This window comes from Nonomuraea sp. NPDC050451 (assembly GCF_044458585.1).
Genome location: NZ_JBITHZ010000026.1, coordinates 114,340 through 170,432, shown reverse-complemented (window position 1 = coordinate 170,432; position 56,093 = coordinate 114,340). Strand labels below are relative to the sequence as shown.

Sequence of the window (56,093 nt, the reverse complement as noted above, 5' to 3'; positions counted from 1 at the left end):
CCAGCGGCGCGCGGGGGCTGAGTCGGACAGGATGATCAGGTTCTCGGCGTGCCGCCGCATGCGGGTGGTCAGGTGGTCGAGCTTGAACAGGTCCTCCAGGACCTCCGGCTCATCGACCCGGCGTTCCATGGTGTCGAGCAGCGTGAGCTGGCGGTGGAGCAGCGCCTGGTTGCGCCGGGCCAGGTTGAGGAAGACCAGCCCGACGCCCTTGCGCAGGGTCGCCTGTCCCACCGCCGCCTCGACAGCCGTACGGCGTACGGCCGAGAAGGCGTGCACCACCCGGTCGACCTCGGCGGTGTCGGCGCGGTCGAGGCCGGGCGCCTCGGTGGCCGGGTCCACGTCGTCGCCGCGGCGCAGCCGCTCGACCAGCCGGGGCAGCCGCCGCTCGGCCAGTTCCACGGCCGACTCCTGCAGCCGGCTGAGCTCGGCGATCAGCGAGCGGCCGAACCGGTACGACAGCGCCACCGACGCGACCACCGCGGCCAGGCCCAGGAGCAGGACCAGGCCGATCCGCCAGTACGCACCGGACTTCTGGGACTGCGCCTCCTCCGCGGTGCGGGCCAGCTCCGCCTGCGTGTCACGGCTGATCGCGCCGAAGATGGCGTCCGCGTCGCGCTTCCACACGGTGGGGTCCACGGGCGGCGCGCCGCCGCTGGTGTCCCAGCCGAACAGCAGGTCCTCCGCGTCCACCAGCCGCTTGAACGACGCGCTGGCGACCAGCCGGTCGTAATTCGCCCGCAGTTCGGGGCCCACGTCGCGCTCGGCGTTGGCGAAGACGAGCCGGCGGCTGGTCATCGCGGAGACGAACGAGGCCCGGTCCCTGGGGGTCATCTTGCGGTGCACGATCGTGGTGGTGAGCACGGCGTGCTCACGGCCCAGATACTCGGCCGCGGCGCTGTAGGCCGCCATGCCGCGCACCGCCTGGTAGGACGAGACGTCGCTGAGCGCGTCGCGGTCGCTGAACTGCCCGTTGGCGACGCTGATCAGGTTGTTGTACGCCTCGATGATGGTCAGCGGCGGGGCCAGCACGCCGCCGTCGGCCGAATCGCGCAGCGACTGCAGCCCGTCGAGCGCCTGCAGCAGCGCCTGCACCTGGGCCGGGGTCTCCCCGTCCGCCGCCCCGACGTCGACGGCGCTGATCACCTCGCGCAGGCGCTTGGCCTTGCCGTCGGTGACCCGCCGCTGCTCGGCCAGCGGCTCGTACGAGCCGGTGCCGCGGACCGCCTCCGCCGAGAGCTGGCGTTCCCGCTGTAACTCGACGATCAGCTGCAGCACCGGCGACCCGATGCCCTCCCAGCGGTCCTGCGCCTGGGAGACGGTGACGATCTCCTCAACGCTGGAGTAGGCGATGAACCCCCACAGAGCGACCATGGAGACCAGCGGAAGCAGGAGAATCCTGAGCAGCTTGGTACGGATCGGCGGGGGCGAACTCATCCATCATGTCCAATTCCGCGCACGGGTGATGCGCCGCTGGGCAGTCGCGAACCGGCACTACCCCGAGAATGTCCGCCACGACTGGCACGCCTGTGGTCCGTCCACTATGCCGATGGGGCAGATGTACTTCAAGGTACAGATGCGAAGAAACATCACGAATGGCGGGTTGACTCTTTGTCAGCACACGGTTCGTGACCGTAACGGCCGCCATCTCACCCAGAGTGACGATCTTGGGACTCCCGGATGACGGAGCGGCTACCCACCCCGCGCCGAGCCATCCCCCCGAAAATGTAAATAAGTCCGCGAATAGCCTTTCTAGGCTTTTGCAGAGGCGGAGCTACAATTAAGGCGAAAAAGGAAGGGGAGGCTCATGGGAAATGTCGTGGACTATATCGCGACCGAGACGCTGGATCGCGAGACCCAGCACCTGACCCAGGCCGAACTCGACCGGCTGAGCGAGCTGCTGTCCGCCACGACCGGCGATGGCAGAAGGTAGGCCGCGTCGATTTCCGAAACCCCCGCGACAGGCGGGGCGGCCGTTCTGTGAGGCGGAACGGGCGGTGCCGGTGGACGAGGCCGGAAGGCGGGCGTCCGCGGCACTGACCGCGCTCGGTCTGCGGGCGGAGCTCGTGGACGCGGGCGACGGCCGCGACCCGACCGCCTGGTGGTGTCGCCTGCTCGGCGGCGCGGATGACGTCCCGCCGGTCGCGTGCGGAATGGGCAAAGGACGCCCGGACGAGGCTCGCGTGGGCGCGCTGTTCGAGGCCGTCGAGCACTACCTCACCGGCCCGGCCGGGTTCGACCCCGCTGTCGTGCGGCCTGTCGCGCCCGCCGCGCTCGCCACGGGGCCGCTGCGCGGGGACGCGTGCGCGCTGCTGCTGGCCGGGACGCCCGGGCGGCGGATGGCCTGCTTGCGCTATCGCCCGCTCGGCAGGCCGCCTCTTCCCCACAGGCGTGCCGACGCGCTGGTGCCGCTGTTCCTGTCGGCCCCCTGGTACGTCGAGACCGGCGCCGCCCCGCTGCGCGAGCTGGCCGGGGACGACTGCGACTACGCCCAGCTGATGCGCTACAGCTGCAACAGCGGCTCGGCCGTCGGCATCACCGCCGCGGAGGCGCTGTTGCACGCCCTCAACGAGGCCGTCGAGCGGGACGCCCTGTCACTGCTCCTGGTGCGCGCCTTCCTGGGCGGGGACGGCTTCCGGCTCAGCCTGATCGACCCGCGGACGCTTCCGGACGCTCTCGCGCGGGCGTACACGACGGCGGAGGAGCTGACCGGGTCTCCCGTGCACCTGCTGGACATCACCAGCGACCTCGGTGTGCCGACGATGCTGGCGTACACGGCTCCGACCGCCCGCCATCCACACCGGCGCGGGGGCGGCACCTCGCTGGACCCGGCGTACGCCGCCTGGCGCGCCCTCACGGAGCTCGTCCAGACCACGCTCGGCGAGGGCCTGCCGCATGCCGGAGCCGCCGTACGCGGCGATCTGGCCGGGCTGGCGGCGCACCCCGCGCTGCACGCGTGCGGGCGGTTCGACCTCACCGGCGCCCTGCGCGACGCACGAGTGGTCCCCTTCCCGCGAACCTGCGCGGCGGCCGGGTCTCCCGGCGCCCAGCTGCGGAAGGTGGCGGCGATGCTGGCCGCGCGGGGACACCCGGCCTACCACCGCATGGTGCGCGTCCTCCCCTGCGGGATCACCGCCGTGCACGTGATCGTGCCGGACCTGGAGCGGTTCATGCTGGTGACCGACGGCAACCTCGTCCTGCCCGGCCGCAGGGGGCTGGCCGCCGCGGCCGGAAGGGTTTCCGAAACGATGCCACAGGATTGGCAGCCTCATCAATGAGGTGAATGGTTTTTCCGGTTTATCGACCTTGCATGGAGAATTACCAGCCTCTTTATCCGCACATACTGGATTTATGGGCGCACGATATTGGCAGAATCGCCAGGCCAAGACGTCGGTGGTGATCGGCATTCTGCTCTTGGCCCTGGCCACCATGATCTTGACCGTGGCCGGCCGATTGCCCAAGGACTGGGGGATAACGGCCGGATCCGTTCAGGTCATAGCGGCAGTGACGGGCGCGATAGGGCTGGGCAACGGCCTGGTGCAGTTCCTGTCCTGGTGGCGCAAGCGTGGCGCGGCCACGGCCGCCCCCACGTCGGCCGACGTCGCCACCGCCAAGGACGTCCTCTCCGGGCTGGTGACCCAGCAGTGGCGCGACGAGACGGTCCTGCGCTCGCTGTGCGATCCCGAGCCCATGCCGCTGCCCTGGCACTCGACCGAGCGCCGCGAGCTCGCCGACCGACCCGAGATCATCGCCAAGGGCACCGTGGCCTTCCCCGGCCTGGACGTGCACATCGCGGACATGGCACGAAATTTCCGCTCCCTGCGCTGCCGCCGGCTGGTCATCCTGGGCGGCCCGGGCACCGGGAAGACGACCCTGGCCGTGCAGCTCGTCCTCGAACTGCTGCGCACGCGGGAGCCGGAGGAGCCCGTGCCGGTGCTGCTGTCCGCCGCGCGCTGGGACGACCGCGTGTATGGGCGGCTGCAGGACTGGCTGGCCGCGAGCCTGGCGCTCGACTATCCGGCGCTGCGCGCGGAGGGCCTCGGCGTGGACATGCCGGAGACGCTCGTGGCGCGGGGCGAGGTGCTGCCCGTCATCGACGGGCTGGACGAGCTGCCCGACACCGCCCGCGCCGACATGCTGACCGCCCTGAACCGGTCGTTGTACGAGACCGACCAGCTCATCCTCACCTGCCGCACGGAGCAGTTCGCCGAATCCGTGGAGGAGATCGGCGACGCCCTCACGGCGGCGGCGGTCATCGAGCCGCAGCCCATGTCCCCCCCCGCCGCGGCCGACTACCTGGAGGCGTGCCTGCCCACCGTGCCCCACTCCGCCTGGCCCCAGGCCCTGGCGGAGCTGCGCAAGGGCACCGCTCCCGCCCTGTCCGAGGTCACCTCGACGTCAATGGGGCTGTGGCTGGTCCGCGCCACCTACATCGCGCCGCGGGTCGATCCGACGCCGCTGCTGAAGCTCGGACGCGGCAGCGCGGCCGAGCTGCACGACCATCTGTGCAACCAGCTCATCCCCGCTCTGGTGAGCACGCGCAGGCCCGCCGAGGGCCCGCCGCAGCCCTTCCGGCCGCTGCACGCGTGGACGCCGGAGCAGGTCGACCGCTGGCTCACGTACCTTTCACACCAGCTCGCGCGCAACGAGGAGGACCCGCGCGACGTGGCGTGGTGGCATCTGGCCCGCTACACCTCCACCCGCACGGTCCGGTTCGGGGCCGCCGCCGTGATCGGGGTCGTGGTCGGGCTGGCCTTCGGGCTGCTGACGAAGTCGCTCTTCTTCAGCGCGATGGCCGGCCTGTTCTCCGCGCTCGTGGCCGAGACCCTGATCGGCTCCTGGTTCACCGAGTCGCCGGGCCACGCCGACTTCCACCTGCGCGGCAGGCTCTCCGAGCTCCTTCCCGCCCTCCGGGACGGGCTGATCGTAGGAGCCCTGGGAGCCATCGTCGGCTGGCTCATGGCCTACGCGAGCGGGAAGCCGGTCTTCGCCCTGAGGTCCTCGGTGCAGCTCGGGCTGCTGTCCTTCGTCGGGTTCATGGCCCTGCTCAGCCTGATCCGCTGGGTCGAGAGCCCCACCGCCGACCTGACGGCGAGATCCCCGCGATCGACCTGGCAGGCCGACAGGAACCTGACCGCCATCCGGATCCTCGGCGGGCTCGTGGTCGGGATCGCCACCGCGGGCGTCCTGCTGTATTCGGGGATCCCCTCGGACATGTCGATCGTGGTCGGCCTGGTGCTGGGGCTGCTGTTCGGGCTCATACTGGGCCGCCACCACGCCTGGCTGGCCTACAAGCTGACGGTCCCCCGCCTGGCCACCCGGGGGAGCCTGCCGCTGCGGGCGATGGACTTCCTGGACGACGCCCACCGGCTGGGCCTGCTGCGCACGGAAGGGCCGTACTACCAGTTCCGGCACATCGAGCTGCAGCAGCACCTCGCCGACGGGCGGCACGTGGCGCCCGCGCAGGAGCCGCGACCGCCGACGCGGCACCCGTGATACCGCAGGTCAAGGCTCCCCCGCATAGTGACAGCCCTGGTGGGCAGGACGGACGCACATAGTCGTATCGGGGGCGTCATGGCAACTTCAGGAGGCGTCTTCAGACGCAAACCGGTGGAGCTCATCGCCACCGAGCACGAGGGCGAGCTGGCCAGGTCGCTCGGGTTGTGGCAGCTCACCGCCATCGGCGTGGGCGGCATCATCGGCGCGGGCATCTTCGCCCTGGCCGGCGCGGTCGCCAACCAGACCGCGGGTCCTGCCGTGCTCATCTCGTTCATCATCGCGGGGATCGCCAGCGCCGCCGCCGCGTTCTCGTACGCCGAGTTCGCCGGCCTGATCCCGAAGGCCGGGTCCGCCTACACCTACGGGTACGCGGTGCTCGGGGAGATCGTCGGCTGGTGCATCGGCTGGGACCTGCTGCTGGAGTACACCGCCATCGTCGCGGTCGTGGCCATCGGCATCTCCGGCTACTTCGGCTTCCTCGTGGAGCAGCTCGGCTTCACGCTGCCCGCGTGGATGCTCGGCGCGCCGGGCACCGGCCCGGGACACGTGGTGGACCTGTTCGCGGCGATCCTGTGCCTGCTCATCGCCTTCCTGTTGAATCTGGGGATCCGCGCCGCGGCCAGGTTCGAGACGTCCGTGGTGGCCATCAAGGTCGCCGTCGTGCTCCTGGTGATCGTGGTCGGGTTCTTCTACATCAACCCGGTCAACTACACGCCGTTCTTCCCGTTCGGGGTGAGCGGGGCGATCACCGGCGCCGCCACCGTGTTCTTCGCGGTGTTCGGCTACGACGCGATGAGCACCGCGGCCGAGGAGTCACGGGACGCGCAGCGGCACATGCCGAAGGCGATCATCTACTCGCTGGCCATCTCCATGGTCCTGTACGTGCTGGCCACGCTCGTGCTCACCGGCATGCAGAACTACCGGGAGATCGATCCCGAGAGCGGCTTCTCCTCGGCGTTCGCCTCCGTCGGGCTGCCCGGGCTCGCGTCCCTGATCGCGGCCGGGGCCGTGGTGGGCATCCTCACGGTCATGTTCACGTTCATGCTCGGCGTCACCCGGGTGTGGTTCTCGATGAGCCGGGACGGGCTGCTGCCGCACTGGTTCGCCAGGCTCCACCCGGTGCGCCGGGTGCCCACGCGGGTCACCTGGATCGTGGGTCTCGCGTCGGCGGTGATCGCCGGGTTCCTGCCCATCCGGGAGGCGGCCGAGCTGACGAACATCGGGATCCTGCTGGCGTTCGTGGTCGTGTGCGTGGCGGTGATCGTGCTCCGCTACCGGCAGCCCGACCTGCCGCGCCAGTTCCGCATGCCGGGGATGCCGGTGGTGCCGGGCATCGGGGCGCTCTTCTCGATCTGGCTGATCACGTTCCTGAGCCCGGTGACGTGGCTGCGCTTCGCCGCCTGGTTCCTGCTCGGGCTGGTCATCTACTTCGCCTACAGCCGGCGCCACTCGGCGCTCGCGTAGACCGGTTCGGGCACGGCCCTCCGGAGCCGTGCCCGGCCGTGCTGTTCAAGGCGCCGTTCAGAACGGGCAGGTGTCCGTCCACTGGGTCACCAGCGAGGGGTTGTTCCGGTCGGCGTCACGCTGGCTGCCGCACAGGAACGGGGCGAAGCGGGTGTCGTCGCGCAGCCAGCGGCTGAAGAACGACACGATCCACTTGCCCTGCTTGGCCTTGTTGCCGTAGCCGGTCATCGGGCAGAGGTGGTCGCCGGGGACCTCGATGTACAGCTTCTCGGCCTGCGTCATGCTGTTGTACCAGGGCCTGGCGTACGTGCCGCCGGGCGCGGCCACGTCGCTCGCGCAGGTCAGGAAGAAGGTCGGCTTGGCGACGCCGGCGAAGCTCCCGCTCGGGTGGTAGGGCGCCAGCGGCACGCCCGCCCTGAACCGGGTGTCGTCGCGCAGCGCCACCATCGTCCCGCCGCCGCCCATGGAGTGGCCCGCCGCGCCGAGCACGCCGTTCACCTTGCCCGAGATCGGGTTGCCGGTGGCGTTGCCGAGGTTGAGCAGCTGGGTGCCGGCCGCCCTGATCTGGGTCCCCCGCTGGTCGGGGCTGTCGGACAGCGTGTTGGTGTCGACGTTGAGGACGACGAAGCCCCAGGACGCCAGGCGCGGGCCGAGCCAGCCCAGGTTCTGCTGCGTGCCCTGGTAGCCCGGCATGAGCACGATTCCCGGGTAGGAGCCGCCGGCCGTCGGGTACGTGATCGTGCCCGCGCGGTAGCCGCTGGGGTTGGGCACGGTGTAGGTGGCGGTGGCCAGCGGGCCGGTGGCCGCCTCCAATGACTGGATGGTCGGGTCGGGGATGGTGCCGCCCGGAGGCGGCGTGGTGCCGCCCATCGTGCCGTAGACCTGGAACTCCCACAGCGAGTAGCCGTAGGCCGTGCCGCGGGCGGTGCCGTACATCCGTACGTATCGCCCGCTCCCGGTCACTGGAAGGGTCTGCGTACCGCCGGTGCCGGTGCTGGTCGCGTAGACGGTGGTCCAGGTCAGGCCGTCGGCGGAGGTCTGGATCTGGAACGCCCTGCCGTACGCGGCCTCCCAGCTGAGCACCACCTGGCTGATGGCGGCGGTTCCGCCGAGGTCGACCCGCAGCCATTGCGGGTCGACGAAGGCGCTCGACCAGCGGGTGGCGGTGTTGCCGTCCACGGCCGCCGAGGCGGGCGTGCCGGCGTTCTCGGCGGACGACGCGGTGACGGGCTTGCCCTGGGACAGCAGCGGGTCGGCGACCGCCCGGGCGGCACCCGCCCCGCCGACCAGCGCGGCGGCGAGGGCCAGCGCGACGAGAACGAGGGAAGGTCTCATGCTCTACCTCTGTGGAACGGGCATGGCTTTCGCCAGCGCGCGGACAGAAAGGCCGGTCGCGAGAGCTCTCCAACGCCCGAACCATATGTGGCGGTCGACGGCGTTGGAAGCGGCGCAACCGCTGAGCGGAAGATGAATGCGGGAAGTTCCGGCGGGCGCCCCGTGTTGGTGCCGAGCATGGGAAACCGCTTCGCCGACGGCGACGTCATCAAGCGACTGCTTCACGGGGCGCGGCACTGGGTCTTCGTGGGCCTGAGCGACAACCCGGAGCGCACGGCCTACGACCAGGCCCGGCTGCTCCAAGGACGCGGCAAACGGGTCATTCCCGTCCATCCGGCCGCCGAGACCGTGCTGGGCGAGCCCGGGTACGCGTCGCTGGCCGAGGTGCCGGACCCGCTGGACGTCGTCGCGGTGTACCGGCGCGCCGAGCTGGCGGGGGAGTCGGTGGACGAGGCGATCGCGGCAGGGGCCAAGGCGATCTGGCTCCCGCTCGGCGTGATCGACGAGGCGGCCGCCGAACGCGCCCTGAGCGCCGGACTCGACGTCGTCATGGACCGCTGCCCGGGCGTCGAATGGGCACTGCGCAGAGACGCCTGAACGGGCGCTGCCCAGCCTGAATGAACGGCCGGTGCTTCTAGCCGACCGCCTGGGCCCGGCCGCGGGTGGTGCCGAGGGCGCGGTAGCGCCGGAGCCGTTCGGTGAGCAGGTCGGGGCGGCGGCGGGGCAGCATCGCGGCGAGCTCCCGCTCCAGCTCGCGCCCGACGCGGCGGCAGAACGCCTCCGGCTCGTCGGCCGCGTCCGGGTGCTCGGGCACGACCCGGTCGGCGATGCCGTCGGCGACCAGGTCGGCGGAGCGCACACCCTGCGCGGCCGCCAACTCCGGGGCGTGGTCGACGTCGCGGTGCACGATGGCGCTGGCGCCCTCGGGCGGCAGCGGTGACAGCCAGCCGTGCTGGGCGACGAGCACCCGGTCGCACGGGATCAGCGCGAGCGCGCCGCCGCCGCAGCCCTGGCCGAGCAGGATCGACAGCGTCGGCGCCTCAAGGGTGACGAGCTCGGACAGGCAACGGGCGATCTCGCCGGCCAGCCCGCCCTCCTCCGCCTCCGGGCTGAGCGCCGCGCCGGGGGTGTCGATGACGGTGACGAGCGGCAGGTTCAGCTCGTGCGCCAGGCGGAAGCCGCGCCGGGCCGCGCGCAGGGCCGCCGGGCCCATCGGCCCCACGTCGGTCTGGGTACGGCGGTCCTGGCCGAGCAGCACGCACGAGACGCCGCCGAAGCGGGCCAGCGCCAGGTACAGCCCCGGGTCCTGCTCTCCCTCCCCGGTCCCGTTCAGCGGCAGGACGTCCGAGGCGGCGTAGCGGAGCAGCTGCCGGACACCGGGCCGGTCGGCGCGCCTGGAGCGGGTGATCGACTCCCAGGCGGGCACGTCCGGCAGCGGCTCCGGCGGCGGCGCCTCGCCCAGGGGCGGCTCCACCGGCGGCGCGAGCAGGATGCGCAGCGCCCGGTCGGCGATCCCGGCCAGCGCCTGCGGCGGCAGCACGGCGTCGACCAGGCCGTGCCGGTACAGGTTCTCGGCGACCTGGACGCCCTCCGGGAACGGCTCCCCGTACAGGGACCGGTAGACGCGCGGGCCGAGAAAGCCGATCATCGCGCCGGGTTCGGCGGCCGTGACGTGGCCGAGCGAGCCCCACGAGGCCAGCACGCCGCCGAGGGTGGGGTCGCGCAGGTAGACCAGGTACGGCAGGCCCGCGGCCTTGTGCTGGGTGACCGCCGCCGAGATCTTCACCATCTGCAGGAACGCCACCGTGCCCTCCTGCATCCTCGTGCCACCCGAGGCGGGCGCGGCGAGCAGCGGCAGCCGCTCGGCGGTCGCCCGCTCCACGGCCGACACCAGGCGTTCGGCGGCGGCGACCCCGATGGATCCGGCGAGGAAGCCGAACTCGCAGGCGACGACGGCCACCCGGCGGCCGTGGAGCAGCCCCTCCCCCGTGATCACCGCCTCGTCCAGGCCCGTGCGCTCCCTGGCGGCGGCGACGTCGGCGTCCTTCACCGGCCCGAGCGGCCGGTCCCAGCTGCGGAAGGAGCCGTCGTCGAGAGCGAGCTCGACGAGTTCGAGCGCGGTCATCCGGACAGCCATGAGCGGATCTCCTCCTCGTCGGCGTTCAGCACGGGAGGCGCGGCGTGGTCGGTCCGGGTGATCTCGACCTCGCCGTCCGGCCCGGCCGGGTCGAAGAACCGCAGCGGCGGGCCGGGCAGCGTGATCTCGCCGATGCTCGCGTGCTCGACGTCGATGAGCAGCCCCTGCGACCTGGTCTGCGGCCAGTCGTACACCTCGTCCAGGTTGCGCACCCGCCCGGCGGGCACGCCGGCGTCGGCCAGCCGGCGCAGCAGCTCGTCCGCGCCGAAGGGGGCGAAGGCGGCCTCGACCAGCTCAACCAGCCGCCTGCCCGCGGCCACCCGCTCCGCGTTCGTCGCCAGGCCCGGCTCCCGCGGGTCCAGGCCGAACTCTGCGCAGAAGCGCTGCCACAGTCCCTCGCTGCCCACCGCGATCTGCACGTGGCCGTCCCCGCACCGGAACAGCCCGTACGGGGCGATGGACGGGTGGTGGTTGCCCTGGGCGCGCCCGACCTCACCGGCCACGGTCCAGCGGGTGCCCTGGAAGGCGTGCACCCCGACGATCCCGGCCAGCAGCGAGGTGCGCACGACCTGGCCGCGCCCGGTGCGCTCGCGTTCGAGCAGCGCGGACACCACGCCGTACGCGCCGTACATGCCGGCCAGCAGGTCGCCGATCGGCACGCCGACCCGCTGCGGGTCGTCGGGTCCGGACCCGGTGAGCGACATCAGCCCGGCCTCGCCCTGCGCGATCTGGTCGTAGCCGGCCCGCCCGGCCTCCGGGCCGTCGTGGCCGAACCCGGTGATGGACAGCACGACCAGCCGCGGGTTGAGCTCCAGCAGGCGCCCGGTGCTGAAGCCGAGCCGGTCGAGCACGCCGGCGCGGAAGTTCTCCAGCAGCACGTCCGCCTTGCGGATCAGGGCCTCGAGGGTGGCCCGGCCGTCCTCGTCCTTCAGGTCCAGGGCGATCGACTGCTTGTTGCGGTTGCACGACAGGAAGTACGTGGACTCGGAGCCGGCGAACGGCGGGCCCCAGCCCCGGGTGTCGTCGCCGCTCCCGGGCTGCTCCACCTTGATCACCCGCGCGCCCAGGTCGCCGAGCATCATCGCGGCGTGCGGCCCGGCCAGCGCCCTGGTCAGGTCGACGACGACGTAACCCGCGAGCGGGCCGCTCATGACAGGCTCCCCGGCACGACGAGGATCACCCAGCACAGCACCGGCGCGACCACCATGATGGTCATGCCCCAGGTCATCAGGCGCTTGAACACGTTGTCGCGTTCGGCGACGTCCGCGTTGGCGACGACCAGGGCCCCGTTGGTCGAGAAGGGGCTGCAGTCGACCACCGAGGAGGAGATCGCCAGCGCCGTGACCAGGCCGACGGCGCCGACCTGACCGGTCTGCAGGAACGGCACGGCGAGCGGGATGAGCGCCCCGAGGATGCCGGTCGTCGAGGCGAAGGCGGAGACCACGGCGCCGATGAGGCAGATCAGGAACGCGGCCAGGAGCGGGGCGCCGACGTGGGCGACCCCGTCGCCGAGCCACTTCACCGTGCCCTGGTCCTCCAGCAGGGAGACGTAGGTGACGATGCCGCCGACGAGGAGCACCGTACCCCAGCTGATCTTGTCGACAGTGCCGCGGGCCGCGGAGGGGAAGATCAGCGTGAGCGCGACCGCCACCGCCAGGGCGAGGAAGCCGATGTCGAGGTCGAAGACGAGCGCGCCCACGGCGAGTACGAGCAGGCCGACCAGCGTGAGGGAGCGCTGCGCGTCGAGGCGGGGCAGGGCGTCGTCGGCGGGCTCGGGGTCCCCGGCGGCGGACCCGGTGGAGGTGCCCGTTCGCGCGAGGGTCGCGACCTGCTCCTTCGGCGACTCGCGGTCGCGCTGCAGCAGCTTCGTGCCGCCCAGGGTGAGGAAGCCGATCAGGCTGATCAGCGCGCAGGCGCCCATCGCGCTGAAGAACAGCACGGCGGGGCTGCCCGGAAGGTGGCTCTTGTCCACGACGCCGTTGGTGATCGCGCCGAAGATGCCGATCGGCGAGAAGCTCCCGCCGGTGGCGCCCTGCACCACCATCAGGCCCATCATGACCGGGTTGATCCGGTAGCGGGCGGCGAAGCCCATGGCCACCGGGGCCACGATGGCCACCGCGGCCGGGCTGGCGGCGCCGATCGCCGTGATCGCGGCGCACACCACGAACATCACCCACGGCATCAGGGCGACGCGCCCGCGTACCGCGACCACGGCCCGGTGCACGATCCAGTCCACGGTGCCGTTGTTCCTGGCCAGCGCGAACAGGTACGTGACGCCGACCAGGATGACGAACAGGTTCGCCGGGAAGCCGCCGAGGACGTCCGACACCTCCACGCCGAACACCGCGGTGCCGACGACGAAGGCCGCCACGAGTGCCAGCGCCCCCATGTTGATGGACCGGACGGTGGCTATCAGGAACACCAACACCAATACAACCAACGCAACGACTTCCGCTGACATCGGCGACTCCTCGGGTCAGGTGACTCTCCGGTTACGTGCGTATTTCCGGATTGGCCTAGCCTCTGCGCCACTGCGCCGGATGTCAATAGACTGTCCCCCGTGACCAAGAAGCGCCCGCAGACCTCCGCGGTTCCCGAGCGGATGGAGCGTCCCCGCCTCTACGTGCAGCTGGCCGACCACATCGCGCGCTTCATCGAGGCTCAGGGGCTCTCCCCCGGCGACCGCCTGCCGCCCGAGCGTCGCCTGGCCGCCGAGCTCGGCGTCAGCCGGGCGACCCTGAGCCGCGCCCTGGTGGCGCTCGAGGTCCAGGGCATGGTCGAGGTCCAGCACGGCAACGGGGCCGTGGTGCTCGCGCCGACGCTGCAGGAGGAGCGGCCGGATCCGGCGTTATCGCTGGCCGGGCGCGATCCGGTGGAGCTCGCGCGGGCCCGCGAGGCGATCATGGCGGGGCTGGCGCGCAGCGCGGCGGCGCATCCCGACCGCAGCCTCCGGCTCGCCCTGCTCGACGCGGACGGCCGCCCGGTGCGCTTCTCCGACACCTGGCCCTGCGTGCGCAGGCTCGCGGGGGCGAGCCTGCTGGCCGATCTCGACGATCTGCTCTCGGAGGCCGCGCCGCTGGACGACGCCCGGGTCTCGGCCGAGCGACTGACGGCTCTCGCCCGAGCGGTCGTGGTCGGTGACGTCGACGCGGCGGCGGCCGCGTGCGCCTCCCTTCTCCAGGTCTGATCGAGGCGCCGTCACTCGGCGGCGCTTCCCATTCCCGCGCGGCGGCGTCAACGCGCGTTCATGTGCGCTTCGGCGGCTGGACATCGAACCTCGGTAGGTTCCACCCCGAATCAGCACATTTGCCCTAAGGGAAGCGCCATGTCTCGTTACCTTGTCGCCGCACTCGCCATCGGCACGGCGCTCGCCGGCACCCTCGCCGCGCCCGCCGCCGCCTCCGCGGTGAAGGAGCCCGTGAAGGAGCCGCGGATCCTGTCCGACGTGAAGCTGCCCGCGCCGGACCTGGCCGCGTTCGAGCCCGGAATCGTCCAGAACTCCCGAGGGGTCAAGCTGGGCGGCGTCGGCAGCGGCCTGTACCCCGCCGGGCGCGACGGCGAGTACTGGATGGTGACCGACCGCGGCCCGAACGGCGAGCCGAAGGTCAACGGCGAGAAGCGGCGCACGTTCCCGGTGCCGGAGTTCGCGCCCGCGATCGTGCGCGTGGCCGTACGGCACGGCACCGCGCGCATCGTGCGCAGCATCCCGCTGAAGAAGTCCGACGGCACCCCGATCACCGGCGTCTCCAACCAGTCCGGCCACGACGAGGCCCCCTACACCTGGGACGGCCTGACCACGCTCCCCTACGACCCGAACGGCCTGGACACCGAGGACATCGTCACGGACGGGCGCGGCGGCTTCTGGGTGGTGGACGAGTACTCCCCCTCGCTCGTGCACGTGGCCGGCGACGGGCGGGTGCTGGCCCGCTACGTGCCCAAGGGGCTCGGCCTGACCGGAGCCGGCTACCCCGTACGCGAGACCCTGCCCGCCATCTTCGCCAGCCGCCAGCAGAACCGCGGCATCGAGGCGCTCGGCATCTCGCCCGGTGAGCGCGCCCTGTACCTGGCCGTGCAGAGCCCGCTGGCCAACCCCGACAAGAAGACCGGCAAGGCCTCCGGCATCGCCCGCATCCTGCGGGTGGACCTGCGGACCGGGCGGCCCACCGGCGAATGGGCCTACAAGATGGAGGACGTCGCCGCCTTCGACCCGGCCGCCGAGCAGGGCGACATGAAGATCTCCGCGCTCAACGTGCTGAAGCCCGGCCGCCTGCTGCTCCAGGAGCGCACCGATGCCGTGGCCCGCCTCTACACCGTCGACCTGCGCAAGGCGACCGACCTCCTCGGCGGCCGCCACGACGACCCGGCGACCACGCCGTCGCTGGAGGCGTCCCTGCCCGCGGACGTCACCGTGGCGGCCAAGTCGCTGACCGTGGACCTGGCGGCGATCGACGGGCTGCCCGGCAAGATCGAGGGGGTCGCCGTGCTCGACCCGAGGACCATCGCCATCGCCAACGACAACGACTTCGGCGTCGGCACCTTCGACGCGAACGGCCGCCTGGTGGACACCGGCATCCCCAGCCGCATCCTGACGATCCGCCTCCCCCGCCCGATCGGCTAGGCGCCGGACCAGCCGGTCAGACGCCGCCCAGCACGTCCTCGTACAGCGCCATCTGGTGCCGCATGACCCGGCGCGTCAGCGCGCCGATCCGGTCCGCGTGGTCCTGGGAGACGCAGGAGATGAGGTGGACCAGCGCCACGTGCCCGTCCCGGGGCACGATGGCCAGGTCGGGCCAGAGCTCTCGACCGCCGATCGACGCCTCGGCGACGGTCTCGGCCAGCGCCCGGTCCACCTCCGGCGGGCCCGCCGCCCATCCTGAGGGGATGACCAGCCCGCTGCCGGCCAGGTCGGCGTACCAGGCGCGCAGGTCCCGTTCCAGGGCGTCCCGGGCGGCGGCCACGCGGCGGGTGTCCTTGAGCGCGCGGTAGGCGGCGCGGGCCGCCCGCCCGTCGGGGAACCTGGCCACCTCCCAGCCGTGCCGGGCGATCAGCGAGCCCTGGCGGGTGGCCGGGTCGACCAGTTCGACGACCGTGGGATCGGCCGCGGTGCGGCAGCGCACGCCCGCGTCGGCCAGCCGGAGCCACAGGTCCCAGTCCTCCAGCCCGCTCTCGGACCGGCGCCAGCCGCCCACCTCCTCGGCCAGGCCAGCGACGTGGGCGACCTGTGAGGGCTGGAAGATCGCGTTCATCAGCTGGAGCTCGGGGTGCCAGCAGAGCGCGAGCGGGGGCGTCACGTGCAGCACCGTCCCCGCGGTGTCCACCCGCGTCGCCCCGGTGGCCGCGAACCGCTCCCCGCCCTCCAGCGCCCGCGCCAGGACGGCGAGGTGCCCGGGCGCCCACCGGTCGTCGTGGTCGAGGTAGGCGACGAACTCCCCGCGGGCCTCGGCGAGCCCGAGGTTCCGCGGTCCCGAAGGATGCCCGTGGCGGTGGGTGCGGATCAGCCGGACCCGGCGGTCGGCGCGGGCGCTCTCGGCCACCACCCGGTCGGTGTCGTCGTCGCTCCCGTCGGAGACGACCAGCAGCTCCCAGTCCCGCAGCGACTGCGCCAGGACGGAGTCGACAGTGGCCGTGATCGCCGGCCCGCGGTTGTAGGTGGGGCAGACGACCGAGAACCTCACGCCGCCACCCGCTCCGGCCGCGGCGTCAGCACCAGCGACCTGATGTCGACGATGACGTGCACCACGATGGACGCGATGAGGCTGCCGGTACGCAGGTAGATCCCGGTGAACGCGATCCCGCCGAGCAGCGACAGCAGGAAGCCCCACCGGCCCTGGTAGACGTGCCCAAGGGCGAACACCACCACCGCCGCGGCCGCCGCGAGCAGCGGGCTGAGGCCGAGGGCCAGGCCGAGGCCCATGAGCAGGCCCCGGTAGACCAGTTCCTCGCAGATGCCCGCCGAGACCGCCACCCCGCCGGCCAGCCACCGCTCGCCGGACGTGCTCGGCAGCAGGGCGGAGTAGGCGTCGGTGCCGGGAACCTTGCCGCCGTTCTTGACCAGCCAGCGCATGAAGAACACGACCGGCACCATCGCGACGGGCAGCGCCACCGCGATGCCGTAGGTCACGGCGGGGTCGGTGGGGGGCTTGACGCCCACGTCGGCCAGGGTCAGGCCCGGCGACAGCGCCACCACGAGGAGGGCCACCGCGGCCAGCGCCCACAGCTCGACGATGGACAGGGCGAGTCGCCGCGACAGCGGGACGTCGCTCTCCTCCTGCCGCTTTCGGGCGCGGAGGCCCACCCATGGCGCGACGATCGCGAGATACACGGCCAGGCCGCCGGCGAGGACCCACGACAAGAGCTGGGATGACATGTCGGCGCCCCGACCTCCTTCGGGAGGTACGGCTGGCGCCGGACGATGCAGGAGCCGGGCACCAGCCGTACAGCGAACATGCTAGATGTCTGTAGGACCAGTCTGAGACCGGCGCCGAGCGGCCCGTAGTCGTCGCCGTCACCGGTCCCGTATGACATCTGTCATGCGGCCGTTCCGGTGCGTGACCGCCGCTTCCCCGCCGACACCCCCCTCTAGCTGCGGAAAACGCCTTCCCACGCCCGCCGGGGAAGCGTCGGGGAACAGGGCCCGGCGTAAGAAAGTACCGACGCTATGGATCACCTCATTGCGTGGACGTGGAGTGATAAATGGCCAAGTACTCAGTGATGATCCCGTTTGTTCCGCGGCGGGCGGAACAGATCCTTCCCTACGCGGCCCTGGTGCAGTGGACCGCGGCACACGCGTTGTGGCAGGGACAGGCGACCCTCATCGAACCGCACCAGGGATTCGTGTACGCCGCAGGCGCCGGTTTCCGGGTGCCGACCGGGCTCGGAGTGACGCTCATGCCGCTGCGCCACCCGTTCGAGGCGGCGCTCCAGGTGCGCTCGCTCGCGATGGCGACCGGCGAGCCCGTGGTGGCGGGCTTCGGCCCGGGGCCGATCTCCTTCCAGGAGAGCCTGCTCGGCGAGCGCTACCCCAGCCAGCTCGGCGCGATCCGCGAGTACGTCACCGCGGTCCGGGCGCTGCTGGCCGGCGGGCTCGTGGAGCTGCGCGGCGAGTACGTCACGTGCCACGGCATGCTGCCGCCGGCCGTCTCGCCGCGGATCGAGATCGGGCTCGGAGTGCTCAGGCGGGGCATGGCCCGGCTCGCCGGACAGGTGGCCGACGTGGCCATCACCTGGCTGACGCCGGCCGAGTACCTCGCGGAGACGATCGTCCCGGCGCTGCGGGAGGGCGCGGAGGCGGAGGGCCGCAAGGGGCCCCGGGTGGCGGCGATGGTGCCGCTGGCCCTGAGCAGGCCCGACCGCACGCCGGTCGAGCAGGCCATGGCGAGCAACGCGCTGCACCTGCAGGCCCCCCACTACCAGGACATGTTGCGCAAGGCCGGGATGGACGTGACAGGCCGGGACCCGGCCGCCGACGCCAGGGCCGCGGTGGACGGGGGCGCGTTCCTCAGCGGCGATCTCGACCAGCTCGTCGCCCGGCTGAAGGAGTACGAGCAGGCCGGGGCCGAGGAGATCATCCTCAACCTGACCGGGGTGTTCAACCTGCAGGGACAGAAGGAGACCATGAACGAGCTGAAGTCCCTGCTGGGGGCGCTGGTCGGCGGGACGTTCGACTGATGGGCGACACGAAGCGGCGGCTGATGCAGTGGGCGACGGGGCAGGCCGGGGACGCCCTGCCCGAGCGGGTCGCGACGATCGTGCTGGAGAACCCGGGCCACCTCGCGGCGATCATCGAGTCCGGCCTGGCCGGCCCGGAGAGCGTGATCTTCGTTCCCGGCGGCCCAGGGGACGCCGAGGGCCCGACGATCGTGGGCTACGACGGCTCGCTGAGCGAGGCGGGCGCCGAGATGTCCATCTCCGAGGCGTTCTTCCTGCAGACGCAGGACTACGGCACCAGCGAGTACATGTCGGTGATCGGCCCCAGCACCGTCCGGATCTTCGGCGAGGAGGACTTCGAGCTCTACCTGTCCGACGCCGACCGGGCAGCGGACGAGGGCGTCTTCCCCGCGTTCCTGACCCATCCCACCGTGCGCATCGCCGACCTGCCCGGGCTCGGTGCGGGTCCCGGGCCGGACGGCCCGCGGCTGCGCCTGCACGCCAGGGCGGACGGCGCGCTGTCCACCTCGCCGACCGGGCTCCCCCTCGGCAAGGTCGGCGACGACCTGCCGGTGCTGCGCGCCGAGTGGGACCGGATCAACGCGGGCGGCGAGCACCCCTGCGCCGTCTGCCTCGGGGAGGCCGTCCCGGAGGAGCGGCGCGCCGCCGAACTGGCCGCCCGGCCGTGGCTGGGGCGCTACCTGACGGCGATCGCCGGGCTACAGGATTTGCACGCCCGTGGCGCGGCCGACGTGCGCGTCTCCGGCTTCGGCGGCCGGCTCGTCCCCGGCCTGGAGGGCGTCGCCGGCCCGGCGGACCTGGCCGGCCCGGACCTGCCGCTGCTGCTGTGGACCGAGCACGCGGCCTACATCCACCAGCCCGTCCATCAGCTGGGGCCGGCGCGCACGTTCGAGGTCGAGCACCGGGCAGGCCAGTTGGCCGAGGCGCTGCTGGTGTGCGGGTCGGTCGAGGCCGCCGCCGAGCACGACGACCCGGCGGGGCTGGCCACGGTGGCCGGCTTCTTCTCCAAGGCGGGGGTGCTGCTCACATGACCGCGGACCTGCCGAGCCAGGCCAGGCGGCTGCTGGACCGGCTGGGTGACAGGGCGGTCGTGTGCGACCTGTACGACCGGACGGGATCGCCCGTCTACCACGACCTGGCCGGCACGGACACCCAGGAGGTGCGCGAGCTCATCGCCCTCGTGCGCCGGGTCCCCGGCCCGGTGCTCGACCTCGCGGCCGGCTCGGGCCGCCTGACGCTGCCGCTGCTCGCGCTGGGCCGGGAGGTGACCGCGGTCGACCTCTCGGAGGGCATGCTGAGCCTGCTGGCCGCCCGGCTGGAGGAGGCGCCGGCGCGGCTGCGCGAGCGGTGCACGCTGGTCCGGGCGGACATGCGTACCTTCTCCTCTCCTGCGCGCTTCGCCGCGATCGTGCTCGGCACCTCGTCGATCTCGCTGCTCGACGCGCCCGGCAGGACCGCCCTGTACGGCACGGTCCGCACGCATCTGAAGCCCGGAGGCCGGTTCGTCCTGTCGACCATCGAGCTGAACGACCTGGACGGCGCCGAGGAGGTCGAGGTCGCCTTCGCCGGCGCCAGCGGCCGCTCGTACCGGTTCTTCGAACGCTGGGACCCGGACGCCGGCCACCGCGTGGTGGCCGTCTGCCCCGCGGAGCTGCCCGAGGGCCAGGTCACCGTGTGCACGAGCACCATCGGCGTGGTCGCGGCCGACCTGCTGGAGGCCGAGCTGACCCGGGCGGGCTTCGCCGTCCGCTCCCGCCACGCCCTGACCGCCCCCGGCGCCAGGCACCGGGACATCCTGCTGGAAGCCGAGGTGGTCGAGTGACCGCGCCGCTGTGGCCCGCCCTGCTGCCCCCGGACCAGCAGGGCCTGGACGAGCTCTGCGCCGTCTCGGCCGAGGGGGTCAGGGTCCGCTTCGCCGACGGCCGCGAGCTGCTGTGCGGCACCAGCGGGTTGTGGAACACCAACCTCGGCTACGGCAACGCCGCCGTCACCGCCGCCGCCGCGCAGGCCCTGGCCCAGGCGTCGTACCTGAACGTCTTCAGGTACGAGAACGACCACGCGCGCCGGGCCGCCGCCGCGCTGATCGACCTGTGCGGCCCCGGCCACTACGCCAGGGTCGTCTTCTCGACCTCGGGCGGCGCCGCCAACGACCTGGTGATGAAGCTCGCCCGGCACTACCACGCCCTGCGCGGCGCCGACCGGCGCAAGCTCGTCGTCGGGCTCAAGGGCGGCTACCACGGCATGACCTTCGGCGGGTTCGCCCTGAGCGGCGAGGACTTCGGCCAGCGCCTCTACGGCGTCGACCAGCGGCTGATCCGGCACGTCACACCCAACGCCGCCGACGAGCTGGCCCGGCTGATGGAGCGGCAGGGGGCGCAGGTGGCGGCGGTGGTCGTCGAGCCGGTGCTGGGCAACGGGGCCGTTCCGCTGACCGGGGAGTACGTGGCCGAGCTGCTGCGGCTGCGCCGCGAGCACGGATTCCTGCTGGTGGCCGACGAGGTGGCCACCGGATTCGGCCGTACCGGCAGCTTCTTCGCCTCCCAGGGCTGGCCCGAGCCGCCGGACCTGCTGATCGCCTCCAAGGGGCTCACCAACGGCACCAGCGCCGCCGCCGTGGTGGTGGCCTCGGGCGAGGTGGCCGCCGCGTTCACCTCCGCCGGCGCGGTGCTCGCGCACGCCGAGACGCAGGCGGGCACGCCGGTCACCTGCGCCGCGATCCTGGCCACCATCGCCGAGATGCGCCGCCTGGACGCGGTGGCCCTGGCCAGGCGGCTGTCGGACCGGCTGGACGAGGAGCTGGCGCGGCTGGCGGCCGAGCACCCGATGGTGGCCGGGACCTCGGGGACGGGCTGCTTCCGCGCGATCCGGCTGCGCGCGCCGGGCGGCGCCGAGCTGCCGCAGGCCGAGGTGCCCGCCGTGGTGGCGGCGGTGCGCCGGGCCGGGGCGATCGTGCATCCGGGCGTCAACGGCGTCCAGCTCGTGCCGGCGCTCACCTACACCGGCTCGGACCTGGCCGAGCTGTTCGCCTGCCTGCGGGCGGGGCTGGCGGCCTACTCCGCCAGGGAGGTGCCGGCGTGACCCAGAGCACCCAGTGCCTGACCCGGACGCTCTTCGGCTGCGACGGCCTGGCCACGTGGCTGGCCAGGGGATCGCGGACGCGCGTGACCCTCCTGATCGACCCCGGCGTGCTCGGCTCGGAGATCGTCGCCCGCGTCCGCCGCCAGGTGGCCAAAGCGGAACGCGGCGAGCAGCTGGTCGTGCTGTCCGGCCCCGGCACCCTGCTCGGCGTGCTGGAGCTCGCCGAGCGCCTGACCGGCGCCGAGCTGGTGGTGGGCGTCGGGGGCGGCTCCCTGCTCGACCAGGCCAAGCTGCTGGCCCTGCTGCACGGGCGCCCGAGCGCGCGGGCCCGGCTGACGGTCCCGCAGCGCAGCGGCATGCTGGTGCTGCCGCCCGGCACCGAGCGCGCCCTGGGGCTCGTCGCCGTCCCCACCACGCTGGGCACCGGCGCCGAGCTCAGCACGGCCGCCTGCCTGGAGTATCCCCAGGGCAAGCGGCTGATCGCCGGCGAGTGCCTGCGGCCCGACATCGCCGTGCTCGACCCGGTCGCCACCGACACGCTGCCGCCCGAGCTGGTCTCCGAGGCCGTCCTGGAGGCGCTCTTCCGGCTGGTGAGCATGTACGCCGGCGACCACGCCGACCTGCCCACCGAGGACGCCCTGACCGAGGCGCTGGCCGTACGCCTGGTCTCGGCGGGGCACGCGGTGCGGCGGGCGCGGGAGGCGGGCACGCCGGTGGAGCGCCCGCTGCGGGCCGAGATCGCCAAGCTCAGCGGGCTCACCCACCAGGAGTGGCTCCATCTGGGCCGCGGGGCCTGGGCCAACAAGGGCTGGCTGATCGCCAACGAGGTGTCGGTGGCGCTCGGCGTGCGCAAGATGCGCGCGGTCGCCGCCGTGCTGCCGCCCCTGTGGCGGGCCATCGCCGGCGGCGACGAGCGGCTCGGATCCGCCAGGAGGCTCGCGCGGCTGTGGTCGTCGCTGCGGGCCGTCGACCCCGATGGCCTGCCCGGCGACCCGGCCGGCGGAATGGCCGCGCTCATCGACTCCTGGCGGGTGGAGCGGCGGCTGACCCCGGATGACCACACGGATGACGACACGGGCGACGACGTGCTCGACGCCATCGCCGGGCGCATCGTGCGCGCGTGGGGCGCCGGGCTGCCCATGCTCGGCGGCCTGACCAGGGACGAGGTACGGGAGCTGCTGACCGAGGTCCTCCGCACGCCGGAGGCGACCAGGTGCTGACCACCGTACCCATCAGGAACTCCCGCGGGAGACGGGACCGCGGGCGAGCAGGAGGAGAGGAGGTGTGGCGATGGACATGACGGCGACCCCGAGCCTGGCTCCCGCATTGGAGCTGGGCATGCAGGAACTCGAGGCCATGGACGCCCCCGGATTCTGGTCCGGCTTCAAGCAGGGCGTCGCGATCACGCTGGGAACGCTCGTCTTCGCCAGCGCGGTGGCCAGCGCCGCTTCGCTGACCTGAGGCGAGCCGGGCCCATCCGGACGTCGACCGCCAGGAAAGGAGGAAAAGGCACATGAACGAATTCGCGAACGCCCCGCTTGAGCTCGGCATGCAGGAGCTCGAGGCCATGGAGGCCCCCGGCTGGGGGACCTTCTGGGGGGTCGTGACCGGGGTCACCGTGGTGAGCGCCGTCGGCACGGCGGTCTCCTACGGCGTCACCGCCGTCATGAGCAGCATCAGCGTCATCACCTGAGAGCTGCCGCAGCCGGATGCCGGCGTGGCGCTCTCGTCTCGAGCTTGAGATGCAGGAGCCCGAGGCGGGGTCCGCGCCGGGACTCCCATGAGGCACAGCGCGGTGGCGGCGGACACCCCGTCGCCACCGCCTGGCCGGATCCCACGTCCGCGCTTGGAAGGTGAGGAAGTGAAGAACGTGTCCACGGTGTGGCTGATCATCCTGGCCGGGATCCTCGTCCTGGCGTTCGTCCTGGTCATGAACAGCAGCCTGTCGGGGGTGGGGCAGGTCGTCCTGCTGGTCGCGCTCGGCCTCGCCGCGGTGGCCTGCTTCGCCCTCCTGGTCGCGAACGCGATAGGGCGGCCGTGAAGCTCGGCAGGAGGGAACGCGAGGAGCTGGACGCGTCCATCCCCGCCCGGCCGCGGCTCGCCGACGACGTGCAGGTCCACCCGCCTGCCCACGAGGGCGCGCCGTGGATCATCCAGCGCGGCCCGGCCCGCTACATCCGGGTGGGCGCGGACATGGCCAGGCTGGGCCGGGCGCTCGACGGGGACCGGGATCACGCCGAGCTGATGGCCGACCTCGGCCCGAAGTGGACCCCGCAGGCGCTCGGCTACGCGCTGGGCGAGCTCAAGCGGATGCAACTGCTCGACGACGGCCGGCGCACCCGCCGCGACGCGCCCTGGGTGAAGTACGTCCCCCCGCTGACGTTGCAGGTCACCCTGCTGCGCCCGGCCAGGTTCCTGGCCTGGTGCGCGCCGCTGGTGTCCGCGCTGGCCACGCGGTTCTGGGGCGTGGTGGCGGCCGTGGTCGCGGTGGCCGGGCTCGTGAGCCTGGCCGCACGCGGCGGGGACCTGGCGGAGACGCTGGGCGCGCCGCTGCCGCTGGACGTCTACGCGGGCGTGGCCGCCGGCACGTACCTGGTCATGGTGCTGCACGAGCTGGGCCACGGCGCGGTGCTCAGCCACTACGGCGGGCGGCCGAGCCGCATGGGCGTCATGCTGCTCTACCTGCTGCCGGCCTTCTTCTGCGACGTCTCCGACGGCTGGCGGCTGGCCCGCAAGGAGCAGCGCGTACGGGTGGCGCTGGCCGGGGTGGCGACCCAGTTCGTGGCGGCGGGCGCGGCGGCCGTCGCGGCGCTGCCGTTCGGCGGGTCGGACGCCGGGCGTGGGCTGCTGGTCCTCTCGGTCGTCACCTACGTGGGCGGCGTGCTCAACCTGCTGCCGTTCGTCAAGCTCGACGGATACCTGGCGCTGATGAGCCACCTCGACATATCCGACCTGCGCAAGCGCGCGATGATCGACGCCCGGCGGTTCGTCTCGAAGCTGCTGTTCGGCGGCGCGTACCCGGTGGAGCTGCCCGGCCCGCGCTGGGCCGTGCCGTACGGGATCGCCTGCCTGGTCTTCCCCATCTACCTGGTCGGCGGGCTGGCCCTGTCGCTCTGGGGCGACCTGCTGCGCGGCCTCGGCCCGGTCGGCTCGCTGGCCGTCATGGCCGTCGTCCTGCTGCTGGTGGCCCGCCTGGCGTACGGCTTCCTGGCGCGCGTCCACGAGGCGCGGGTGGCGGGGGCCTCCGTCGTGCGGATCGGGGCCGTGACCGCGGGGCTGGCCATGGGGGTGACGGCGCTGCTGACGCTGGTGCACGTGCCGTACGAGATCTCGGGCGGATACCACTACCGGCAGGGCCGGGTCGAGCTGGTGGTGCCGGGCGGGCACGAGGAGATCAGGCGGGGGGCGGCGGTCCGGCTGCTGCGCAACGGGGTGGTCCTCCGCGAGCAGGTGGGATCGGCCGTGGTCGCCTCCGGCACGGCGGCGAGCGCCTCCGCCCCGATCTCGGTGCTGCTCCCGGTCCGCACCGAACGCGACCTGCCGGTGAGCGTCTCGGCCTACCCGCTGGCCGTACGCGAGGCGCCGGCGGAGCCCAGCGGCGCGGCCAGGGTCGAGGCGGGCAGCCCGCCGCTCGGCGAGTGGCTGGTCGCGACATACCTGTCGGGCGCCTGGTGACCACGGGGAGAAGGAGAGATGGAGTTCATCCAATATTTGCAGCACTGCCCACAGGGGATGCCCTTCTACGACGTCGTCGGCACGGCCGCGGCCGCGGGGTTCTCCCGCGCTGACGCGCCCGCGCCGCCCGGCTGGACCCGTACCGAGAACAGCGACTGGATCATCCTCAACGCGCCCGTCGACCGCATCCAGCGGCAGGGCTGGAAGATCCACGCCTCGGCGACCCCGGAGAACGCGGAGACCGTCCTCGGCGAGGTCTGGGACTACTGCGTCGCGCACCGGGTGAGCTTCAAGTTCCTGCGCTCGGAGCAGGTGCTCAGGCGGCGCAACGGCAAGTACGGCGACCGCGGCAGCGCGGGCAAGTTCGTGACCGTCTACCCCGGCGACGACCAGCAGCTCGAGAAGATCCTCAACGAACTCGGCGACCTGCTCGACGGCGAGCGGGGCCCGCACATCCTCAGCGACCTGCGCTGGCGCTCGGGCCCGCTGTACGTCCGCTACGGCGGATTCGTCGAGCGGACGATCCAGAACGAGTTCGGCGAGACCGTCCACTGCGTCGAGGACCCCCAGGGACGGCTCGTGCCCGACGTCCGCGGACCCGCCTTCCGCCCACCCCCCTGGGCGGAGCTCCCGGCCTGCCTGGCCGAGTCTCTGGCCGCGCGGAACCGGGGGACGCTCGACGACTTCCCCTTCCGCGCGACCAAGGCCTTCCACTTCTCCAACGGCGGCGGCGTCTACTACGCCACCGACACCCGCTCCGGCGAGGTGGTGGTCCTGAAGGAGGCCAGGCCGATGGCCGGGCTCGACCAGGAGGGCCGCGACGCGGTCGCCCGGCTGGAGCGCGAGCGCTGGGCCCTCGACCGGCTCGCCGGGCTGCCCTGGATCCCCCGGCTGATCGACTACCGGATCGGCCACGAGCACTACTTCCTGGCCCGCGAGTACGTCGAGGGGGAGCCACTGGGCCGGGAGATCGCCCGGCGCAACCCGCTGCTGCGGGCCGACCGGTCGCCCGCCGACTTCGCCGCGTACACCGAGTGGGCGCTGAACATCCTGGGGCAGGTCGAGCGGGCCGTCGAGGCGATGCACGGGCGGGGCGTGGTCTTCGGCGACCTGCACCCCGCCAACATCCTGGTCAGGGCCGACGACACGATCGCCTTCATCGACCTCGAGGCCGCCATGGAGGCGGACAAGAACCTGGTCCAGGCGATGGCCGCGCCCGGTTTCGTGGCCCCGCCCTCCTACACCGGCGCCGAGGTGGACCGCTACGGCCTGAGCTGCATCCGGCTGGCCGTCTTCTGCCCGATGACCAGCCTGCTGCCGTGGGGCGCCGACAAGTTCGCCCAGCTCCTCGACGTCATCACCACGTACTTCCCGGTGCCGCCCGGCTACGTCGAGCAGACCCGCCGCGACCTGGGCCCGGCCCCGCACTGGAGCGACCTGGTCGGCCAGCCCGCCGACCGCCCGCCGCTGACCTGGCCGGCGCCCGGCCCGGCGGCCTGGCCCGAGCTGCGCGCCGCGATCGCGGGCGGCATCCTCGCGAGCGCCACCCCTGACCGCACCGACCGCCTCTTCCCCGGCGACGTCGCGCAGTTCCTCACCCCGGGCGGCGGGGTGGCCTTCGCCCACGGGGCCGCGGGCGTGCTCTGGGCGCTCGCCCAGGCCGGGGCCGAGGTCCCGGACGGGCACGTGGACTGGCTGGTGACGCGCACGCGCGAGCTGGCCGAGGCGCGGCCGGGGTTCTACGACGGGCTGTACGGCATCGCGTACGCCCTGGACCGGCTCGGCCGCACCGGTGAGGCGCTGGAGGTCCTCGACCGGGCCACCGGGATCCCGCTGGACCGGGTGCCGGGCATCGGGCTGTTCTCCGGGCTGGCGGGGGCCGGGCTGGCCCTGCACCACTTCGGGCGGGACTGCGGTGCCGTGACCGAGCGCCTGGTCGAGCGCCTGCCGGCCCAGCCGCAGGGACCTCCGGCGCCGGGGCTGATGCACGGGGCGAGCGGGGCCGCGCTGCTGCTGCTGCGCCTCTACGAGCACAACCGGGACCCCGCCCTGCTCGCGCACGCCGAGGCCGCGCTCCGCCGCGACCTCGCGGTGATGGGGGCGGGCTCGGACGTCCCGGCGCCGATCGGCGCGCCCTGGCGGGAGCCGGTCCTGGCGATGGGCGGCGCGGGCGTGGCCATGGTGCTGCGGCTGCTGATCGAGCACTACCCGGACCCGGAGCTGATCGAGATCCTGGACGACCTGCGCCGCGCGGCCGGCGACCACGTCGTGACCGGCGCCGGGCTGTTCACCGGCCGGGCCGGGGCGATGCTGGCGCTGGCCGGGCTGGGCGAGCCGCCGTACTCGCCCCGGCTGGCGCGGCAGGCCGGGCACCTGTCCTGGCACGCCGTACCGCACGGGGGGCACGTCGCCTTCATCGGGGAGCAGGCGCTGCGGCTGTCCGCGGATCTCGCCACCGGCGCGGCCGGGGTGCTGCTGGCGCTGCACGCGGCCCTGGACGGCGGCCCCGGGCTCCCCTTCCTCGACGACACCTGCACATCGACACAACGGGAGGACACATGAAGCCGATGTTGAGGGCGGAGGGCCTGACGAAACGGTACGGACCCGTGCTGGCGGTGAGCAACGCCGGCTTCGCCGTACGGTCGGGCGCGATCACGGGGTTCCTGGGCCCGAACGGGGCGGGCAAGTCGACGACGATGCGGCTCTTCCTCGGCCTCGACCGGGCGACCAGCGGTTCGGCCCTCATCGACGGGAAGCGTATCGACGAGTGGCCGGTGCCGGCCCGCAAGATCGGCGCGGTGCTGGACACGCAGTGCGCCCACCCCAGCCGCCGGGCCATCGACAGCGTCCGCTGGGCGGCCAAGCTGGCCGGGGTGGCCGAGAACCAGGCCGAGGTGCTGCTGGAGCGGGTGGGCCTGTCCGCGGTGGCCGGTCAGCGGGCCGGCCGGTTCTCGCTGGGCATGCGCCAGCGCCTGGCGCTGGCCATCGCCCTGGTGGGCAACCCCGAGGTGATCATGCTGGACGAGCCCATGAACGGCCTCGACCCCGAGGGCATCACCTGGATCAAGGGGCTGCTGCGGCAGTTCAAGGAGCAGGGGCGTACGGTCTTCGTCTCCAGCCACCTGCTGGCCGAGATGGAGGACCTGGTCGACGACCTGGTCGTCATCGCGCAGAGCAAGATCGTCGGCGCGGGCGCGGCGCAGGCGTTCATCCAGCGCTTCCAGACGCAGACGGTCAGCGTGCAGTGCGACAACCCGCGCGTGCTCGGCGCCGCCATCACCAACGCCGGCGGCCGGCTCGTCAGCCTGGCCGACGCGCAGCGGCTGCAGGTCACCGGGCTGGAGGCGGGCCTGGTCGGGCAGCTCGCCAAGGACAGCGGGGTGGCCATCTTCGAGCTCCGCGAGGAACGGAGCCTGCTCAAGGCATTCACCCAGGCGACGGCCGAGAAGGCCGGGATCAAGGGAGAGGTGGGCTAGCCATGGGTTTCGCCGATCTGTGGTCCGCTGAGATCATCAAGTTCCGTACTCTGCGCAGCTATCTGATCACGGCCGTCGCGGCCATCGTGGTGGCCGGGATCGGCGGCGCCATCATGGGCGGCGCGCTCGACGCCCAGGGCAACGTGCCGGGTCTGGGCACGTCCGTCCAGGTCATCACGCTGCCAATGGAGGTGGTCATCTACGCCATGGTGGTGCTGGGCGTGCTTGTGGCGACCGGCGACCTGCGCAGCGGCACCTTCCGCATCACCTCGATCATGGCGCCGTGGCGCAACCGGGTGCTGGCGGCCAAGTTCTCGGCCGTGGCCGCGGTCGCCCTGGCCGTCACGATCCTCGCGCTGGCCGCGGCCTGGGTGGGCGGCCTGGCCACCGGCGGCGGCCACTTCTCCCCCACGGCCGGCGACGGCACGATGCTCATCCTGACGCACCTGGTGGCGGTGCCGCTGGCGACGGTGCTCGGCGCGGCGGTCGGCATGCTGCTCAGGAACACGGCGGGGGCCATCTCCGCGCTGCTGATCTGGGCGCTGGCCGTCGAGGCGGTGCTGGTCTACACGATCCCGCCGGAGGTCGTGGCGTTCCTGCCGTTCAAGACGATCGGCGCGGCGGCCGCCAACCTCAGCCTGGGCGCCCTGCCCGGGCTGGGGATGTTCACGCTGTACGTGGCCGTCGCGGTGGGGCTCGCGGTGTACGTCCACCAGCGTCGTGACCTGGGTTAGCCGTACGGGGCCGCGGGACCGGATCCCGCGGCCCCAAGGGCTGGTGACCAGCTTGCTGCCCCCGGCCTGATCAGCGACGATGCCCCTTTCTCTGTCGTCGGCGTATTGACACCTTGTTGAGCCGGTGTTTACATGTGCCCCAGGCTGATCTACGCAATTGCGCCACCTCGGGGAATTGCGGGCAATTCACATCGGTATAGCGCGCCCCGAAACCTCAGCTGGCGGCGGAAGTGGGGGCTGGCTGAGTATGGGGCGGATGCTGCGGGCGGAGAACCTCACCAAACGATTCGGCTCGGTCGTCGCCGTGAGCAACGTGAGCTTCTCGGTAAGGGCCGGGGCGATCACCGGATTTCTCGGCCCCGATGGCGCCGGAAAAACAACGACACTTCGTCTTTTTCTCGGACTTGTCCATCCCACTTCGGGCTTCGCGCTCATCGACGGCAAACCCCTCGACCAATGGCCGGTCCCCGCCCGCAAGGTGGGCGCGGTGCTGGACGGCCACTGCGCGCACCCCTCCCGCCGGGCCATCGACAGCGTCCGCTGGGCCGCCCGGCTGGCCGGCGCCGGAGCCGATCCCGAGGAGCTCCTCGACCGGGTCGGCCTCGCCGAAATGGCCGGTCAGCGGACCGGCTCCTTCTCCCTTGGCATGCTGCAGCGCCTGGCGCTGGCCATCGCGCTGGCCGGCGATCCGGAGATCGTGATCCTGGACGAGCCCCTGAACGGCCTGGACCCCGAGGGCATCGCCTGGATCAAGAACGTCCTGCGCCGCTTCCGCGACCAGGGGCGTACCGTCTTCATCGCCAGCCATCTGCTGGCCGAGCTGGAAGACCTGGTGGACGACCTGGTGGTGATCGCGCAGAGCAGGGTCGTGGGCAGCGGCTCGGCCGCGGCCTTCATCGACCGCTTCCAGCCGCAGACCGTCAGCGTCCTGTCCGACCAGCCCCAGGCGCTCGGCGCCGCGGTCACCCGGGCGGGCGGTCAGGTCCTCGACACGAACGGGCAGCGGGTGCTGATCAGCGGGCTGACCTCGACCCGGCTCGGCGAGATCGCGCGCGCGGCGGGCATCGCGCTGTTCGGCGTCACCGAGGAACGCACCCTGCGCACGCCCTTCACCCCAGCCATCGCCGACGGCCTCACCGGCGAAGCCTGCTGACCCCGCTCCCCGCACACGACCGCCCGGGTGCAGGACGCTCCCTCCTCGCACGGAGCGCTCGCCTCGTGGGTTCGGGTCAGCCGGTGCCGCCGGGAGAGATCAGGCCGGTCTCGTAGGCGACCACCACGGCTTGGACGCGGTCGCGCAGGCCGAGCTTGGCCAGGATGCGCGCGACGTGGGTCTTCACCGTGGCCACGCTGAGGCTCAGCTGGTCGGCGAGTTCGGCGTTGCTCAGGCCGGTGGCGAGCAGGCGCAGCACGTCCAGTTCCCGAGGCGTCAGCTGGGACAGATCGCGGTGGAGGGCGGCCTTCGCATTGTCGCGGCGGGCGAAACGTTCGACCAGGCGGCGGGTGATGGTGGGCGCGAGCAGGGCGTCGCCGGAGCGCACCAGACGTACCGCGGCCACCAGGTGTTCGGGTGTGACGTCCTTGAGCAGGAACCCGCTCGCCCCCGCGGCGAGCGCGGCGTACACGTAGTGGTCGAGGTCGTAGGTGGTCAGGATCAGCACGCGGGTCTCCTCGGCACCGCCCGCGAGGATCCGCCGGGTGGCTTCGAGGCCGTCCATCTGCGGCATCCGGATGTCCATGAGCACGACGTCGGGCCTGGTACGGCGGACCGCGGCGACGGCTTCCTCCCCGTTGGCGGCCTCGGCCGCCACTTCGATGCCGTTGGCGGTGAGGATCATGCGGAAGCCCGTGCGTACCAGTGCCTGGTCGTCGGCGATGACGGCGCGCAACCGCTCGGTCATGCGGTCCTCCACGGGACGCGGGCCTTGATCCGGAATCCGCCCCCGGCCGTCGGTCCGGCGTCCAAGGTGCCGCCGTAGACCGCGAGCCGCTCGCGCAACCCGATCAGTCCCCTGCCGCCGCCGGTCGAGGGTCTGGCGCTCCGTGTCCCGCCGGTGTCGGTCACCTCGATCTCCAGCCAGTCGCCGTCATGGCCGATCGTCACGGACGCGGAGGCCCCGGCCGCGTGCTTGATCGTGTTGGTGAGGGCTTCCTGCACGACGCGGTAGGCGGCGAGGTCGATCCCGGGAGGCAGCGGCCCGGGCGGCGCCCCCGCGACGCGCACCGGCACTCCGGCGGCGCGGACTCGTTCCACCAGGGCGTCGAGCTGGTCGAGCCCGGGTTGGGGTTCGAGCCCGTCGGAAGGCCCGTCGAGGCGTTCGCCGCCCGGGCCGGCGAGCAGGCCCATGACATGGCGCAGTTCGGCCATGGCGGCCCGGCCGCCGGACTCGATCGCGAGCAGAGCCTGTTTCGACTGTTCCGGCTCCATGTCGATCACCTGGCGGGCCGCGCCGGCCTGGATCACCATCACGCTGACATTGTGGGTCACCACGTCATGGAGCTCGGCGGCGATCCGGGACCGCTCCTCCGCGACAGCCCTGCGCGTGGCGTCCGCCTGCGCCTGCTGCAGCTCGGCGAGCCGGTGCCGGCTGGCTCCCAGCTGTCCCCGCCAGAAACGGACGAAGCTCCCGAAGAAGCCGACGCCCAGCAGGACGACGAACGGCCCCATCCAGCCCGGCAGCGCAGGCGCGACGTCCCCGAACCCGGCACCGACGAGTCCGACCGCGAGCACCAGGCCACCCATCGCCAGCAATCGGTTGCGGCTGTGGACGACGGCGCCGTACGCGGCGACAGCGCAGGTCAGTACGGTGATCCAGGTCGCATCCACGTGGGTGGCCCGCGCCGCCGCCAGCACCACCCAGAAGGTGATGAGCGGGTACCGGCGCCGCAGCGCCAGCGGCAACGTCGTCAGCGCCACGAGGAACGCGGGCGGATCTTGGGACGGAAGCTGGGCAGGCGGTCTGCCGGAGGGTGAGGACAGGACGCTGGAAGGTGGTGCGTGGTCGGCCGGGAGACCAGGTCGGAGCCGCAAGTACTCGATCACTTCGGGCTGATGCGCGACAGGGCCGGCCAACGGATATCTCACCGATACGGTCACCGCGATGACCGTCAGGACGATCGCGACCACCGCGTCGGCGGCGAGTGCTCCGCGAGACGGCCTTGGGGGTCCGTCGCCACTCCGTCCCGGCGTGTCCCGGACGCTGCGCCGATCCGAGTAGTCCTCGTTCAGCCGGCTGTACAGGTCGAGCACATACCGCCACCAGGGCCGTCGTTCACCGGTTTCCACCGGCACATTGTCACGCTTGCCGCGTCCGTCCCGCATCGGCCGTCGTGACGGGGCTTCACGGTCTTCGGGACTACATCGCAGGGATGACGTGGCGGCCCTTGGTTCTCAGGCGGTACGTGATCTCGGTATGGCGGCCGACGCGCGCCGGCATGAGCAGTGCCTAATTTCGTTCCCGACTTCAACCTTTCGGATCACTGCTCAGGAGGACATAGCGTGACTTCTGTCCTGCAGGCCCAGGCATTGGGCAAGAAATACGGCAGGCGCTGGGCGCTGCGCGAGTGCACCATCGACATCCCTGCGGGCCACGTCGTCGGGCTGGTGGGTCCCAACGGAGCCGGCAAGACCACGCTGCTGAAGCTGGCCAGCGGCCGGCTCGAACCGACGGCCGGCGGCATCACCGTGCTCGGCGGCCGGCCGGGAAACACGCCGGCGCAGCTGGCCAGGGTCGGGTTCGTCGCCCAGGAGACCCCCGTCTACGCGGGCCTGACCGTCGCCGAACACCTGCGGCTGGGAGCCCGTCTCAACCCCCGTTGGGACGACGGCATGGCGCGGGAGCGCATCGCGCGGCTCGGTCTCGTCCCCGCGCATCGGGCGGGCAAGTTGTCGGGTGGCCAGCGTGCCCAGCTGGCCCTCACCCTGGGCCTGGCCAAGCGGCCCGACCTGCTGATCCTGGACGAGCCCGTCGCCGCGCTCGACCCGCTGGCCCGCCGGGACTTCGTGCAGGGGCTGATGGAGGCCGCCGTCGAGCGCAAGCTGAGCGTGCTGCTGTCTTCCCACCTGGTCTCCGACCTGGAACGCGTCTGCGACTACCTGATCGTGCTCGTCGACTCCCGCGTCCAGGTGGCCGGGGAGGTGGACGAGCTGCTGGCCACCCATCACCGGCTCACCGGCCCGCGCCGCGATCCCGACCGGCTGCCCTCCGATCAGCAGGTGATCTCCGCGCGTCACACCGAGCGGCAGAGCACGTTCGTGGTCCGCACCGGCGGCCCGATCCTCGACCCCGCCTGGACGGTCAGCCGGCTCAGCCTGGAGGACCTCGTCCTGGCCTACATGGACAAGCGCACCGCCGAGAACCGGCCTGTCGCCCTGGAGGTGCAGGGATGATCTGGCTGACCTGGCGGCAGTTCCGCGGCTCGGCCGCGATGACGGCCGCCGTCATCGTCGTCCTCACCGCTGTGCTGGCCCTGACCGGCCCCGGCCTGTCCACCTCCTACCGCGCCGGGCTCGCCGGCTGCACTCCGGACAACACCTGCGACGACTTCTTCGACCGCTTCTTCGACGAGCACCAGATCCCCTTCCTCGCCCTCACCCTCGTCGTGCTGATCCTGCCGGCGCTGGTCGGGCTCTTCTGGGGAGCCCCGCTGATCACCCGCGAGCTGGAGGCGGGCACGCACCTGCTGGTGTGGAACCAGAGCATCACCCGCGGCCGCTGGCTGGCGGTCAAGCTCGGGCTCACCGGCCTGGCGGCCGTGGCCGCCGCCGGCGTGTGCGGCCTCGCGGTGACCTGGTGGTCCGATCCGCTGGACAAGTCGGCCGTTCCAGAAATGGCCCAGATGTCTCCCCTGGTGTTCAGCGCGCGCGGCATCGCCCCGATGGGGTACGCGGCGTTCGCCTTCGTCCTGGGCGTGACCGTGGGCATGCTGGTGCGCCGCACCCTGCCCGCCATGGCCCTCACCCTGGCCGCCTTCGCCGCGATCCAGCTGGCCATGCCGCTGCTGGTCCGGCCCCACCTGATGCCCCCGGTCAGCGCGACCTTCGAGCTCGGCAAGGCGAACGTGGACACCCTCAACGTGCAAGGGCAGGGAGGCGGACCCGTGCAGGTCTTCCTGAGGACGTCGGCCGTTCCCGGCCACGCGGGCGCCTGGGTCCTGACCAGCAACCTCCTCGATCCCTCCGGACGTACGACCGCCGGCAGCGGCTACGAGGGCTCGGCACCGTCGTCGACGATCGCGCGGTCCATCCCGATCTCCACGACGTCGGGCCCCTGCGCCCCGGCAGCGGGACGGCCGAACACCGACGCGTGCCTGGTCGAGATCAACCGGCTCGGCTACCGGCAGCAGGCGACCTACCAGCCCCTTGAGCGCTTCTGGCCCTTCCAGTGGATCGAGACCGGGATCTACGCCCTGCTCACCCTCGGCCTGACGTGGTTGTCCTTCTGGTGGATCCGGAGAGGCTTGTCATGACTGTCGTCAGGACCGCGGCCGCCGGGCTCGCCCTCCTCCTGGCGGCGGCCTGCACGGCGCCGGCGCCGCCGCGCGGCCAGGCGAGCACGGCAGCCGGTACGGCCTGCGCGCCTCCGCAAAGCACCCTCGGGCCGGAGACGGCCACCACGATCGACGTCATCGAGCAGGCGTACTCCTGCATCCTCGGCACCTACTACAGCGGCGCCACGCTGGACACCCGCCCGCTGCTGACCGCCGGATTCGTCGCCCTGACGCAGGAGCTCAACCGCAACGGGAGCGACCTGCCCGAGGCCACCATGCCGGCGCTGACCGGCGACCGCAAAGCCGACTGGACCGCCTTCGAGACCGCCTACCGGAAGATCACCGATCAGGTTCCCGACCTTCGCGACAAGCTGGCCGTCATCACCCTTCAGGCGTTGGTGGCCTCCCTCGGCGACAACCACGCCGGCTGGGCGCATGACGTCAAGCGGCCGCCCGACTACTACGACGGTGACGGCTACGGCCTGGGCCTCGAGGCGAACGTCAACGGCCCGCAGGTGGACGTCAACCCCGGCGCCGCCCTCGCGCCGCTGTTCGTCACCACCGTGCAGGGCGGCGCGGCGCAGAAGGCCGGACTTCGCCCCGGCGACATCATCGAATCGATCAACGGATCGGCGCCCTTCATCGACGGGAAGGCCACCCCCGCGATCGCCGCCCTCTACCCGCGATACCCGGAGGCGCGCCCGGTCCGGCTGCGGCTCCTGCGGCAGAGCACCGGCCGCCGCTGGAGCGTGACGCTCGAACCCGGCCTCTACCAGCGGGACCTGGCCGCCTTGCAGGTGGTGCAGTCGAAGCTGCTGGACGACGACATCGCGTACGTACGGATGACCGGATTCGCACCCGACTCCGCGGAGCGGGTCCTGCGGGCGATCTCCAGACTACGCAAGGGCCGGACGCTCACCGGCGTCGTGCTGGACCTGCGCGGCAACAGCGGCGGCAGCCCCACGGAGGCGACCCGGCTGGTGAGCGCGTTCGTCCACGGCAAGGCCACCGCCTACCTGTGCACCGTGGACGGCAAGTGCGAGACTTCCCGGACCGACGACACCGTTGAGCTGCTCAACCTGCCGCTGATGGTGCTCACCGACCGCAGTTGCGCCTCGGCGTGCGAGCACTTCAGCTCCGCGGTCAAGGACCTGCGCCTTGGCCGGCTGGTCGGCACCAGGACCGCCGGCGAGATCTCCGGCCCGGCGCAGCCGTACCTGCTCGCCAACAACACCACCCTGAGCCTTCCCGCCAGACACCACCTGGGCCCGAACCACGAGGTCATCGACCGGATCGGCGTGCCCCCCGACCACCACGTACCCCTGACCCCCGAGGACGCGGCCACCGGACGTGACCCCGCCCTGGCCAAGGCTCTGACCCTGCTGCGCAAGTGAATGGACCTCCCGATGAGACACCTCCTGGCAGTCGCCGCGGGGCTGGCCGTCCTCACCGCGTCCGCCTGCTCCGCACCCGCACCGCCCCGCTCCGCCGCCCCGTCGGCCACCCCGACCGGCCCCGCCACCCTGCCCGCCCCCACCGGCGCCCACCCGGTCGGCACCACCGCCCTCTACCTCAAGGACACCTCCCGCCCCGACCCCTGGAACCTCGACGCCGACGCCAGAGAGCTCAAGGTCACGCTGTGGTACCCGACCAAGCGGCGCGACGGGCAGCGGGCGCCGTACATGACACCCAGGGAATCCGAACTCCTCCTGAAAGGCACCGGGATTGCGAGCGCGCCGTACGACACGCTGAGCAAGACCCGCACGAACGCCGTCAAAGACGCCGAACCCGCAGGGAAGACACTGCCGCTGGTGGTGCTCTCCCCCGGCTTCACCAAACCGATGAGCACCCTCACCTCCCTGGCCGAGGACCTGGCCAGCCGCGGGTACGTCGTGGCCGGGATCGACCACACCTACGAGAGCTACGCCACGACCTTCCCGGGCGGGCGGGTCGCCGAATGCCTCGCCTGCGACAGCAATTCCGACCCCGGCTTCGGCACGGGCCTGGTCGCGGGCCGGGCCGCCGACGTCTCCTTCGTGCTCGACCAGCTGCCCTCGAAGTGGGACGGCGCCGACCGGATCGACCGCTCCCGCATTGCCATGGTCGGGCAGTCGATCGGCGGGTCCAGCGCCATGGCGACCATGCTCGAGGACCCCCGGGTGCGGGCCGGGATCGACATGGACGGCACCGCCTACGCCCGGATCCCCAAGAGCGGGTTCTCCCGGCCGTTCATGTTCCTGGGGTCGGCGCAGCACGTCTCCGGAGGCCCCGCCCCCACGTGGGACCGCGACTGGAAGCTGCTCACCGGATGGAAGCGCTGGATCGTGCTGTCGGGCGCGGAACACCAGTCCTTCACCGACACCCCGCTGCTGGCGGACGCCCTCGGCATCAAGCCCATCTCCGGCGTCCTGCCCGCGGCGCGCGCCGCCGAGCTCACCCGCACCTACGTGGCGGCCTTCCTCGACCGGCACCTGAAGTCGCAGCGGCAGCCCCTCCTGGACAAGCCGTCATCGCGCTACCCCGAGGCCGAGTTCTGCCCCGCGGCCTGCGCTCGATCCTGAGGCCCTGCCCCCTGAAGCCGTCGGGGGATGCTGAAGACGCCGGATGCGCCCGCCCGCGGCCCTTCGCCGGAGGCCCGGGTCAGGGGTTTCCGGCGGCGACGCTGTTCTGGGCAGCCAGGCCGTTGACGTTGATGAACGCCCGAGCCAGCTTCGCCCGCGACGCCGTCCGCGCCATCCCCGACACCCGGGCGATCTCCTCCGCCGTCGCCAGATCGTCGTAGGCGGCCTTCGGGTCGCCCAGGAGGATCCGCGTGGTCCCGAGGTCGAGCAGGATGTCCGACTGCACCACCCGGTCGCCGATGTGGATGGCGATCTCCAGCGCCTCCATCAGCTCGGGACAGGCCTTCTCCGGGGTGCCGGCCCGGGCGGCGTGCATGGCCACCGCGCGCCGGATGCGGGCCTCGCTGCGCAGGCTGCCCGCCTCGCGGCACAGGCCGAGCGCCCGGTCCAGGCAGTCCTGGGAGGCGGGCTCCTCGCCGGTGCTGTGCAGCACCATCGCCAGCCCGACCAGGGCGTCGGCCTCGGCGATCACGTCCCCGCTGCGGTGCAGCGCCGCGGCGGCCTCCTGGTAGACCTCGCGCGCCGTGGCCAGGGCCTGGTTGATGCGGTCGAGGTCGCCGACCAGGCGCAGGGTCAGCCCGCGGCCGTGCTCGTCGCCCAGGCGCTGGAAGATCGCCAGCGCCTCCTCCAGGTGGTACGCGGCGCCGATGTAGTCGCCGACCAGCAGCGAGCGGTAGCCCAGGGAGTACATCAGGACGGCCTGGCCGCGCAGGTTGCCCGCGTTCCTGACACCGGCCAGGGCGACCTGATGGGACTCCAGCCAGACGTCGAAGTGGGCGCCGGCCTCGAAGAGCGCGAGTGGCGCGATGGCCAGCTCCCAGCAGGTCTCGGGTGCCGCCGCGGCCCGCCGTACCAGGGCGAGATGGGTGCGCAGGTGCTCCTCGAACCAGGCCGAGCCCGGCCCCGTCCAGTCCCGGGCCCCGGCGGGCCGGTAGCGGGGCGCCGTGCCGCGCGGGATGGAGTTGTCCTTGCCGCGCATGGAGGCGTGGGCGGCGTCCGTCAGGGTCAGCCAGCCGCCGAGGGCGCGTGCCACGGCCGCGGTCAGGTCCTGCTCGCCGTCCTCCAGGCGGGCGCGGGCGGCGCCGAAGCCGAGCAGCAGCTCGTGGCAGTGGTAGCGCCCGCCGTCTGACAAGGGCATGACGAAATGGGTTTCGGCCAGCTCCTCCAGCAGCTCCTCCGCGGCCTCCACCGGTACGTCGGCGAGCGCCGCCGCGGTCTCGGCGCCGACCTCGGAGACGCCGAGGAACCCGATCCTGCGGATGAGCGAACGCGGCCCGGCCGGCAGCGCCCGGTACGCGTTCAGCAGCGTCGGGACGATGCTCCTGCCCCCGTGCCGGAGCTCGCCGAGGATCCTCGCCGGATCGGACAGCCGCTCGGCCAGGCGCTCCAGGCTCAGGTGCGGCCGGGCGGCCAGCTTGGCCGCCACGATCTCCAGGGCCACCGGCAGCCCGGCGCACAGCTCCACGATCCGGTTGGCCGCCGCCGGCTCGGCCTGCATCCGCCGCCGCCCCGCCCCGGTGGCCAGCAGGGTCCTGGCGGCGGGGCCGTCCAGTGCCGAGACGGTCACCGTGGCGGCGTCGCGCGGCAGGGCCAGCGGCGAGCCGCTGGTCACGAGCACGGCACACCCGGCGTGCCCGGGCAGGAACGGCAGCACCTGGCCCGGGTCGGTCACGCCGTCCAGCACGATCAGCACCCGCCGGACGGCCAGCACGCTGCGCAGCAGGGCGGCGCGTGCCCCTACGCCCTCGGGGATCTCCTCGGCCGCCACTCCGAGCGCGCCGAGGAAGCCCGCCAGCACCTCGCCGGGGTCGCCGAGGTCGTCGGCGAACAGCTGCCCGTCGGGGAAGTGCCCGGCCACGCGGTGCGCCGCCTCCAGGCCCACGGCGGTCTTGCCGACGCCGCCCGAGCCGGTGACCACCACCAGCGGGGACGTCGCCCGTTCGGCCAGCTCCGCGACGATCTCGCGCAGCTCGCCGTCCCGTCCGGCCAGCATGCCGGGGCGGGCGGGAAGTTGCCGCGGCACGTCCGCGACCAGGTGCGTCTGCTCCAGCGCGAAGTCCTGGCGGAGGATCCGCAGCCGCAGGTCGCGCAGCGCGGGGCTGGGGTCGGTGCCGAGCTCCTCCCGCAGCCGCTCCTCCAGGTCGGTGAAGGCCTGCAGCGCCTCGCTGCCCCGCTGGGAACGGTAGAGGGCGACCATGAGCTGGGCGCAGAAGCGTTCCTTCAGCGGGTGCTGGTCCGCCAGCTGCTGGAGCTCGGCGATCACCTCGCGATGCCGCCCGAGCGCCAGGTCGGCGTCGACCCGGGCCTCGATGGCGGCCAGCCGCCGCTCGTTCCAGACGGCGGCCTCCGCGACGAAGGCCTCGCTGTCCAGGCCGGACAGGGCCGAGCCGCGCCACAGCTTGAGCGCGGCGTCGAGGGTCTTGGCGGCCTGGGCGTGATCGCGCTTGCCGGCCAGCAGGCAGGCCTGGTCGTACAGGCGCATGAAGACGAAGGCGTCGATGCTGTCCTCGGCGGCTTCGAGGCGGTAGGCGTTGTCGTGCACGTCGATCGTGACGCCGCTGCGCCTGAGCTCGCCGACCCCGCGGTGCACCTGGTTCCTGGCGCTCTTGGTGGGAGTGTCTCCGTAGATCGCGTCAATGAGGCTGTCGACCGACGCCGAGCGGGTCGGGCTCAGTAAAAGATGGGCCAGCACCGCACGCGATCTTCGGGTGGACAGCCTGATCTCGTTTCCTTGTTGCCATATTGCCGGTTGCCCCAGGATTCCAAAGTGCATCACCAGCACATGCCCCCTCTGTCGCATCTCGATCATCTCTTACGCGGACAGCTCTGTCATCGCTCGCGGGCATACTCACGTTGGCCGTAACAGTGTGACGGCCCCGACTTGCAGCCGACTTTCGGATTGCCATAACGTTGGGGATCTTGGCAAGCACTTAAGGCGTTTTATTACCTAATGGGCGTAAAATCGTCTTTTGTCGTTTTATTCGCATGATAGATGTCACATGGGCCCGATGACATAGGCGCCTACCGGGGAAAACATCCCGGAGTCAGACTCCTGGTATGTCCAAAGCGTCGCCGATCCGAGTCTTACTCGCCGCCGACGAACCGCAGACCCGGGCGGTGCTGGCCGCCCTGCTCACGCTGGAGGAGGGCATCGATGTCGTCGCCCAGGCCGGCCATGGAGACCAGATCGTCGAGGCGGTGCGGCGCCACCGGCCCGACGTCGCCGTGCTCGACGCCGAGCCGCCCGGCCGCGACGGCCTGACCACCGCCACGCGGATCGCGGGCCGGTGCGCGGTCGTCGCCCTGACCAGCTTCGGCCGGCCGGGATACCTGCGCCGGGCGATGGCCGCGGGCGTCGCCGGCTTCCTCGGCAAGGACGCCTCGGCCGACGAGCTGGCCACGGCCATCCGCAGGGTCGCCGGCGGCGGCCGGTACCTCGACACCGAGCTCGCCGTCGCCTCGATGACGACCGCGGACAGCCCGCTCACCGACCACGAACGCGACGCCCTGCGCCTGGCCGGCGGCGGGGCCACGATCACCAGAATCGCCGTCGAGCTCCATGTGTCCGAGGCGATCGCCCACGGGCTCATCTCCAGCGCGACGACCAAACTCAACGCGCAGGGCCATCACGAAGCCGTCCGCACCGCGCGGCGGCAGGGCTGGCTGTGACGCAATCCGACGACCACACGCAGATACGCGAACGGGTGGATCATGCACGGCGAGCGCGATGAACGGCCTCTGCTCAACACCGACGACGAGGTCACGATGGAAGTGAACGGGGAAGAAGCCGGCCTGGACCCGGACCGCACGCGGATGATGCGCTTCCCGCCGCCGAAACTGCCCAAGGACGTGGACCACCCGCCTGCCCCCGCCCCGGAGCCGCCCTTGTGGTGGCAGGCGGACTCGAAGGACGAACCCACCCCGCAACTCGGACATTTCAGCACGACCGGCTCTCCGGGGGAACCCAGGAAAGGCCCCCCGACGGTGGGACCGCCACCAGGGCCGATCGAGCTCGGCGCCCTGAACGCCTTCCAGCCGCCGAACCCGCCGACCGCCCCGGCCTGGGACCCTCCCGCGGCGGGCGTGCCGGTCTTCCCGCCTCCGGACAACGCCCCCCAGCAGGCCGATCCCGCCGCCTTCTCCGTACCTGAGCCTGCGGATCCTCCGGCGGCGGCCGGCACGTCCGCGGAGAGCCTGCGCCCGGACCGGCTGCTGCGCACCCGCCGCCGCCCGCCCGCGGGCGGCTGGCGCAAGGCCGTCTTCACGCTGAGCGGCGGCCTGATCCGCCCCAAGGACTCCAGGGCAGAGCGCCACCGCCAGGAGCTGACCGAGCGCATCCGGCAGCCGGTCTCCTCGGGCCACTTCAGGGTCGCGGTGATGAGCCTCAAGGGCGGCGTGGGCAAGACCACCACGACCATCGGCCTCGGCTCCACGCTGGCCCACCACCGTGGGGACCGGGTCATCGCGGTCGACGCCAACCCCGACCGGGGCACGCTGTCGGAGAAGCTGCGGATGGAGTCGCCGGCCACCGTACGGGACCTGCTCAACGACCGCGCCGGCATCTGGCGCTACGCGGACGTGCGCTCCTACACCTCCCAGGCGCCCTCGCGGCTGGAGGTGCTGGCCTCCGACCGGGACCCGGCCATCTCCGAGGCGTTCAACGCCGACGACTACCGCGCGGTCGCGCAGATCCTGGAGCAGTTCTACTCGATCGCCATCACCGACTGCGGCACCGGCATGCTCCACTCGGCGATGAGCGCGATCCTCGACATGGCCGACCAGATCGTCCTGGTCAGCCCGGTCACCGTGGACGGCGCCAGGTCGGCCTCGGCCACCCTCGACTGGCTGCAGGCCCACGGCCACCAGGACCTGGCGAGCAGCGCCGTCGTGGTGCTGTCGGCGGTGAAGAACCCGCGCAGGAACGCCGTCAACGTCGCCGAGTTGCAGGAGCACTTCACCAAGCGCTGCCGGGCGGTGATCGGCGTGCCGTTCGACCCGCACCTGGAGCAGGGCTCCGAGGTCGATCTCGACCTGCTGCGCACCGCCACCCGCGACACCTACCTGGAGGTGGGCGCCTCGATCGCCGATCGCTTCGGCCTCGGAGCTCCGCTATGACGTCCCTGCTCAGCGTCACCGACCTGTCGAGGTCGCCCGCCCTGGAGGAGGTGTCGTTCACCGTCGAGCGCGGCGAGGTCGTCTGCGTCGTCGGCCCGCCGGACAGCGGCGGCGCCACGCTGCTCCAATGCCTGGTCGGCGGGGAGGAGCCGGACGCGGGCCACATCGAGATGCTGGGCGTGACGGTCGGCCACGGCGACCGCAGACCTCCCGGGCTGGCCGCCGCACTGCGCGGCGAGAGCCTCCCGGCCCGGATGAAGGTCGCCGAGGCCGTACGGCTGCTCTCCCGCCTGCACGGCACGCGCGGCCTGCCGGGGCGCCTGGTGGACCTGCTCGACCTGGAGCCGCTGCTGCCCAGGCGCTTCGGCCGCCTCACCGACGGCCAGCGCAGGCGCGCCATGATCGGCCTGGCCCTGGTGGGCAACCCCGAGCTGGTCCTGCTCGACGCGCCGACCGCCGGGCTCAGGGAGGGCAGCAGGCAGCGCGTCGAGCGGGCCATCGCCGAGCTGCGCGCCGGCTACGGCGGGGTCTGCGTCGTGCTCGACGACCTGGCCCAGGCCGAGCGGCTGGCCGACCGGGTGATCCTGCTGCGCGCGGGCCGCGTCCTCGCCGAGGGCACGCCGGCCAGGCTGGTCCAGCTCCTCGGCTCGACGTTCGTCATGGGAGTGCCCCCGCACCTGCGCGTGGACGGGCTCCGCGACGTGCGCGTGCTGCCCTGCGCCGCGGCCACCTACCTGTACGGCTCGCGGCCGGCGCTGGAGGCGGCGGTCCAGGAGCTGTCGCCGATGAGCGGCGACCGGGTGTGGTCGATCCGCCCGCCCACCCTCCGGGACGCCTACCTCACGCTGTCGGCCGTCCCCGAGCCGGCCGCTCTGGAGGCGTGAGGATGGCCGCCACCGTGTGGACCCTGGTACGCGCCCAGGTCGCGCTGCTGCTCCGGACGCCGGTCGTGCTGCTGGGCGTGCTCGCCCTGCCGTTCGCGGTGCTGCTCGTGCTGATGCTGGTCATCGGCTTCTCCTTCCCGACGATCGAGTTCGGCGCCATGCCGGGGGTCAGGGTCATCGACCGGCTGCTGCCCGAGATGGCGGGGACCGTCGCCGCCGCGGCCGGGATCCTGGTGCTCACCCTGCACCTTTCAGAGGTTCGGGCCACGGGGCTGCTGCGGCGGCTGCGGCGCAGCCCCATGCGGGACGGGTCGTACCTCACGGCCCAGGCGATCGTGGCCGGCGCACTGGTGGCGGCGTCCACCGTGCTCTTCATGGCCGTCACGTTCGCCGTCTACGGCCCGCCCCGCTCCGGGCACCCGCTGAACCTGGCGGCGGCGCTGCTGGCCGTGACCTACTGCTCGGTCAGCGCCGGGCTGCTGCTCGGCGGCCTGCGGATGCCGCCTTCCGGGGCCAGGGTCGCCGCGCCGCTCTGCTTCGCGCTGCTGTTCCTCGGCAGCGGGCTCGGCGTGCCGCGCGAGGGCTGGGAGGGCGTGGCGCCGTGGTTCTACCAGGTCACCACGGTCAACCCGCTGGCCCAGCTCAACGACTTCGTCTTCGACGCGTACCTGGGGCGGCTGTCGGACACCTGGCCGGCCGTGGCCGGGCTGCTCGTGACCGCCGTCGTCGCGAACGTCGTGACCAGGCGCGTCTTCGACTGGGACGGCGTGTCATGAGGGCGGCCCTGACGACGCTGGTCGCGTTCGCGCTGCTGGCCGCCGGGTGCGCCCAGCGGGACGAGCACAACCCCATCGCGATCGCCATCGCCGGCACCCCGCCGGCCGGGGCGGCCCGGCAGGCGGCACCCGATACCGGGCCCAAGGCGGCGCCGACGGCGAGCGTCGATCCCGACGACGTGCTGCTCAAGGTCGCGCAGTGCCTGCGCCAGAACGGCATCGACGTGCCCGACCCCGGCTCCCCCGAGGACAAGACGTGGAAGTACACCGGGGACCAGGCGACGCTGCAGAAGGCGCTGAAGGCCTGCGAGAAGTACACCTCGCAGATCCCCAACCCCTTCAACGACCCGAAGGCCCGCGACCAGATCATCCAGTACGCCCGGTGCATGCGGGAGCAGGGCATCGACATGCCCGACCCGCCGCAGGTCAACCCCAAGCTCGACCCCAACGACCCGAAGCTGCAGAAGGCGGCGGAGTCCTGCGCCAAGCTGCTGCCCGGACAGGGAGGCGCCTGATGAACGGCCGGGTCAAGGGTGTCGTGGCCGCCCTGGGCACGGCGGCCGTGGGCAGCGCGGTCACCGCGGGCGGCGTGTTCGCCTCGGCGGCGCTCTTCGACTCGGGCCCGCAGGCCAAGCCGGACCCCACGCCGACCGCGCGCCCGGTGGCCGCCGCCACCAAGGAGATCACCCGCGGCGACCTGGTGGACAAGGAGAGCGTGGACGGCAAGCTCACGTACGCCGGCAGCCGTACCGTCAAGGCCACCGAGGCCGGGACGATCACCAGCCTCCCCGACGAGGGCCAGGTCATCCGGCGCGGCAAGAGCGTCTACAGCGTCGACCGCCGCCCCCGCGTCCTCATGTACGGCGAGCTGCCCGCGTACCGGACCCTCAAGGACGGCGTCAAGAAGGGCCCCGACGTCAAGCAGCTCGAACGCAACCTGCGCGCCCTCGGGTTCGGCCGCGGCGTGACGGTCGACAACCGCTTCACCGACGCGACGGCCCGCGCCGTGCGGCGCTGGCAGAAGAAGAACGGCATGGAGCGCGACGGGAAGGTGACGCCCGCGGACGTCCTCTTCCTGCCCGATCCGATCCGCGTCAGCGAGATCGACGTGGAGGTGGGCGACCAGCTCGGATCCCTGCGCCCGATCCTGGACATCACCGACACCGACCGGCTGGTGCGCATCGACCTGGACGCCGACAAGCAGGACATCGCCAAGAAGGGCAAGAAGGTCACCGTAAAACTGGCCGACGGCAAGAGCGTCACCGGCAGGATCAGCCGGGTGGCGAAGGTGGCCAAGGCGGCCAAGCGCTCGGGCAACCAGGAGAGCGGCGCCACCGTCGAGGTGGAGATCAAGGTCGCCGCCGGGTCGCTCGGGTCGCTGGACGAGGCGCCGGTGACGGTCGAGCTGGCCAGGCAGCGCGCCGAGAACGTGCTCACCGTGCCCGTGGAGGCCCTGCTGGCACTGCCCGAGGGCGGCTACGGCATCGAGATCGTCGATCAGGGGCAGGCGCGGCGGGTGCAGGTGCGTACGGGCGCGTTCGGCAACGGCCGGGTCGAGGTGAGCGGCCCCGGACTGGCCGAGGGCATGAAGGTGACGGTGTCGGGCCGATGAACGTCCTGGAGATCCGCGGGGTCAGCAAGAGCTACGGCCGGGTGCACGCCCTGCGCAACGTGGACCTGACCATCCGCAAGGGCGAGATGGTCTCCATCGTCGGCCCGTCCGGCTCGGGCAAGTCCACGTTGCTGCAGATCGCGGGCACCCTCGACCGGCCGACCTCGGGCACCGTACGGGTGGCCGGCTACGACGTCAGCACATTGTCCGACAGCCAGCTCTCGGCGCTGCGCGCCCGCTACATCGGGTTCGTCTTCCAGCAGTTCCACCTCTCCCCCGGCCTGTCCGCCCTGGACAACGTGGCCGACGGCCTGCTCTACACGGGCCTCACCCGCCGGCAGCGGCGCGAACGGGCCGAGGCGGCGCTCGACCTGGTCGGGCTGAGTCACCGCCTGGGGCACCGGCCGAACCAGCTGTCCGGTGGCCAGATGCAGCGGGTGGCGGTCGCCCGCGCCGTCGCCGGACGGCCGCCGCTGCTGCTCGCCGACGAGCCGACCGGGAACCTGGACTCCGAGGCGGGCGCCGAGGTGCTGTCGCTGTTCCGGACGCTGAACGCGCGGGGCATCACCATCGCGATCATCACGCACGACCCCGAGGTCGCCATGGCCTGCCCGCGCCGCATCCGCGTCCGCGACGGCCTGGTCAGATCCGAGGTCTCGTGAGGGGTTCTGTGCATATGGGGGCTCGGTGAGTACGGCGTTGCGCCCGGCGCGGCTGCGGCCGGCGGACCTGGCCAGGCTCGGCACCTCGGGCCTGCGGGCCAGACCGGCCAGGGCCGTCCTCGCCGCGCTCGGCATCGCGATCGGCATCGCCACCATGGTCACGGTCGTCGGCATCTCCGCCTCCAGCCAGGAGAAACTCCTGCGCCAGCTCGACGAGCTCGGCACCAACCTGCTCAGGGTCTCCCCCGGCGACAGCCTCTTCGGCGACAAGGTCAAGCTCCCCGAGAACGCCGCCGACATGGTCAAGCGCATCGACGGCGTCACCAGCGCCGCCCAGACCGCCGAGACCGGCACCACCGTCCGCCGCAACGACCTCATCCCCAGCGGCATCTCCCTGGGCATCACCGTCCAGGCCACCAGCCTCGACCTGCTCACCACCCTCGACGGCCGGGTACGCCGGGGCACCTGGCTCAACGCCGCCACCGAGCGCCAGCCGGTGGTGGTCCTGGGCGCGGTGGCCGCCGAACGCCTCGGCCTGCTCACTCCCGACGCCCAGGTCTGGATCGGCGACCGGTGGTTCACCGTCATCGGCGTGCTGGACAGGATGCCGCTGGCCGAGGAGGTCGAGCGGTCCGCGCTCGTCGGCTTCCCGGCGGCGAAGGAGTACCTGAACCACGACGGCCACCCCACCACCGTCTACGAACGCTCGGCCGACGAGGCGGTGGAGGGCGTACGGGCGATGCTGGCCCGTACGGTCAGCCCGGAGAGCCCGAACGAGGCCAAGGTGAGCCGGCCGTCGGACGCGTTGAAGGCCAAGGCCGCCGCGGCGGGCGCGTTCACCGGGCTCATGCTCGGGCTGGGGGCGGTCGCCCTGTTCGTGGGCGGGGTGGGGGTGGCCAACACGATGGTGGTCGCCGTGCTGGAGCGGCGCAAGGAGATCGGCCTGCGCAGATCGTTCGGCGCCACCAGGGGGCAGGTGCGCAACCAGTTCCTGGTGGAGGCGCTGCTGCTGTCGTCCTTCGGCGGGGGCGCCGGGGTCCTGCTCGGGGCCCTGGCCACGTTCGTCTACGCCCAGCTCAACGGCCTGCCGACGGTGGTCCCGATGTGGGCCCTGGGCGGCGGCCTGGCCATCACGGTGCTGATCGGCGCCCTGGCCGGCATCTACCCCGCCCTACGCGCGGCCCGCGTCCCCCCGACGGTGGCCCTGAGCACCTGACCCCAACAGCGGGGGGCTCATTCATTCAGGCAACCGCCCGGTGTCGGGCGAACCGCCGATCTCCTCAGCCGTCTCCCACTCGTCCAGATTCATCAGCAGCAACTCGAAGTAGTCCCGCAGCTTGCCGCGATACTGCTGACTGGCGGCCCGCAGCCGGGCGGCCTCCCGCTCCCAGGTCTCCTCCTCCGGAGTCGCCTGCTCCGACCCCGCCTTGCTCAGGATCTCGCCCCTCCGGTAGCGGGCATCCTCGATGAGCTCCCTGGCGTACCGCTGGGCATCCTGGATGTACTGGTCAGCGGTCTGCTGGGCCTGCGACAGCAGGCTGGCCGCGTAGACGTGCGCCTCCTGCATGCGGCTGGCCACCGTCTGCGACTCCACGTGCCCCGGCTGCTCCACCCGGGACAACCCGGTCTCCCGCCGCACGGGCGTCGTCGTGTCGGCCTGCTGCTGTTGTTGGGCTGGTACGGCGATGGCGGAGGAGTCGGAGACGTACTCGCGCAGCAGGGCGACCTCGGCCAGGAGCGACTTCTTCTCCTGCGTGAGCAGGGTCAGCTCCTCCTCGACCCGGTCGAGGAGGTTGTTGACCTGGTGCTCGTCGAGCCCGCGGCGGCCCAGCGGGGCGCGGCGGAAGACGACGGCGCGCAGTTGGGCGGGCGTGAGCCGTTCGGGCGCGCGGCCGTCGGAGGAGGCCGCCGCCTGCGGCTCGTCCCACTGCGGCTCCTCCCAGGAGGCGTCGGTCTCGCCGCCGGGCTCGGACCAGCGGGCCACCGCGCCGCCCTCGTCACCGTCGCTGTCCGGCTGGCTGGAGTACGTGGCGTGGAACTGCTCAACCGGGTCATTCATAGAGCGAACCTCTGTGACGGAACGGCCTCACTCGCGAACCTCTCCAGGCGAATGCGGTTGTCGCTGAACCCATTTCCGCGCAGGACCTCGACCGTGCTGTCGACCATGGCGGGCGGGCCGCAGACATAGGCGTCGTACGCGTCCCACCGGCCGTATCCGGCGATCACCTCGCTGACCGTTCCGGAGGCGGCGAGGTCCTGATCGTGTATTTCGGAAAGGGCGGCCCTGACGCTGAGCCAGGAGTACTTCGCGGCCCAGGTGCGCAGGGTGTCGAAATCGTAGAGCCCGGCGGGTTCGCGGGCGCCGACGAACACGGATACCCACGGCGGCACCGGCAGCCGGGTCACGTGCTCGAGAATCGCCTTGATGGGCGCGAATCCCGTGCCCCCGGCGACCAGCAGGATGTTCCGCCCGGTGTCGGGATTCAGCGTGAGCGTGCCGACGGGTGCGCCGAGCCGTACGGTGTCGCCTTCCTGGATGTCGCAGACCAGGGATCTGCTCACGGCCCCGTCGGCTTTCACGTGGAACTCGACGGTGTTGTCCTGCCGGGGCACGTTCGCCATCGAGTAGTAGCGCCACTGATGCGGCCACTGCGGCACCTCGACCGGCGCCGACTGCCCGGGAACATAGGCGAACGGCGCGTCGACCAGCAATCGCAGCACCGCCGTGTCGACGGCCCTGCGCTCATGGCTGATCACCTCGGCTGACCAGTGCGCGGGCCGTTTCATGCTGTCCTGTTTGGCCCCGTCCACCAGCACCCTGGAAAGGGTGCCCAAGAACTCCCGCCACTCGCGGTCGAGCGCGTCGTCCCACGCGTTTCCGGAAAAGCGCTGCATGGTGTTGACCACGCTGGCGCTCCACTGCACGTAATGCTCGTTCTCCACGCCCAGCTTGCGGTGGCTGCGCGCGAGCTGATGCAGATAAGGCGTGATCTCGTGCAGGCCGCCCGCGTGCTCCACCGCGAACCCCAGCGCCCCCATGAGCCGATCACGCTGGTTGCGCATGTTGACCGGAAACATTTCCCGGTATCCCGGGACGCGCAGGAACAGATCCGAGAATAAATAGAGCGGCACGCTGTCCCCATATTTGGCGACCAGCTCGAAGTTGTCTCTGAGTCGCGTAAAACTCAACAAGTCCCCCCGTGCGCGAGCATCGGGAAATACGTGCCTGACCGAGTCTAGACAACCCCAGTCAGAATGTCCATTAATTCCTGGACAAAACCCCGCTCCACCCGGTACAGCGAGCGCCGTGAGCTGCCACGATGACCGCCGCTCAGCCCGATCGGCTGCAGACGGGCGCAGGCGAACCCCGCGGGCAGCATGGGTCCGGAACTATCCGGACTGGACAGCGGCTCCCCCTCTGCGATGACGACCGCGTTTCCCGTACTCAAATCGCGGGCGAAATATGCAAACGGCCTCATCGACGAGTTCCTGCGGATACAGAGAAGCAGCTGTAACGGCTACGGCGTGGGCTTGCGGGGCAGCAGGAAGCTGACCGCGGCGGTGAGCGCCAGCAGGGCGATGCTGACCCACATGGTGACGACGAAGGCCGTGCCGTAGCCGCGGGCCGGGTCGCCGGTATGGGTGGCCAGGAGCGGGAAGAAGATCGTGCCGATGACGGCGACGCCGGTCGAGGCGGCGACCTGCGCGACCGTGTTGAACAGGCCCGAGCCCGATCCGGCGTGCTCGGCGGGGACGTTCTCCAGGGTCAGCTGGGCGAGCGGCGCGATGGTGAGGCCCATGCCCGCACCGCCGACGACGACGCCGGGCAGGAAGGCGAGCCAGCCGGTGCCGGGCGCGGCGGTGGCGGCGGCGACGGCCAGGAGGGCGAAGCCGGCGGCCAGGATGACGAGCCCGAGCTGTACGGTGACCCGGCCCAGACGCGGGAGCAGCACCGCCACTCCGAGCCCGGCGGCCACGGAGGTGGCGATGGGCCAGGGCAGCATCGTGACCCCGGCGGCCAGCGGCGCCATACCCAGGCCGGACTGCAGGAGTTGGGTGAAGGTGAAGAAGAAGCCGATCACAGGCACGAAGAACAGGAACTGCACCAGCAGCCCGCCGCCGACCGAGCGGATCCGGAACAGGGACACCTCCACGAGCGGGGAGCGTCCGCGCCGGGCGAGCCGCCGCTGGTGGCGGTGGAAGCCGGCCATGACGGCCAGGCCCGCGGCCAGGCTCACGTACGTCCAGACCGGCCACGGCCGCTCCTCGCTGCCGGCGATCAGGGGGTAGAGGATGAGCACCAGGCCGACGGCGCAGACGACCATGCCGGTCAGGTCGATGCGGGGCCGGGTGGCGCCGCGCCCCTGGGGCAGGACGCGGGCGGCCACGATCAGGGTCAGGATGCCGACCGGTACGTTGATCCAGAAGACGGCCCGCCAGCCCTGGCCGAACAGGTCGGCTTCGAGCAGCACCGCGCCGAGGATCGGGCCGACGGCCGCCGCGAGCCCGGACAGCGAGGAGAAGGCGGCCATCGCGCCCCCGCGTTCGTGCGGCGCGTACATGAGCTGGATCTGCGAGAGCACCTGGGGGACCATCACGGCGGCGAAGAGCCCCTGGACGACGCGGGCCGCCACGAGCATGTCGGCGGTCGGCGCGGCGCCGCACAGCGCGGAGGCGGCGGTGAACCCGGCGATGCCGATCAGGAAGAGGCGGCGGTAGCCGTACAGGTCGCCGAGCCTGGCTCCCGTGACGATGCCGAGCGCGAAGGCCAGCGTGTAGCCGGCCAGGATCCACTGCAGCTGCGCCGGCGTGGCGCCGAGCCTGGCGCTGACGGAGGGCACGGTGACGTTGACGATGGTGACGTCGAGCAGGTCCATGAAGCCGGCCAGCAGGATCACGACGAGAGCGGTCGTGCGGACGCGGCCGGTGGTGGCGGCGATGGTCGTGTTGGATGTCTCGATGGACACCAGGGCCCTCCAACGGCAGGAGAGGGAATAGAATGTCTTTGTCGCTAAGTATCTGAACCATGAAGATAATGAGGCATTGAGTGAACGTCAAACCGCAGGACGACCTCCCCGATCGCATCGTGCTCGCGATGACCGACCTGGCCGGGGCGATGGGTCGGCTGAACGACCTGATCGCCCAGCGGGCCGGCGTCAGCCCCACCGACCTGCTGTGCCTGCACACCCTCAACCGGGAGGGACCCAGCACCGCGGGCAGGCTGAGCGCCCGCCTGGGCCGTACGACCGGCGCGGTCACCCACATGATCGACCGGCTGGAGAAGGCGGGATACGTGCGGCGCCGGCCGCATCCGGAGGACCGCCGCAGTGTCGTGGTCGAGGCGGTGCCCGAGGCTCTGGGGAAGGTCGCCGCGTTCTACGAGGGGCTCGACGCCCGGGCTCGCCGGCTGATGGGCGAGTTCACCACCGAGCAACTGGAGGCGATCCACGCCTTCATCGCCGGCAGCCACCGCGACGCCGTCGAGGAGTCCGACCGCATGACCTGATGATCAACGAAGGCTGTCCGTTCGGGCGCCTACCATACGCGCATGACCACGCACGGATTCACGCTCACCGCCGAGGGCCCGTTCGACTTCGGCGCCTCGTTGCGCTTCCTCGAGGACTGGCCGGCCACCAGCGCTCTGCCCTCCGACGGGCGGGCGATGCGCTTCGCCTACTGCGCCGAATCCGACTGGCTGCCGATCGGCGTCACCGTGACGGGCGCGCCGGGCGGGGTCGCCGTGGCCACGACGCGGCCCGCCGGGCCGGGGATCCGGGGCGAGGTGGCGCGGATCCTGTCCCTCGACGTCGACGGCGCCGGCTTCACCAAGCTCGGCGAGGTCGACCCGGTGCTCGGCGACCTGCAGCGACGCAGCCCCGGCCTGCGGCCGGTGTGCTTCTGGAGCCCGTGGGAGGCCGCGTGCTGGGCGGTGATCGTGCAGCGTTCGTCGATGCTCATCGCCTCGCGGATCAAGCAGCGCATCGCGGACCGGTACGGCGCGAAGGTCACCGTCGACGGGCAGGCGCACTCGGCCTTCCCTCCGCCCGTGTCGCTACTGGAGGCCCGGGGCCTCGGGCTGCCGGCGCAGAAGGAGGAGTGGCTGCGCGGCCTGGCGCAGGCGGCGCTCGACGGCGTGCTCACCACCGAGCACCTCCGCTCGCTCGACCCGCAGGACGCCCTGGCCGAGCTGCGCGCGCTGCCCGGCGTGGGGCCGTTCTCCGCGGGGCTGATCCTGATCCGCGGCGCGGGCGCGCCGGACGCGTTCCCCGGCGACGAGCCGCGCCTGTTCGCGATCCTGCGCGAGGCGTACGGCCTGCCGGAGGACGCGCCGCCGAGCGCGTACCGGAAGCTGGCCGAGGCCTGGCGGCCCTACCGGTCCTGGGCATCCTTCCTCTTCAGGGCCACTTCCTACGGGACCGCCGACGACCGCGACTGATGGCCGTTGCCATCCGGCTCCCGTATACGTAGACTCATACGTATACGGGATGAGGGTGAGACGATGCCGAATAAAACGATCTACGTGTCCGACGAGGATCTGCCGATCTTCCAGCGGGCTCAGGAACTCGCCGGCGGCAAGCTGTCGACCGCCATCAGCGTGGCGCTGCGGCGCTACGTCGAGATGGAGGAGGGCCGCCAGGAGGGCTACGAAGAGGTCATCGTGCAGGTCGGCCAGGGCGCCGGGCGCAAGCAGCGCTTCTCCGGCGTGCTGCTCGGCGAGTGGGGCCGCACCAGCCGCAGCGGGCGGGTGGAGATGTTCCGGGTGTACCGCTCGCGCAAGGGCAAGTTCGTCCTGCACGTCGACCGCTCGCCCGACTGGGTGAGCGGCTCGGAGTCCGACGACTGGGTGAGCACCTGGCGCGGCTACCTCGGCCTGGGCGAGACGAGATGGGGCTTCGTGCAGGGCGTGGCCACGCTGGAGGTCGTCGACACGGTCGAGGAACTGCGCGGCAAGATCCCTGACGAGTTCTACGACCTGATCGCCGACCTGGCCGAGCGGCCCGCCGTCGAGGACCTGGACATCTAGAACCCGCTGAACGAAGCGGGCGGGCGACCGTCCGCCATCCCGTCATGCCCATAAATCATGGTCAACCCCCCAACAAAAAGGAGAAATCCGGCGATGCCTCCCGCCATTCACGCCGAGGGCCTGGTCAAGAAGTACGGCGACGTCGTCGCCCTGAACGGGATGAACCTGTCCGTCCCGGAGGGCACGGTGTTCGGCCTGCTCGGCCCCAACGGCGCAGGAAAGACCACAACGGTACGTATCCTGACCACCCTGGTCAGACCGGACGCCGGCCGCGCCACCGTCGCCGGCCTCGACGTCGTCGCGCAGGCCGACCGGCTGCGCTCGCACATCGGCGCGTCCGGCCAGTACGCGGCGGTCGACGACCACATGACCGGCGCCGAGAACCTGGAGATGGTCGGCCGCCTCTACCACCTGGGCGCCAGGCGCAGCAAGCAGCGCGCCCGGGAGCTGCTGGAGCGCTTCGACCTGACCGGCGCGGCCGACCGCCCGGTGCGGGGCTACTCCGGCGGCATGCGGCGCCGGCTCGACCTGGCCGGCGCCCTGGTGGCCGACCCGCCCGTGCTCTTCCTCGACGAGCCCACCACCGGCCTGGACCCCCGGGCCCGGGCGGGCCTGTGGGACGTCATCTCCGAGCTCGTCGCGGGCGGCACCACCGTACTGCTCACCACCCAGTACCTGGAGGAGGCCGACCGCCTCGCCGACCGGATCGCGGTGGTCGACCACGGTCACGTGATCGCACTGGGCACCGCCGACGAGCTGAAGGACCAGGTCGGCGGCGACCGGATCGAGCTGACCGTGGCCGGCGCCGGCGACCTGGAGGCCGCGCGGCGCGCCCTGGCGTCCTTCGGCGAGGTACGGATCGACCCCACGGCGCTGCACGTGACGGTCCCGGTCACCGGCGGCACCGCCGCGCTCACCACCGCGCTCGGCCTGCTGGCCGCCGAACGCGTCACCGTCCGCGACGCCGGGCTGCGCCGCCCGACCCTGGATGACGTCTTCCTCACCCTCACCGGCCACGAGGTCACCGCAGAGAAGGAGCCCGCCCGATGAACGCCCTGCAGATCGTGCTCGCCGACGGCGTGACGATCACCAAGCGCAACGCGCTCAAGATCAGACGAGCCCCGGATCTGCTCGGCGGCGCGGTCATCCTGCCGATCGTGTTCGTGCTGCTGTTCGCGTACGTCTTCGGCAGCATGATCGAGCTGCCGGGCATGTCGTACCGCGAGTACATGATCCCGGGCATCTTCGTCCAGACCATCGTCACCAGCGCGCAGATCACCGGCTACACCCTCACCCAGGACCTGCAGAAGGGCATCTTCGACCGGTTCCGCACGCTGCCGATGGCGCCCTCGGCGGTGCTGGTCGGCCAGACCATCTGCGACGCGCTCATGAACGTGACCAGCATCGTCGTGATGGCGCTGGTGGGCCTGGCCGTCGGCTGGCGCATCCACACCTCGCCGCTGGAGGCCGTGCTCGGCTTCCTGCTGCTGCTGTTCTTCGCCTACGCCTTCTCCTGGGTGACGGCGGCGGTGGCGCTGGCCCTGCGCACGCCCGAGGTGTTCAACAACATCGCCACCATCGTGTCGATGCCGCTGGTGTTCCTCTCCAACGCCTTCGTCGACGCCGGCCGCCTGCCGGGGCCGCTCAGAGCCGTCGCCGAGTGGAACCCCGTCTCCACCGTCGTCCAGGCCGCCCGCGAGCTGTTCGGCAACGCGGTCGCGACGCGACCACAGGCCTGGCCGCTCCAGCACGCGGTGGCGGTGTCGCTGTTCTGGTCGGTGCTGATCCTGGTGGTGTTCGTGCCGCTGGCCACGCGTCTGTACAAGCGGGCCGTAAGCCAGTGACCTTTCGCGGCGGCGGGCGCGCGCTCGCGCAGGGCGCGATGCCCTCGCTCAGGGCGCGATGCCCTCGCGCAGCAGCGCCCACACCCGGTCGGCGGTGGCGCGCCGGTCGGGGGCCGGGGCCTTGGCCAGGACACCGGCGAGCATGCCGACGACCAGCACCAGGTCGTCGGCCGAGACGTCCTCGCGGACCTGCCCCGCGCGCCGGGCGTCGCCGAGCACGCCCGCCAGCACCCTCGACACGCGATCGCGTACGTCGATGATGCGGGGATCGGGCTCGCTCGGCCGCGCGCTGACCATCTCGATGAACGCGGTCGAGGCGATGGCCTGCTCGGTCAGCAGCTCCAGCAGGTCGTCGAGCGTGGTGCCGGGCCGGGCCGCCAGCGCCTCCAGCTCCGTGACGCCGTCCTCGAACACGGCCATGGCGAGGCTGATCCGGTCGGGGAAGTGCCGGTAGAGGCTGCCCTGCCCGACCCCGGCGGCGCGGGCGACCGTGCTCAGCGGCGCGTTGTATCCGGCGCTGGCGAACACCTCCCGGGCGGCCGCGACCAACGCCGCCCTGTTCTCGGCTGCGGCACTCGGTCCTCTGTTCGGTCGACGTGACTCCGACACGGCGGGTATCGTAGCAACCGGACAATGTTGTCCGGTTGCCGCGCCGCGAACATGGCGGGCCGGATGACGGCTGGTGAAAGGACGGGCTCTTGAGCACATTCGACGATCGCGTCGCCCTGATCACAGGTGCGGGGTCCGGGATCGGCCGGGCGATGGCCGTGGCGTTCGCCAAGGCGGGCGCCCGCGTCGTGGCCTGCGACATCGACAAGGAGTCGGCCGGGCAGACCGCCGAGGAGATCGGCGAGGCGGCCGTCGCGGTCTCCGCCGACATCTCCGACGAGGCGTCGGTGGCCGCGCTGACCGAGGCGGCGATCGGCGCGTTCGGCCGCATCGACGTGCTGTGCAACAACGCCGGGATCATGGACACGATGGCGCTGCCCGCCGACATCCCGG

52 protein-coding genes (2 of these 52 only partly in view) are annotated in these 56,093 nt (G+C 72.2%); 38 read left to right on the top strand and 14 right to left on the bottom strand.

From position 1 onward, the window contains the following. A protein-coding gene (locus ACIBI9_RS47660; protein WP_397233151.1) for a nitrate- and nitrite sensing domain-containing protein crosses the window boundary here: on the bottom strand, positions 1-1,434 show its 5' portion. It extends 1,227 nt beyond the left edge of the window; 1,434 of the gene's 2,661 nt are visible here — the first part of the coding sequence; the start codon lies at positions 1,432-1,434; the stop codon falls past the left edge of the window. A gap of 370 nt (positions 1,435-1,804) precedes the next feature. Here ACIBI9_RS47660 and ACIBI9_RS47655 point away from each other — a divergent pair, with 370 nt between their 5' ends. The 4 genes from ACIBI9_RS47655 to ACIBI9_RS47640 all read left to right on the top strand — a co-directional run bounded on the left by ACIBI9_RS47655 (position 1,805) and on the right by ACIBI9_RS47640 (position 6,960). Continuing rightward, positions 1,805-1,930 carry a hypothetical protein gene (locus ACIBI9_RS47655; RefSeq protein WP_397233149.1) on the top strand — a complete coding sequence of 42 codons (126 nt, stop codon included), beginning with the start codon at positions 1,805-1,807 and terminating at the stop codon, positions 1,928-1,930. A 64-nt stretch (positions 1,931-1,994) separates the two neighbouring features. Further along, entirely contained in the window at positions 1,995-3,275 is a 1,281-nt protein-coding gene (locus ACIBI9_RS47650) for a YcaO-like family protein (protein ID WP_397233147.1), read from the top strand. Positions 3,276-3,348: 73 nt separating this feature from the next. Next, a complete protein-coding gene (locus ACIBI9_RS47645; RefSeq protein ID WP_397233145.1) occupies positions 3,349-5,493 on the top strand; it encodes an NACHT domain-containing protein in 2,145 nt (714 codons plus the stop codon). A 78-nt stretch (positions 5,494-5,571) separates the two neighbouring features. After that, entirely contained in the window at positions 5,572-6,960 is a 1,389-nt protein-coding gene (locus ACIBI9_RS47640) for an amino acid permease (protein ID WP_397233143.1), read from the top strand. 57 nt (positions 6,961-7,017) lie between these two features. On the opposite strand, the gene ACIBI9_RS47635 is transcribed toward ACIBI9_RS47640, so the two are convergent. Further along, on the bottom strand, positions 7,018-8,295 hold the full coding sequence (locus tag ACIBI9_RS47635; RefSeq protein ID WP_397233141.1) for a discoidin domain-containing protein: 1,278 nt from the start codon (positions 8,293-8,295) through the stop codon (positions 7,018-7,020). 177 nt (positions 8,296-8,472) lie between these two features. Here ACIBI9_RS47635 and ACIBI9_RS47630 point away from each other — a divergent pair, with 177 nt between their 5' ends. Next, the gene (locus ACIBI9_RS47630; protein WP_397233139.1) at positions 8,473-8,892 is read left to right on the top strand and encodes a CoA-binding protein; all 420 of its coding nucleotides are present in this window, start codon (positions 8,473-8,475) and stop codon (positions 8,890-8,892) included. Positions 8,893-8,929: 37 nt separating this feature from the next. Here the strand turns inward: ACIBI9_RS47630 and ACIBI9_RS47625 are convergent, their stop codons facing one another. From ACIBI9_RS47625 to ACIBI9_RS47615, 3 genes are read right to left on the bottom strand one after another with little or no spacing between them, the layout of a single operon-like run. After that, positions 8,930-10,432 (bottom strand): carboxyl transferase domain-containing protein, encoded by a 1,503-nt coding sequence (locus ACIBI9_RS47625; RefSeq protein ID WP_397233136.1) that lies wholly within the window; start codon positions 10,430-10,432, stop codon positions 8,930-8,932. Continuing rightward, complete coding sequence (locus tag ACIBI9_RS47620; protein ID WP_397233134.1) at positions 10,417-11,583, bottom strand: CaiB/BaiF CoA transferase family protein; 1,167 nt, start codon at positions 11,581-11,583, stop codon at positions 10,417-10,419. Before ACIBI9_RS47620 ends, ACIBI9_RS47625 begins: the two co-directional genes overlap by 16 nt. Further along, complete coding sequence (locus tag ACIBI9_RS47615) at positions 11,580-12,893, bottom strand: SLC13 family permease (protein WP_397233132.1); 1,314 nt, start codon at positions 12,891-12,893, stop codon at positions 11,580-11,582. Before ACIBI9_RS47615 ends, ACIBI9_RS47620 begins: the two co-directional genes overlap by 4 nt. 99 nt (positions 12,894-12,992) lie before the next feature. On the opposite strand from ACIBI9_RS47615, the gene ACIBI9_RS47610 reads away from it, so the two are divergent. After that, a complete protein-coding gene (locus tag ACIBI9_RS47610) occupies positions 12,993-13,619 on the top strand; it encodes a FadR/GntR family transcriptional regulator (RefSeq protein WP_397233130.1) in 627 nt (208 codons plus the stop codon). 138 nt (positions 13,620-13,757) lie between these two features. Next, complete coding sequence (locus ACIBI9_RS47605; RefSeq protein WP_397233128.1) at positions 13,758-15,050, top strand: esterase-like activity of phytase family protein; 1,293 nt, start codon at positions 13,758-13,760, stop codon at positions 15,048-15,050. A 16-nt stretch (positions 15,051-15,066) separates the two neighbouring features. Here the strand turns inward: ACIBI9_RS47605 and ACIBI9_RS47600 are convergent, their stop codons facing one another. Both ACIBI9_RS47600 and ACIBI9_RS47595 read right to left on the bottom strand, forming a co-directional pair. Beyond that, positions 15,067-16,107 (bottom strand): glycosyltransferase family 2 protein, encoded by a 1,041-nt coding sequence (locus tag ACIBI9_RS47600; protein ID WP_397233126.1) that lies wholly within the window; start codon positions 16,105-16,107, stop codon positions 15,067-15,069. Then, the gene (locus tag ACIBI9_RS47595; protein WP_397233124.1) at positions 16,104-16,799 is read right to left on the bottom strand and encodes a CPBP family intramembrane glutamic endopeptidase; all 696 of its coding nucleotides are present in this window, start codon (positions 16,797-16,799) and stop codon (positions 16,104-16,106) included. The genes ACIBI9_RS47600 and ACIBI9_RS47595 overlap by 4 nt, the downstream gene beginning before the upstream one ends. 326 nt (positions 16,800-17,125) lie before the next feature. Between ACIBI9_RS47595 and ACIBI9_RS47590 the strand changes: the two genes are divergently transcribed. The 13 genes from ACIBI9_RS47590 to ACIBI9_RS47530 all read left to right on the top strand — a co-directional run bounded on the left by ACIBI9_RS47590 (position 17,126) and on the right by ACIBI9_RS47530 (position 30,216). Further along, positions 17,126-18,100, top strand: a complete 975-nt coding sequence (locus ACIBI9_RS47590) for an LLM class flavin-dependent oxidoreductase (protein WP_397233122.1) — start codon at positions 17,126-17,128, stop codon at positions 18,098-18,100. Then, on the top strand, positions 18,100-19,131 hold the full coding sequence (gene mpaB / locus ACIBI9_RS47585) for a daptide biosynthesis RiPP recognition protein (RefSeq protein ID WP_397233120.1): 1,032 nt from the start codon (positions 18,100-18,102) through the stop codon (positions 19,129-19,131). The genes ACIBI9_RS47590 and mpaB overlap by 1 nt, the downstream gene beginning before the upstream one ends. Further along, positions 19,128-19,922: a daptide-type RiPP biosynthesis methyltransferase gene (gene mpaM / locus ACIBI9_RS47580; protein ID WP_397233118.1), complete on the top strand. Its 795-nt coding sequence runs from the start codon at positions 19,128-19,130 to the stop codon at positions 19,920-19,922. The genes mpaB and mpaM overlap by 4 nt, the downstream gene beginning before the upstream one ends. Then, complete coding sequence (gene mpaD, locus ACIBI9_RS47575) at positions 19,919-21,178, top strand: daptide-type RiPP biosynthesis aminotransferase (protein ID WP_397233116.1); 1,260 nt, start codon at positions 19,919-19,921, stop codon at positions 21,176-21,178. Before mpaM ends, mpaD begins: the two co-directional genes overlap by 4 nt. Next, complete coding sequence (gene mpaC, locus ACIBI9_RS47570; RefSeq protein WP_397233114.1) at positions 21,175-22,398, top strand: daptide-type RiPP biosynthesis dehydogenase; 1,224 nt, start codon at positions 21,175-21,177, stop codon at positions 22,396-22,398. Before mpaD ends, mpaC begins: the two co-directional genes overlap by 4 nt. 70 nt (positions 22,399-22,468) lie before the next feature. After that, positions 22,469-22,639 (top strand): daptide-type RiPP, encoded by a 171-nt coding sequence (locus ACIBI9_RS47565; protein ID WP_397233112.1) that lies wholly within the window; start codon positions 22,469-22,471, stop codon positions 22,637-22,639. A gap of 52 nt (positions 22,640-22,691) precedes the next feature. Beyond that, a complete protein-coding gene (locus ACIBI9_RS47560) occupies positions 22,692-22,871 on the top strand; it encodes a daptide-type RiPP (protein ID WP_397233110.1) in 180 nt (59 codons plus the stop codon). Positions 22,872-23,039: 168 nt separating this feature from the next. Continuing rightward, the gene (locus ACIBI9_RS47555) at positions 23,040-23,219 is read left to right on the top strand and encodes a hypothetical protein (protein ID WP_397233108.1); all 180 of its coding nucleotides are present in this window, start codon (positions 23,040-23,042) and stop codon (positions 23,217-23,219) included. Continuing rightward, complete coding sequence (gene mpaP / locus ACIBI9_RS47550) at positions 23,216-24,853, top strand: daptide biosynthesis intramembrane metalloprotease (RefSeq protein ID WP_397233106.1); 1,638 nt, start codon at positions 23,216-23,218, stop codon at positions 24,851-24,853. Before ACIBI9_RS47555 ends, mpaP begins: the two co-directional genes overlap by 4 nt. Before the next feature lie 18 nt (positions 24,854-24,871). Further along, positions 24,872-27,415 carry a class III lanthionine synthetase LanKC gene (lanKC, locus tag ACIBI9_RS47545; RefSeq protein ID WP_397233104.1) on the top strand — a complete coding sequence of 848 codons (2,544 nt, stop codon included), beginning with the start codon at positions 24,872-24,874 and terminating at the stop codon, positions 27,413-27,415. Next, complete coding sequence (locus ACIBI9_RS47540) at positions 27,412-28,329, top strand: ABC transporter ATP-binding protein (protein ID WP_397233102.1); 918 nt, start codon at positions 27,412-27,414, stop codon at positions 28,327-28,329. The genes lanKC and ACIBI9_RS47540 overlap by 4 nt, the downstream gene beginning before the upstream one ends. Before the next feature lie 2 nt (positions 28,330-28,331). Next, positions 28,332-29,063: a hypothetical protein gene (locus ACIBI9_RS47535; protein ID WP_397233100.1), complete on the top strand. Its 732-nt coding sequence runs from the start codon at positions 28,332-28,334 to the stop codon at positions 29,061-29,063. 256 nt (positions 29,064-29,319) lie between these two features. Then, positions 29,320-30,216, top strand: coding sequence for an ABC transporter ATP-binding protein (locus ACIBI9_RS47530; RefSeq protein ID WP_397233098.1), 897 nt, complete (start codon positions 29,320-29,322; stop codon positions 30,214-30,216). A 76-nt stretch (positions 30,217-30,292) separates the two neighbouring features. Here the strand turns inward: ACIBI9_RS47530 and ACIBI9_RS47525 are convergent, their stop codons facing one another. Next, entirely contained in the window at positions 30,293-30,964 is a 672-nt protein-coding gene (locus ACIBI9_RS47525) for a response regulator (RefSeq protein ID WP_397233096.1), read from the bottom strand. After that, positions 30,961-32,349 carry a sensor histidine kinase gene (locus ACIBI9_RS47520; RefSeq protein ID WP_397233094.1) on the bottom strand — a complete coding sequence of 463 codons (1,389 nt, stop codon included), beginning with the start codon at positions 32,347-32,349 and terminating at the stop codon, positions 30,961-30,963. Before ACIBI9_RS47520 ends, ACIBI9_RS47525 begins: the two co-directional genes overlap by 4 nt. Before the next feature lie 213 nt (positions 32,350-32,562). Here ACIBI9_RS47520 and ACIBI9_RS47515 point away from each other — a divergent pair, with 213 nt between their 5' ends. The 4 genes from ACIBI9_RS47515 to ACIBI9_RS47500 are packed head-to-tail and all read left to right on the top strand — an operon-like array spanning position 32,563 to position 37,114. Further along, positions 32,563-33,453: an ABC transporter ATP-binding protein gene (locus ACIBI9_RS47515; RefSeq protein WP_397233092.1), complete on the top strand. Its 891-nt coding sequence runs from the start codon at positions 32,563-32,565 to the stop codon at positions 33,451-33,453. Continuing rightward, complete coding sequence (locus tag ACIBI9_RS47510) at positions 33,450-34,532, top strand: ABC transporter permease (protein WP_397233090.1); 1,083 nt, start codon at positions 33,450-33,452, stop codon at positions 34,530-34,532. The genes ACIBI9_RS47515 and ACIBI9_RS47510 overlap by 4 nt, the downstream gene beginning before the upstream one ends. Then, positions 34,529-35,947, top strand: a complete 1,419-nt coding sequence (locus ACIBI9_RS47505) for a S41 family peptidase (protein WP_397233088.1) — start codon at positions 34,529-34,531, stop codon at positions 35,945-35,947. The genes ACIBI9_RS47510 and ACIBI9_RS47505 overlap by 4 nt, the downstream gene beginning before the upstream one ends. 12 nt (positions 35,948-35,959) lie before the next feature. Then, positions 35,960-37,114, top strand: a complete 1,155-nt coding sequence (locus ACIBI9_RS47500) for an alpha/beta hydrolase family protein (RefSeq protein WP_397233086.1) — start codon at positions 35,960-35,962, stop codon at positions 37,112-37,114. A gap of 79 nt (positions 37,115-37,193) precedes the next feature. Here ACIBI9_RS47500 and ACIBI9_RS47495 read toward each other — a convergent pair whose 3' ends face one another. Continuing rightward, complete coding sequence (locus tag ACIBI9_RS47495; protein WP_397233084.1) at positions 37,194-39,866, bottom strand: BTAD domain-containing putative transcriptional regulator; 2,673 nt, start codon at positions 39,864-39,866, stop codon at positions 37,194-37,196. Positions 39,867-40,231: 365 nt separating this feature from the next. Between ACIBI9_RS47495 and ACIBI9_RS47490 the strand changes: the two genes are divergently transcribed. From ACIBI9_RS47490 to ACIBI9_RS47455, 8 genes are read left to right on the top strand one after another with little or no spacing between them, the layout of a single operon-like run. After that, the gene (locus ACIBI9_RS47490) at positions 40,232-40,843 is read left to right on the top strand and encodes a response regulator (protein ID WP_397233082.1); all 612 of its coding nucleotides are present in this window, start codon (positions 40,232-40,234) and stop codon (positions 40,841-40,843) included. 42 nt (positions 40,844-40,885) lie between these two features. Next, complete coding sequence (locus ACIBI9_RS47485) at positions 40,886-42,289, top strand: MinD/ParA family protein (RefSeq protein ID WP_397233080.1); 1,404 nt, start codon at positions 40,886-40,888, stop codon at positions 42,287-42,289. Then, positions 42,286-43,173, top strand: a complete 888-nt coding sequence (locus ACIBI9_RS47480) for an ATP-binding cassette domain-containing protein (protein ID WP_397233078.1) — start codon at positions 42,286-42,288, stop codon at positions 43,171-43,173. Before ACIBI9_RS47485 ends, ACIBI9_RS47480 begins: the two co-directional genes overlap by 4 nt. A gap of 2 nt (positions 43,174-43,175) precedes the next feature. After that, a complete protein-coding gene (locus ACIBI9_RS47475) occupies positions 43,176-43,949 on the top strand; it encodes an ABC transporter permease (protein WP_397233077.1) in 774 nt (257 codons plus the stop codon). Beyond that, positions 43,946-44,464: a hypothetical protein gene (locus ACIBI9_RS47470; RefSeq protein WP_397233076.1), complete on the top strand. Its 519-nt coding sequence runs from the start codon at positions 43,946-43,948 to the stop codon at positions 44,462-44,464. The genes ACIBI9_RS47475 and ACIBI9_RS47470 overlap by 4 nt, the downstream gene beginning before the upstream one ends. Continuing rightward, a complete protein-coding gene (locus ACIBI9_RS47465; protein ID WP_397233074.1) occupies positions 44,464-45,561 on the top strand; it encodes an efflux RND transporter periplasmic adaptor subunit in 1,098 nt (365 codons plus the stop codon). The genes ACIBI9_RS47470 and ACIBI9_RS47465 overlap by 1 nt, the downstream gene beginning before the upstream one ends. Further along, on the top strand, positions 45,558-46,223 hold the full coding sequence (locus ACIBI9_RS47460; RefSeq protein ID WP_397233072.1) for an ABC transporter ATP-binding protein: 666 nt from the start codon (positions 45,558-45,560) through the stop codon (positions 46,221-46,223). Before ACIBI9_RS47465 ends, ACIBI9_RS47460 begins: the two co-directional genes overlap by 4 nt. A gap of 25 nt (positions 46,224-46,248) precedes the next feature. After that, positions 46,249-47,439, top strand: coding sequence for an ABC transporter permease (locus tag ACIBI9_RS47455; protein WP_397233070.1), 1,191 nt, complete (start codon positions 46,249-46,251; stop codon positions 47,437-47,439). Positions 47,440-47,460: 21 nt separating this feature from the next. Here ACIBI9_RS47455 and ACIBI9_RS47450 read toward each other — a convergent pair whose 3' ends face one another. The 3 genes from ACIBI9_RS47450 to ACIBI9_RS47440 form a co-directional block, all read right to left on the bottom strand. After that, positions 47,461-48,282, bottom strand: a complete 822-nt coding sequence (locus tag ACIBI9_RS47450) for a DivIVA domain-containing protein (RefSeq protein WP_397233068.1) — start codon at positions 48,280-48,282, stop codon at positions 47,461-47,463. Continuing rightward, entirely contained in the window at positions 48,279-49,412 is a 1,134-nt protein-coding gene (locus ACIBI9_RS47445; RefSeq protein WP_397233066.1) for a globin domain-containing protein, read from the bottom strand. Before ACIBI9_RS47445 ends, ACIBI9_RS47450 begins: the two co-directional genes overlap by 4 nt. A 329-nt stretch (positions 49,413-49,741) precedes the next feature. Beyond that, a complete protein-coding gene (locus ACIBI9_RS47440; RefSeq protein WP_397233064.1) occupies positions 49,742-51,190 on the bottom strand; it encodes an MFS transporter in 1,449 nt (482 codons plus the stop codon). Positions 51,191-51,270: 80 nt separating this feature from the next. On the opposite strand from ACIBI9_RS47440, the gene ACIBI9_RS47435 reads away from it, so the two are divergent. The 5 genes from ACIBI9_RS47435 to ACIBI9_RS47415 all read left to right on the top strand — a co-directional run bounded on the left by ACIBI9_RS47435 (position 51,271) and on the right by ACIBI9_RS47415 (position 55,091). Then, a complete protein-coding gene (locus tag ACIBI9_RS47435; protein ID WP_397233062.1) occupies positions 51,271-51,729 on the top strand; it encodes a MarR family winged helix-turn-helix transcriptional regulator in 459 nt (152 codons plus the stop codon). Positions 51,730-51,771: 42 nt separating this feature from the next. Then, complete coding sequence (locus ACIBI9_RS47430) at positions 51,772-52,659, top strand: DNA-3-methyladenine glycosylase family protein (protein WP_397233060.1); 888 nt, start codon at positions 51,772-51,774, stop codon at positions 52,657-52,659. A gap of 63 nt (positions 52,660-52,722) precedes the next feature. Continuing rightward, entirely contained in the window at positions 52,723-53,247 is a 525-nt protein-coding gene (locus ACIBI9_RS47425; protein WP_397233058.1) for an EXLDI protein, read from the top strand. Between the two features lie 93 nt (positions 53,248-53,340). Next, positions 53,341-54,297, top strand: coding sequence for an ATP-binding cassette domain-containing protein (locus tag ACIBI9_RS47420; protein WP_397233056.1), 957 nt, complete (start codon positions 53,341-53,343; stop codon positions 54,295-54,297). Then, positions 54,294-55,091, top strand: coding sequence for an ABC transporter permease (locus ACIBI9_RS47415; RefSeq protein ID WP_397233054.1), 798 nt, complete (start codon positions 54,294-54,296; stop codon positions 55,089-55,091). Before ACIBI9_RS47420 ends, ACIBI9_RS47415 begins: the two co-directional genes overlap by 4 nt. A 48-nt stretch (positions 55,092-55,139) precedes the next feature. Here the strand turns inward: ACIBI9_RS47415 and ACIBI9_RS47410 are convergent, their stop codons facing one another. Beyond that, a complete protein-coding gene (locus tag ACIBI9_RS47410; protein ID WP_397233052.1) occupies positions 55,140-55,700 on the bottom strand; it encodes a TetR family transcriptional regulator in 561 nt (186 codons plus the stop codon). An 89-nt stretch (positions 55,701-55,789) separates the two neighbouring features. Here ACIBI9_RS47410 and ACIBI9_RS47405 point away from each other — a divergent pair, with 89 nt between their 5' ends. Further along, positions 55,790-56,093, top strand: partial view of an SDR family NAD(P)-dependent oxidoreductase gene (locus tag ACIBI9_RS47405; RefSeq protein ID WP_397233050.1) — the 5' end (the start) only. 446 nt of this gene lie beyond the right edge of the window; 304 of the gene's 750 nt are visible here — the first part of the coding sequence; it begins with the start codon at positions 55,790-55,792; the stop codon falls past the right edge of the window.

Bases quoted from the DNA above. Each gene is read 5' to 3' on its own strand.
- ACIBI9_RS47655 (WP_397233149.1), top strand. From the start codon at position 1,805: ATGGGAAATGTCGTGGACTATATCGCGACCGAGACGCTGGATCGCGAG.
- ACIBI9_RS47645 (WP_397233145.1), top strand. From the start codon at position 3,349: ATGGGCGCACGATATTGGCAGAATCGCCAGGCCAAGACGTCGGTGGTG.
- ACIBI9_RS47640 (WP_397233143.1), top strand. From the start codon at position 5,572: ATGGCAACTTCAGGAGGCGTCTTCAGACGCAAACCGGTGGAGCTCATC.
- ACIBI9_RS47635 (WP_397233141.1), bottom strand. From the start codon at position 8,295: ATGAGACCTTCCCTCGTTCTCGTCGCGCTGGCCCTCGCCGCCGCGCTG.
- ACIBI9_RS47630 (WP_397233139.1), top strand. From the start codon at position 8,473: ATGGGAAACCGCTTCGCCGACGGCGACGTCATCAAGCGACTGCTTCAC.
- ACIBI9_RS47625 (WP_397233136.1), bottom strand. From the start codon at position 10,432: ATGGCTGTCCGGATGACCGCGCTCGAACTCGTCGAGCTCGCTCTCGAC.
- ACIBI9_RS47620 (WP_397233134.1), bottom strand. From the start codon at position 11,583: ATGAGCGGCCCGCTCGCGGGTTACGTCGTCGTCGACCTGACCAGGGCG.
- ACIBI9_RS47615 (WP_397233132.1), bottom strand. From the start codon at position 12,893: ATGTCAGCGGAAGTCGTTGCGTTGGTTGTATTGGTGTTGGTGTTCCTG.
- ACIBI9_RS47605 (WP_397233128.1), top strand. From the start codon at position 13,758: ATGTCTCGTTACCTTGTCGCCGCACTCGCCATCGGCACGGCGCTCGCC.
- ACIBI9_RS47595 (WP_397233124.1), bottom strand. From the start codon at position 16,799: ATGTCATCCCAGCTCTTGTCGTGGGTCCTCGCCGGCGGCCTGGCCGTG.
- ACIBI9_RS47590 (WP_397233122.1), top strand. From the start codon at position 17,126: ATGGCCAAGTACTCAGTGATGATCCCGTTTGTTCCGCGGCGGGCGGAA.
- mpaB (WP_397233120.1), top strand. From the start codon at position 18,100: ATGGGCGACACGAAGCGGCGGCTGATGCAGTGGGCGACGGGGCAGGCC.
- mpaM (WP_397233118.1), top strand. From the start codon at position 19,128: ATGACCGCGGACCTGCCGAGCCAGGCCAGGCGGCTGCTGGACCGGCTG.
- ACIBI9_RS47565 (WP_397233112.1), top strand. From the start codon at position 22,469: ATGGACATGACGGCGACCCCGAGCCTGGCTCCCGCATTGGAGCTGGGC.
- ACIBI9_RS47560 (WP_397233110.1), top strand. From the start codon at position 22,692: ATGAACGAATTCGCGAACGCCCCGCTTGAGCTCGGCATGCAGGAGCTC.
- lanKC (WP_397233104.1), top strand. From the start codon at position 24,872: ATGGAGTTCATCCAATATTTGCAGCACTGCCCACAGGGGATGCCCTTC.
- ACIBI9_RS47540 (WP_397233102.1), top strand. From the start codon at position 27,412: ATGAAGCCGATGTTGAGGGCGGAGGGCCTGACGAAACGGTACGGACCC.
- ACIBI9_RS47535 (WP_397233100.1), top strand. From the start codon at position 28,332: ATGGGTTTCGCCGATCTGTGGTCCGCTGAGATCATCAAGTTCCGTACT.
- ACIBI9_RS47530 (WP_397233098.1), top strand. From the start codon at position 29,320: ATGCTGCGGGCGGAGAACCTCACCAAACGATTCGGCTCGGTCGTCGCC.
- ACIBI9_RS47525 (WP_397233096.1), bottom strand. From the start codon at position 30,964: ATGACCGAGCGGTTGCGCGCCGTCATCGCCGACGACCAGGCACTGGTA.
- ACIBI9_RS47510 (WP_397233090.1), top strand. From the start codon at position 33,450: ATGATCTGGCTGACCTGGCGGCAGTTCCGCGGCTCGGCCGCGATGACG.
- ACIBI9_RS47505 (WP_397233088.1), top strand. From the start codon at position 34,529: ATGACTGTCGTCAGGACCGCGGCCGCCGGGCTCGCCCTCCTCCTGGCG.
- ACIBI9_RS47500 (WP_397233086.1), top strand. From the start codon at position 35,960: ATGAGACACCTCCTGGCAGTCGCCGCGGGGCTGGCCGTCCTCACCGCG.
- ACIBI9_RS47490 (WP_397233082.1), top strand. From the start codon at position 40,232: ATGTCCAAAGCGTCGCCGATCCGAGTCTTACTCGCCGCCGACGAACCG.
- ACIBI9_RS47485 (WP_397233080.1), top strand. From the start codon at position 40,886: ATGCACGGCGAGCGCGATGAACGGCCTCTGCTCAACACCGACGACGAG.
- ACIBI9_RS47480 (WP_397233078.1), top strand. From the start codon at position 42,286: ATGACGTCCCTGCTCAGCGTCACCGACCTGTCGAGGTCGCCCGCCCTG.
- ACIBI9_RS47475 (WP_397233077.1), top strand. From the start codon at position 43,176: ATGGCCGCCACCGTGTGGACCCTGGTACGCGCCCAGGTCGCGCTGCTG.
- ACIBI9_RS47470 (WP_397233076.1), top strand. From the start codon at position 43,946: ATGAGGGCGGCCCTGACGACGCTGGTCGCGTTCGCGCTGCTGGCCGCC.
- ACIBI9_RS47465 (WP_397233074.1), top strand. From the start codon at position 44,464: ATGAACGGCCGGGTCAAGGGTGTCGTGGCCGCCCTGGGCACGGCGGCC.
- ACIBI9_RS47460 (WP_397233072.1), top strand. From the start codon at position 45,558: ATGAACGTCCTGGAGATCCGCGGGGTCAGCAAGAGCTACGGCCGGGTG.
- ACIBI9_RS47450 (WP_397233068.1), bottom strand. From the start codon at position 48,282: ATGAATGACCCGGTTGAGCAGTTCCACGCCACGTACTCCAGCCAGCCG.
- ACIBI9_RS47430 (WP_397233060.1), top strand. From the start codon at position 51,772: ATGACCACGCACGGATTCACGCTCACCGCCGAGGGCCCGTTCGACTTC.
- ACIBI9_RS47425 (WP_397233058.1), top strand. From the start codon at position 52,723: ATGCCGAATAAAACGATCTACGTGTCCGACGAGGATCTGCCGATCTTC.
- ACIBI9_RS47420 (WP_397233056.1), top strand. From the start codon at position 53,341: ATGCCTCCCGCCATTCACGCCGAGGGCCTGGTCAAGAAGTACGGCGAC.
- ACIBI9_RS47415 (WP_397233054.1), top strand. From the start codon at position 54,294: ATGAACGCCCTGCAGATCGTGCTCGCCGACGGCGTGACGATCACCAAG.